56 protein-coding genes (1 of these 56 running past the window's edge) are annotated in these 57671 nt (G+C 40.5%); 26 read left to right on the top strand and 30 right to left on the bottom strand.

Going from position 1 to position 57671, the window contains the following annotated elements:
* From ACXIUD_RS16715 to ACXIUD_RS16770, 12 genes are all read right to left on the bottom strand, one after another.
* On the bottom strand, positions 1 to 972 hold a 972-nt coding region (locus ACXIUD_RS16715; protein ID WP_458053793.1), incomplete at its 3' end, for a cytochrome-c peroxidase.
* Between the two features lies 1 nt (position 973).
* A complete protein-coding gene (locus ACXIUD_RS16720) occupies positions 974 to 1816 on the bottom strand; it encodes an MbnP family protein (protein WP_458053794.1) in 843 nt (280 codons plus the stop codon).
* Positions 1817 to 1956: 140 nt separating this feature from the next.
* Positions 1957 to 2328: a hypothetical protein gene (locus tag ACXIUD_RS16725; RefSeq protein WP_458053795.1), complete on the bottom strand. Its 372-nt coding sequence runs from the start codon at positions 2326 to 2328 to the stop codon at positions 1957 to 1959.
* A 199-nt stretch (positions 2329 to 2527) separates the two neighbouring features.
* Entirely contained in the window at positions 2528 to 2890 is a 363-nt protein-coding gene (locus ACXIUD_RS16730; RefSeq protein WP_458053796.1) for a hypothetical protein, read from the bottom strand.
* Positions 2891 to 2933: 43 nt separating this feature from the next.
* Positions 2934 to 3797, bottom strand: a complete 864-nt coding sequence (locus ACXIUD_RS16735; RefSeq protein ID WP_458053902.1) for a hypothetical protein — start codon at positions 3795 to 3797, stop codon at positions 2934 to 2936.
* A 13-nt stretch (positions 3798 to 3810) separates the two neighbouring features.
* Positions 3811 to 5007, bottom strand: a complete 1197-nt coding sequence (locus ACXIUD_RS16740; RefSeq protein ID WP_458053797.1) for a GTP-binding protein — start codon at positions 5005 to 5007, stop codon at positions 3811 to 3813.
* Between the two features lie 190 nt (positions 5008 to 5197).
* The gene (locus ACXIUD_RS16745; protein WP_458053798.1) at positions 5198 to 5635 is read right to left on the bottom strand and encodes a DinB family protein; all 438 of its coding nucleotides are present in this window, start codon (positions 5633 to 5635) and stop codon (positions 5198 to 5200) included.
* Positions 5636 to 5652: 17 nt separating this feature from the next.
* Positions 5653 to 6381 carry an acetolactate decarboxylase gene (locus ACXIUD_RS16750; RefSeq protein WP_458053799.1) on the bottom strand — a complete coding sequence of 243 codons (729 nt, stop codon included), beginning with the start codon at positions 6379 to 6381 and terminating at the stop codon, positions 5653 to 5655.
* A 10-nt stretch (positions 6382 to 6391) separates the two neighbouring features.
* Positions 6392 to 7693, bottom strand: coding sequence for an FmdE family protein (locus tag ACXIUD_RS16755; protein ID WP_458053800.1), 1302 nt, complete (start codon positions 7691 to 7693; stop codon positions 6392 to 6394).
* 1 nt (position 7694) lies between these two features.
* Positions 7695 to 8681, bottom strand: coding sequence for a permease (locus ACXIUD_RS16760; protein ID WP_458053801.1), 987 nt, complete (start codon positions 8679 to 8681; stop codon positions 7695 to 7697).
* Between the two features lie 12 nt (positions 8682 to 8693).
* Positions 8694 to 8927 carry a thioredoxin family protein gene (locus tag ACXIUD_RS16765; protein ID WP_458053802.1) on the bottom strand — a complete coding sequence of 78 codons (234 nt, stop codon included), beginning with the start codon at positions 8925 to 8927 and terminating at the stop codon, positions 8694 to 8696.
* The gene (locus ACXIUD_RS16770; protein WP_458053803.1) at positions 8924 to 9241 is read right to left on the bottom strand and encodes an ArsR/SmtB family transcription factor; all 318 of its coding nucleotides are present in this window, start codon (positions 9239 to 9241) and stop codon (positions 8924 to 8926) included. Before ACXIUD_RS16770 ends, ACXIUD_RS16765 begins: the two co-directional genes overlap by 4 nt.
* Before the next feature lie 329 nt (positions 9242 to 9570).
* Here ACXIUD_RS16770 and ACXIUD_RS16775 point away from each other — a divergent pair, with 329 nt between their 5' ends.
* From ACXIUD_RS16775 to arsB, 4 genes are all read left to right on the top strand, one after another.
* On the top strand, positions 9571 to 9900 hold the full coding sequence (locus ACXIUD_RS16775; protein WP_458053804.1) for an ArsR/SmtB family transcription factor: 330 nt from the start codon (positions 9571 to 9573) through the stop codon (positions 9898 to 9900).
* 214 nt (positions 9901 to 10114) lie between these two features.
* Positions 10115 to 10657, top strand: a complete 543-nt coding sequence (locus tag ACXIUD_RS16780) for a DUF6428 family protein (RefSeq protein WP_458053805.1) — start codon at positions 10115 to 10117, stop codon at positions 10655 to 10657.
* Between the two features lie 96 nt (positions 10658 to 10753).
* Positions 10754 to 11377, top strand: coding sequence for a protein-tyrosine-phosphatase (locus ACXIUD_RS16785; protein ID WP_458053806.1), 624 nt, complete (start codon positions 10754 to 10756; stop codon positions 11375 to 11377).
* Positions 11378 to 11501: 124 nt separating this feature from the next.
* Positions 11502 to 12530, top strand: a complete 1029-nt coding sequence (arsB, locus tag ACXIUD_RS16790; protein ID WP_458053807.1) for an ACR3 family arsenite efflux transporter — start codon at positions 11502 to 11504, stop codon at positions 12528 to 12530.
* 206 nt (positions 12531 to 12736) lie between these two features.
* Here arsB and ACXIUD_RS16795 read toward each other — a convergent pair whose 3' ends face one another.
* Positions 12737 to 13327 carry a hypothetical protein gene (locus ACXIUD_RS16795; RefSeq protein WP_458053808.1) on the bottom strand — a complete coding sequence of 197 codons (591 nt, stop codon included), beginning with the start codon at positions 13325 to 13327 and terminating at the stop codon, positions 12737 to 12739.
* Positions 13328 to 13578: 251 nt separating this feature from the next.
* Here ACXIUD_RS16795 and ACXIUD_RS16800 point away from each other — a divergent pair, with 251 nt between their 5' ends.
* Positions 13579 to 14157 carry a hypothetical protein gene (locus ACXIUD_RS16800; RefSeq protein ID WP_458053809.1) on the top strand — a complete coding sequence of 193 codons (579 nt, stop codon included), beginning with the start codon at positions 13579 to 13581 and terminating at the stop codon, positions 14155 to 14157.
* A 163-nt stretch (positions 14158 to 14320) separates the two neighbouring features.
* Here the strand turns inward: ACXIUD_RS16800 and ACXIUD_RS16805 are convergent, their stop codons facing one another.
* From ACXIUD_RS16805 to ACXIUD_RS16815, 3 genes are all read right to left on the bottom strand, one after another.
* Positions 14321 to 14635, bottom strand: a complete 315-nt coding sequence (locus ACXIUD_RS16805; RefSeq protein ID WP_458053810.1) for a DUF3784 domain-containing protein — start codon at positions 14633 to 14635, stop codon at positions 14321 to 14323.
* 243 nt (positions 14636 to 14878) lie between these two features.
* Positions 14879 to 15733 carry a formyltetrahydrofolate deformylase gene (purU, locus tag ACXIUD_RS16810; protein ID WP_458053811.1) on the bottom strand — a complete coding sequence of 285 codons (855 nt, stop codon included), beginning with the start codon at positions 15731 to 15733 and terminating at the stop codon, positions 14879 to 14881.
* A gap of 171 nt (positions 15734 to 15904) precedes the next feature.
* On the bottom strand, positions 15905 to 18838 hold the full coding sequence (locus ACXIUD_RS16815) for an SNF2-related protein (RefSeq protein WP_458053812.1): 2934 nt from the start codon (positions 18836 to 18838) through the stop codon (positions 15905 to 15907).
* 240 nt (positions 18839 to 19078) lie between these two features.
* On the opposite strand from ACXIUD_RS16815, the gene ACXIUD_RS16820 reads away from it, so the two are divergent.
* The 3 genes from ACXIUD_RS16820 to ACXIUD_RS16830 all read left to right on the top strand — a co-directional run bounded on the left by ACXIUD_RS16820 (position 19079) and on the right by ACXIUD_RS16830 (position 23093).
* On the top strand, positions 19079 to 20518 hold the full coding sequence (locus ACXIUD_RS16820) for an APC family permease (RefSeq protein ID WP_458053813.1): 1440 nt from the start codon (positions 19079 to 19081) through the stop codon (positions 20516 to 20518).
* A 23-nt stretch (positions 20519 to 20541) separates the two neighbouring features.
* Positions 20542 to 21990: an aldo/keto reductase gene (locus ACXIUD_RS16825; protein ID WP_458053814.1), complete on the top strand. Its 1449-nt coding sequence runs from the start codon at positions 20542 to 20544 to the stop codon at positions 21988 to 21990.
* A gap of 326 nt (positions 21991 to 22316) precedes the next feature.
* Positions 22317 to 23093 (top strand): DUF3050 domain-containing protein, encoded by a 777-nt coding sequence (locus ACXIUD_RS16830; RefSeq protein ID WP_458053815.1) that lies wholly within the window; start codon positions 22317 to 22319, stop codon positions 23091 to 23093.
* 59 nt (positions 23094 to 23152) lie between these two features.
* On the opposite strand, the gene ACXIUD_RS16835 is transcribed toward ACXIUD_RS16830, so the two are convergent.
* Positions 23153 to 24097, bottom strand: a complete 945-nt coding sequence (locus ACXIUD_RS16835) for a pyridoxal-phosphate dependent enzyme (RefSeq protein ID WP_458053903.1) — start codon at positions 24095 to 24097, stop codon at positions 23153 to 23155.
* A 122-nt stretch (positions 24098 to 24219) separates the two neighbouring features.
* Here ACXIUD_RS16835 and ACXIUD_RS16840 point away from each other — a divergent pair, with 122 nt between their 5' ends.
* Positions 24220 to 24918, top strand: coding sequence for a peptidoglycan DD-metalloendopeptidase family protein (locus ACXIUD_RS16840; RefSeq protein WP_458053816.1), 699 nt, complete (start codon positions 24220 to 24222; stop codon positions 24916 to 24918).
* Here the strand turns inward: ACXIUD_RS16840 and ACXIUD_RS16845 are convergent.
* Positions 24894 to 25682, bottom strand: coding sequence for a type III pantothenate kinase (locus ACXIUD_RS16845; RefSeq protein WP_458053817.1), 789 nt, complete (start codon positions 25680 to 25682; stop codon positions 24894 to 24896). The genes ACXIUD_RS16840 and ACXIUD_RS16845 overlap by 25 nt on opposite strands.
* A gap of 110 nt (positions 25683 to 25792) precedes the next feature.
* Between ACXIUD_RS16845 and ACXIUD_RS16850 the strand changes: the two genes are divergently transcribed.
* The 6 genes from ACXIUD_RS16850 (at position 25793) to ACXIUD_RS16875 (ending at position 29241) form a co-directional block, all read left to right on the top strand.
* Complete coding sequence (locus tag ACXIUD_RS16850) at positions 25793 to 26269, top strand: N-acetyltransferase family protein (RefSeq protein WP_458053818.1); 477 nt, start codon at positions 25793 to 25795, stop codon at positions 26267 to 26269.
* 54 nt (positions 26270 to 26323) lie between these two features.
* Positions 26324 to 26812, top strand: coding sequence for an antitoxin Xre/MbcA/ParS toxin-binding domain-containing protein (locus ACXIUD_RS16855; RefSeq protein WP_458053819.1), 489 nt, complete (start codon positions 26324 to 26326; stop codon positions 26810 to 26812).
* A 10-nt stretch (positions 26813 to 26822) separates the two neighbouring features.
* On the top strand, positions 26823 to 27275 hold the full coding sequence (locus tag ACXIUD_RS16860; RefSeq protein WP_458053820.1) for an RES family NAD+ phosphorylase: 453 nt from the start codon (positions 26823 to 26825) through the stop codon (positions 27273 to 27275).
* A gap of 76 nt (positions 27276 to 27351) precedes the next feature.
* Entirely contained in the window at positions 27352 to 28110 is a 759-nt protein-coding gene (locus ACXIUD_RS16865; RefSeq protein WP_458053821.1) for an SDR family NAD(P)-dependent oxidoreductase, read from the top strand.
* Positions 28111 to 28160: 50 nt separating this feature from the next.
* A complete protein-coding gene (locus ACXIUD_RS16870) occupies positions 28161 to 28754 on the top strand; it encodes a hypothetical protein (RefSeq protein WP_458053822.1) in 594 nt (197 codons plus the stop codon).
* 4 nt (positions 28755 to 28758) lie between these two features.
* Complete coding sequence (locus tag ACXIUD_RS16875; protein WP_458053823.1) at positions 28759 to 29241, top strand: hypothetical protein; 483 nt, start codon at positions 28759 to 28761, stop codon at positions 29239 to 29241.
* A gap of 192 nt (positions 29242 to 29433) precedes the next feature.
* On the opposite strand, the gene ACXIUD_RS16880 is transcribed toward ACXIUD_RS16875, so the two are convergent.
* The 6 genes from ACXIUD_RS16880 to panC all read right to left on the bottom strand — a co-directional run bounded on the left by ACXIUD_RS16880 (position 29434) and on the right by panC (position 34703).
* Entirely contained in the window at positions 29434 to 30366 is a 933-nt protein-coding gene (locus ACXIUD_RS16880; RefSeq protein WP_458053824.1) for a helix-turn-helix domain-containing protein, read from the bottom strand.
* A 139-nt stretch (positions 30367 to 30505) separates the two neighbouring features.
* Positions 30506 to 31645, bottom strand: coding sequence for an acyl-CoA dehydrogenase (locus tag ACXIUD_RS16885; RefSeq protein WP_458053825.1), 1140 nt, complete (start codon positions 31643 to 31645; stop codon positions 30506 to 30508).
* A 116-nt stretch (positions 31646 to 31761) separates the two neighbouring features.
* Positions 31762 to 32448, bottom strand: coding sequence for a zinc metallopeptidase (locus ACXIUD_RS16890; RefSeq protein ID WP_189579322.1), 687 nt, complete (start codon positions 32446 to 32448; stop codon positions 31762 to 31764).
* A 34-nt stretch (positions 32449 to 32482) separates the two neighbouring features.
* Positions 32483 to 33484 carry a lysylphosphatidylglycerol synthase transmembrane domain-containing protein gene (locus ACXIUD_RS16895; RefSeq protein WP_458053826.1) on the bottom strand — a complete coding sequence of 334 codons (1002 nt, stop codon included), beginning with the start codon at positions 33482 to 33484 and terminating at the stop codon, positions 32483 to 32485.
* A 1-nt stretch (position 33485) separates the two neighbouring features.
* The gene (gene panD, locus ACXIUD_RS16900) at positions 33486 to 33833 is read right to left on the bottom strand and encodes an aspartate 1-decarboxylase (protein WP_458053827.1); all 348 of its coding nucleotides are present in this window, start codon (positions 33831 to 33833) and stop codon (positions 33486 to 33488) included.
* A 21-nt stretch (positions 33834 to 33854) separates the two neighbouring features.
* Positions 33855 to 34703 carry a pantoate--beta-alanine ligase gene (gene panC, locus ACXIUD_RS16905; protein ID WP_458053828.1) on the bottom strand — a complete coding sequence of 283 codons (849 nt, stop codon included), beginning with the start codon at positions 34701 to 34703 and terminating at the stop codon, positions 33855 to 33857.
* Between the two features lie 121 nt (positions 34704 to 34824).
* Here panC and ACXIUD_RS16910 point away from each other — a divergent pair, with 121 nt between their 5' ends.
* The 4 genes from ACXIUD_RS16910 to ACXIUD_RS16925 all read left to right on the top strand — a co-directional run bounded on the left by ACXIUD_RS16910 (position 34825) and on the right by ACXIUD_RS16925 (position 39806).
* Complete coding sequence (locus ACXIUD_RS16910) at positions 34825 to 35634, top strand: glycogen/starch synthase (RefSeq protein ID WP_189579326.1); 810 nt, start codon at positions 34825 to 34827, stop codon at positions 35632 to 35634.
* Positions 35624 to 36955, top strand: a complete 1332-nt coding sequence (locus ACXIUD_RS16915) for a DUF4270 family protein (RefSeq protein WP_458053829.1) — start codon at positions 35624 to 35626, stop codon at positions 36953 to 36955. The genes ACXIUD_RS16910 and ACXIUD_RS16915 overlap by 11 nt, the downstream gene beginning before the upstream one ends.
* A gap of 122 nt (positions 36956 to 37077) precedes the next feature.
* Complete coding sequence (gene glmS, locus ACXIUD_RS16920) at positions 37078 to 38919, top strand: glutamine--fructose-6-phosphate transaminase (isomerizing) (protein WP_458053830.1); 1842 nt, start codon at positions 37078 to 37080, stop codon at positions 38917 to 38919.
* A gap of 128 nt (positions 38920 to 39047) precedes the next feature.
* Entirely contained in the window at positions 39048 to 39806 is a 759-nt protein-coding gene (locus tag ACXIUD_RS16925; protein WP_458053831.1) for an alpha/beta fold hydrolase, read from the top strand.
* A gap of 19 nt (positions 39807 to 39825) precedes the next feature.
* On the opposite strand, the gene ACXIUD_RS16930 is transcribed toward ACXIUD_RS16925, so the two are convergent.
* On the bottom strand, positions 39826 to 41256 hold the full coding sequence (locus tag ACXIUD_RS16930) for a DASH family cryptochrome (protein ID WP_458053832.1): 1431 nt from the start codon (positions 41254 to 41256) through the stop codon (positions 39826 to 39828).
* A 116-nt stretch (positions 41257 to 41372) separates the two neighbouring features.
* On the opposite strand from ACXIUD_RS16930, the gene ACXIUD_RS16935 reads away from it, so the two are divergent.
* From ACXIUD_RS16935 to ACXIUD_RS16945, 3 genes are all read left to right on the top strand, one after another.
* Positions 41373 to 41933 (top strand): hypothetical protein, encoded by a 561-nt coding sequence (locus ACXIUD_RS16935; protein WP_458053833.1) that lies wholly within the window; start codon positions 41373 to 41375, stop codon positions 41931 to 41933.
* Between the two features lie 32 nt (positions 41934 to 41965).
* The gene (locus ACXIUD_RS16940; RefSeq protein ID WP_458053834.1) at positions 41966 to 44362 is read left to right on the top strand and encodes an alpha-L-rhamnosidase-related protein; all 2397 of its coding nucleotides are present in this window, start codon (positions 41966 to 41968) and stop codon (positions 44360 to 44362) included.
* Positions 44363 to 44461: 99 nt separating this feature from the next.
* Positions 44462 to 44968, top strand: coding sequence for a hypothetical protein (locus tag ACXIUD_RS16945; RefSeq protein ID WP_458053835.1), 507 nt, complete (start codon positions 44462 to 44464; stop codon positions 44966 to 44968).
* A gap of 6 nt (positions 44969 to 44974) precedes the next feature.
* Here the strand turns inward: ACXIUD_RS16945 and ACXIUD_RS16950 are convergent, their stop codons facing one another.
* From ACXIUD_RS16950 to polA, 4 genes are all read right to left on the bottom strand, one after another.
* Complete coding sequence (locus ACXIUD_RS16950; protein ID WP_458053836.1) at positions 44975 to 47179, bottom strand: DUF5916 domain-containing protein; 2205 nt, start codon at positions 47177 to 47179, stop codon at positions 44975 to 44977.
* Between the two features lie 161 nt (positions 47180 to 47340).
* Positions 47341 to 47784 carry a response regulator gene (locus ACXIUD_RS16955; RefSeq protein ID WP_458053837.1) on the bottom strand — a complete coding sequence of 148 codons (444 nt, stop codon included), beginning with the start codon at positions 47782 to 47784 and terminating at the stop codon, positions 47341 to 47343.
* A gap of 74 nt (positions 47785 to 47858) precedes the next feature.
* Positions 47859 to 49241, bottom strand: a complete 1383-nt coding sequence (radA, locus tag ACXIUD_RS16960) for a DNA repair protein RadA (RefSeq protein ID WP_458053838.1) — start codon at positions 49239 to 49241, stop codon at positions 47859 to 47861.
* A gap of 5 nt (positions 49242 to 49246) precedes the next feature.
* Positions 49247 to 52066: a DNA polymerase I gene (gene polA / locus ACXIUD_RS16965; protein ID WP_458053839.1), complete on the bottom strand. Its 2820-nt coding sequence runs from the start codon at positions 52064 to 52066 to the stop codon at positions 49247 to 49249.
* 175 nt (positions 52067 to 52241) lie between these two features.
* Between polA and ACXIUD_RS16970 the strand changes: the two genes are divergently transcribed.
* From ACXIUD_RS16970 to secDF, 4 genes are all read left to right on the top strand, one after another.
* On the top strand, positions 52242 to 52811 hold the full coding sequence (locus tag ACXIUD_RS16970; RefSeq protein ID WP_458053840.1) for a non-canonical purine NTP diphosphatase: 570 nt from the start codon (positions 52242 to 52244) through the stop codon (positions 52809 to 52811).
* An 18-nt stretch (positions 52812 to 52829) separates the two neighbouring features.
* Complete coding sequence (gene udk / locus ACXIUD_RS16975; protein WP_189579339.1) at positions 52830 to 53447, top strand: uridine kinase; 618 nt, start codon at positions 52830 to 52832, stop codon at positions 53445 to 53447.
* Between the two features lie 116 nt (positions 53448 to 53563).
* Complete coding sequence (locus ACXIUD_RS16980; RefSeq protein ID WP_458053841.1) at positions 53564 to 53926, top strand: hypothetical protein; 363 nt, start codon at positions 53564 to 53566, stop codon at positions 53924 to 53926.
* Between the two features lie 91 nt (positions 53927 to 54017).
* The gene (gene secDF / locus ACXIUD_RS16985; RefSeq protein WP_458053842.1) at positions 54018 to 56996 is read left to right on the top strand and encodes a protein translocase subunit SecDF; all 2979 of its coding nucleotides are present in this window, start codon (positions 54018 to 54020) and stop codon (positions 56994 to 56996) included.
* A 367-nt stretch (positions 56997 to 57363) separates the two neighbouring features.
* Here secDF and ACXIUD_RS16990 read toward each other — a convergent pair whose 3' ends face one another.
* Positions 57364 to 57671, bottom strand: partial view of a porin family protein gene (locus ACXIUD_RS16990; RefSeq protein WP_458053843.1) — the 3' portion only. The gene runs 334 nt beyond the window's last position; only the last 308 of its 642 coding nucleotides appear in the window; its start codon lies beyond the right edge, outside the window; its stop codon occupies positions 57364 to 57366.

Here is a 57671-nt window from a genome sequence, read left to right on the forward strand (position 1 = left end):
GAGAGCAATTACCGGTTTCCCATCAGCAAATACTTTCGGATCGATGGTCTCTTGGTCGGTAACTCCATCTGTATAATGATCCAAAACCTGCCTCAAGGTTTCAAATCGAGCATTATGCATATATGGACTAGTCACTTCAATGTTTCTGAGCGAAGGTACTTTGAACTTTGCCCGATCCTGCATGCGCTCGGTTACGATCTCTCTTCCCAAATCCGTGATGGATCGCTGGGCACCGTTGTTTCGATAACTTAAATCTGTAAACAAGGGCTCTTGATGACAGCTTTCACAGTGTTGCCTGAAAAGCTTTAATCCATCAAGCTCTAAGGATGTGAGTGCTTTAGAATCGCCTTTGATATAGCGATCGTACTTAGCATCAGCAGACACCATCATCAGCATAAACTGGCTCAAAGCATGCAGTACAAATGGTCCTGTAACTTCATCCACATCAAATGCCTCCTTGAATAATCTTGGGTATTCGGGATGTCTCTGGATTCGAGCTACAACTTCAGGAAACTCAATATCCATTTCTACCTCATTCTCAAATGCGAGAATGGGGGTAAAATCAAGATGAGTCACTCCTCCATCCCAAAAAAACTCCTTATGAAAAGCTAGATTGAATAAGGGAGGAGCATTGCGCTTTCCTTCTCTTCCATCAACTCCTATACTCAAAGGGTGCAGCCATGTATCTGCAAATGCATGACTCTGTAAATGACAGGAAGAACAGGATACCGAACCATCACGCGAAAGCGTAGGGTCGTTGAACAATCTTCTCCCTAGTTTGAAGCCTTTTTCATGTACCTGATTATTTCTGAAGGTGTATGTGGGATCAGGAAAATGACTTGGTTTCTCAAACTGATACCTATTTAAAACAGGTACCTCTGGTGCCTGAGAGCAAGCTATTATCAACAAAATGAAGAACAGGGAGGTGGACGATAAGATCCAACCTCCTTTTTTATTCCTAACTTCTATCATTTTATTGATGCGTATGATCCACAACAAAAGCATCTGAAAGGCGCTGAGCAAATGGACGCCCTTCCAAAGGTGTATGAATGTTGTTGTCAATCGTAAAATCCGCTTGACCTATCACCTGCAATGCATCCATGTGAATGTGCGGGGAAGGACGCATGGTCTTATTGACACGAACCGTAGCGTCAAATGGCAAACTAATGGTTGCATTGTTGTCAAAGAACCGTTGTGGTGTTCCGTCAGTTGGAGAAATATTTTTCCAACCTCCTAAATGTAGACGAACTCTATTGCGAAGATCTCCTTGAACTCTTTCGGAAGCCGGAGAATGCCCTTCAAACATATAGTGGATAAAACCTGAATTCCAATTCCAAAACCATCCACCAGCTGCCCGGTCAAGTATACCTGCTACAGCACCTTCTAGAATACCATCTTCTTTTACACCAAGATTGAAGGATATTTTATTGTACTGACCCGCTGGGATATCTTTTAATCGGATTTCAAACGTACTAGGATCTGACTGATCAACTCGGTAATACCCTTTGATTTCGGCAGCTGAGGCCAGCATGGGGTCCACAAAGACTTCACCATTTGGACCTTCCAATTTGATATGGCTGATGTAATAGCCAAACCTTGTGATATTGAATTCCTGACCATTTGGAAGCGTGTACCTGTAATTGGTGCTACCGGTGGGATCAAGAACTAATGGACGATTGCCTACATAATTATCGAATTTCACAATCATTTCACCCGTTTCGTTGAGCGAAGGATTTTCCGATTCCTGACAAGACCATAGCAAAGCTGATAGAAGAAGAGCACTAATGATGTATTGTAATGATTTAAACTTTTTCATTTTTGACAATTATTTTTATGAAAGGCAACTAATAAGTGCCTCATCAATTATTTTATTATAAAGAATAGACAGAACAAAAGACGAAGTGAAGTCTTGCTGTCATTAGGCTAATTAGAGCTAGCCTCGATTTATTAAAAAAATCACCTATTAGGAGGTCTGTCAAAAATACTAAGGTCTGCAATATAAGGGCTTACAATTTGCCAACTCAGCTCCGTAACTAATAGCTGGACGTTGAGTTTGGCTTTTTCCAAACTGGTACCTGGAAGTATATACAAATTGAAATCCGATCTAAAACTCATCCAATCGCTATCTGATTCCTGTGATGCCTGATCCAATTGTTTGTTTAGATAACAACTCCCCTGGCACTCGGACATGGGTAGGTCTTTATTTTCACAGAACATTTCCGCAATAAAGGATCTGTTTAGCTGAAAATTGACACAGATAATCGAATAGACCATACTGTTAAGTATGACCATCCAAGCCATGCAAAGAATAAATAGGGTACGCACCATGGAGTTCTACCGATTACTTTTATAAGTAGTAGATTACACTAATTTTTTGAAGAAATTCAGCCTTAGGGCTAATAGTGGAAAGGCTAAGGAATAAAACCTGCTTTACGCGGAGCCGAAATGAATGAACTATTCATAAGATTGACTAGGCGATTTCAAAAGAACTACCTGCCTATGGGGAAAGCGTAAAACAGCCTGAGGATTAAACCCGGGGAGGTATTTCAATATCACCTGAAAAAATACTTGGAGTTGACTCTAAATAAAACTTAGAATACTCAGGTTCATTGTTGATCGAAGCTAATACCAAAAGTAAAATTTGTTCAGCAATTACAAATTGCCCAAAATCCATTGCAAAGAAATGTTGGCTATTTTGATCCTGCTTTTCTTTTTCAGCTTTCAATTGCTGGGCCAAATAGCACTTACCATCACATTTGAGTTCTGGCTGTGATTGATTGACACAGAAATTTTCGATGATAGATGCTTTATTCAATACATAGGAGCCCTGTATGACAGAATAGATCATTCCGTTCAACACCAACAAGGCTGCAATGCATATGTATATCAAGCTTTTTAACATCGGCGCAAAGGTACTAACAAAGGATTAAGAATTAGTTAACAGTCCTAGGAAATTTGAAGGATTTTCCCTCTAAACAACTACATTCACTTAAATTTTCTCGGATAAACTTCAACAATTCAAGGAATGGATAGTCATTTTCTTGGGCTAATTGCTCATCTCGAACCCGTTTATAGGTTTCTAATAGTTCTCCTGCTTTTCTTTTCAACTCCATATCTTCCGCTGAGGGCTCTTGATTTTCAGGTATGGCATACACAAACCTTCCAGTCTCGGAGCTTGCCACGGGTATTTGAAAAAAACTTCGTTTCACAAACTCGCCTGTTTCCTCTTCATGCAGTGCAGCCTTTACAAAAAAATCTATCGCATATGCCGGATATCCAAATAAATACCCGTAAGCCCTAAAGCGATCCATTTTTTCTTCAAATTCATACATGAGCAGGAAAGCATTAGGATCTGCATCAGAAAGTACTCCTCTTTTGAGAAAGAAATCAGTGTAAGATAAAATGGTGTTTTGAAGGGCTACACGATTAAAAACCAACAATTGGAAAGTTCTAGAATCTCCATATACTCCTTTGAAGGGCACTATGGCAAACCCAATATTGTCATCTGTTAATAGCTCTAAGCTTTCCTTTAATAAGCCGATTTGCTTTGCTGATGCATCCGAATCCAAAAGGGCTTTAAAAACCGTGTCAATTGGAAATTGAAAATGTTCTACTGTACTAATCGGCTTAAGGCCTCCCATTACAGTGAAGAGTCCCTCTTTTTCCAAAGTTTCCTTAGCAAGTGAATCCGCCAATTGAAGGACATCTTTACTTACTTGGGCAAATAAAGAGACTTGTACCCAAAAGAAGACTAGAATTAAGCCCCAATGTTTAATTTTCTTTGGAAGCAAATGCATCACAGAATTCTCATTAAATCGGCCAATTATCCATAAACTTTTTACCCTTGAGATATTCTGCCAACTCTACATTGTTGAGTAAACACTCCTCTAATTCCTTGGTAATCTGCTCCTGATCCAAGTCCTGTCCGATCAAGACAAGCTCGTTCATTCGATCTCCAAAGATCTTATCCCACTTAGATTCAATGTATGCTTGATTTTCAATGTAGGAAGCATAGCTTGTTCGTTCTTTGAAAGGCATGCTAGCCCACCAAACTCCTATAGGCTCAGCTTTCAAGGAACCCCCAGCTTGAGACCAAGAAAGTGCCTGATCTTTTCTGGAAGCAATGTAAAAAAGCCCCTTGCTTCTGATGACTCCAGCAGGCCAGTTTTCGGAGATGTACTTCCAAAATCGCTGGGGATGAAAGGGTTTTTTGTTTCTGAACACAAAGGAAGAAATTCCGTATTCCTCCGTTTCGGGCGTGTGCTGATCTTTTTCAAGCTCTGCCTGCCAACCCGCAGAATTAGAAGCCTCTTCAAAATCAAAGTAACCAGTATTGAGGATTTCCTTAGGATCTACTTTACTATTGGAAGTGCTGATGATCTTCGCTCCTGGGTTTAACTTATGAATGATCGCAGCCAATTCTTCTACCGTTTCTTTCGAAACAAGATCTGCTTTGTTGATAATGATCACATTGGCAAACTCAATCTGATCTGTCAATAGATTTACGATAGATCGCTGATCTTCCGGGTCATCGTTGAGCATTTTGGAATACACCGTATCAGCCGAACCAAAGTCTTTATAAAAATTGAAAGCATCTACCACTGTCACCAAGGTGTCCAAACGGCTAAATTTAGAAAGGTCTATCCCCTTTTCCTCATCTACGAAACTGAATGTTTGGGCGACTGGAAGCGGTTCTGAAATACCTGTACTTTCTATCAATAAATAATCAAAGCGATTTTCCTTAGCTAAACGCTCCACTTCCAGCATCAAATCCTCTCGGAGTGTGCAACAAATACAGCCATTACTCATTTCCACTAACTTTTCCTCTGTTCTGGAAAGTGTGTTTTCACTTCTCACCAACTGCGCATCCACATTCACTTCACTCATGTCATTGACAATGACAGCCACTTTGAGACCCTCTTTGTTATGAAGGATATGGTTCAATAAGGTTGTTTTTCCAGCTCCAAGAAAGCCACTGAGCACGGTTACGGGTAGTTTCTTTTCCATGATTCGATTGGTGAGAAAAGTAGGACTTTGATTGATTCACTAAGCTGCATAATCCAAGCGTTCTGATTAACTTACTTTGAATCAAAAAACAGATTGTTTATGCAACATAATTGCAAATATCGAAAGAATTCAGACAATTAAAAAATAGAAGGGAAAATGTTTTACTTTGCCTGATATGTTGTCAGAATTTTCACTTTCCATATTTAATAATGAGAGCCAATTGTCCGGCATGGTAAGCCGTATGCGTAGTAATTCTTCCTAATGCCTCAGCTTTTGTTTTTTTACCAAACTCCTTGGTTTCTATGACCGCACCCCAATCATCTTGAGCTCCGATAGCCTTTTCAAGTTGCTTGCCTGCTTCCTCCACCAATGCCAGCAAGGCTTCCAAATCGGTCCATTCACCAGTATCCTTACCAGCTTTTAAGGTTTGCGCATCGACTTTTACATCCATATTTCCAAAAACATTCTTTGCAAAAAGCAATTCCACCTCGGCAATGTGACGGATCAGGAAGCCGGCAGAGTTGGGCGACTCCCCAAGTTTCTTAATAAGGTCAACAGGTGTGATTTTGGCCAGTTGGTTGGTAAACCGTGTGCGGCCTTCTTTCCAGAGTTCGATAAATGATTTCATAGTTATGATATTTTGGTTTAATGTTTTAAGGGCAGGCATAGTTGCCATGGTCCTTTGATTACTAGGTCTTCGATATGCCCTGCTTCTTCTTTATCACTCTTAATATAATGCATATGCAGTTGACTTGCTGCATTATTACCTATGGATGGCATGGCAAACCTACCTCCTGCTGTTTTTCCTGCAAAACCAATGATCCAAACATTTTGATTTTCTACGGTAAGTGGATAGTCGTCCTGCTTTTTACCCTGAGGAGTGAAATCAGCAATGGTTTCAGGAGTTAAATAGGCGATATGTGCCTGAATATGATTTGCCTTTGCCCGGATTCTAAATGGAAAACCTCCTTCTATATCCAATCCAGCTGCGGCGGCTTCGCGCATGATGATCTCTGTAAGTTCATGCCTATTGGATATTGGTTCCTCTCTAAAAACCGTCTTTTGCCAAGCATCGACATTGCTCCTGACAAAAAAGATAGCTTTTTTATCAAAGGTCTCTTCCCAGTAAGGATTACGATTTTCATCCAAACCCGCATAAAGAGGCTTCCCGTTGAATACTACAATTTCTCCCTGAAGGTTTTCCATAGCACCTATAGCATAAAGAAATTTACGGTTGCTGATCGTATCCAAATCAATATTGGCAGAAAGATTTCGCTCCTTCATGATTTGGGCAGTATTGCCTATCAATTGGATTTCTTGTGCGTTTACAGCAAGTGCCATAAACAAAAGAGAAAAAACTAGAAAATTTTTCATGTTTAAATGATTAATGAATACAGGTTTCTGCATGCTTATTGAGAACGTCTGTCTTGACAAAATCATTTTTGAGCAAAGGATTCCAATCAAAGTTAGCAAGCGCTTTCACCGAGAAGATTTCTTTTGCGTCCGCTTGGAACAAAAAATCCATAAAATCATCTTCAATACTTTTTAACTCATCCAATTGGCAGCCCGTCAACTCTTGATTGACAGCAAGCTCGCTCATTTCTCCGATAATAGCCGGTTTTACTCCTTTGTTAAGATTGACTTGAAAGGTAGAGCCATCAGAAATCTTCTGTACAATATAAATTCCTTCAATCGCGTCATCCACATAAAAGGTGTTGAACTGATACCTTGCTCCCGTCAGATAAATTGCCACATCCGTCAGGCAAGGCGAGGATTTGGAGACAATGCGAAGGTCCGTACGATCAATCACACCATCCGGAAAAAGGTGCTGCAATGCTTCGTTCAATCCCATAGCCCCGACTACCAAACCATCACACAAATGTCCGTGAAACTTGACCAGGTCGTCCAATTCAACTTCCTGCTGAAAGCCTAGACGACCTTTGGAAAAGTCGGTGTCATTGGTTTGAAAGCTAAGTGATTTGTTCCGTTTAGGTAAATAGAGTGTACTTCCGTTTAAGTTGGTTTTTAATTTGTCGATGTGACCGGTAAATGTTTTTGTATCATTGATGAAATGGGCGTGAATAAAGGTATCATGATGGGTGTAGATACGTTTGCCAACTTGAGAATACACCGCAATGATTTCACCCTTTTCCTTGAGATGCTCATAATTTTCCTGATTTCTTCCGGGCTTGTACCCCTCTACATCAGGAGATCTTGGCGTGACAATGTGCGTAACCATTTCGTCGAAAGTGCCTTCAATTTTAAAAAAAAGTGGTTGGCTCAAATCATAACCATTCTCACCGGCAATGTTTTCTACCAAATTGTCCAACGCCAACAAATCCTCCAAGTCACCGGATAGCGAAAATGCTTCCCAAGCCCCCACCTCACCATAGACGAAGAAAGGTGCCTGAATATTCCAATTCTCTTGTATAAAAGCATTGCCATCCAGGTCTGCAAAACCTGAATAAGGAACTCCATCTGCAAAAGTGATTTCTCCCTGCATTTTACCAAGCGGACCTAAGCCGAAAATGCGGGGATATTTTTGAAGCGTATCGGCAGAAATGGTAGGTGCAAAACCTGTTTTTCCCATTTCACTCATAGCCCCAGTGGATTTAACCACGCCATGTTGGGCAAAAGCAAAGGTTATGAACAGAAGAAAAAGGGTAGTTAGACTAATTTTTTTCATTTTATAAAGTAGTAAAGATGATGTTAAATATAAATCCGGAAAGGATGATGAAGGCCGTTACTGTACCGAAGAAAATGGCAATCAGCTTCATGCTCATCACTTTCTTCAACAAGGTGCCTTCGGGAATCGATAGACCAATTGTGGCCATCATAAAGGCAATGGCAGTACCCACAGGGATACCCTTGACTATCATGACTTGAATGACAGGAATAATGCCTGCGGCATTGGCATAGAGTGGCACTGCGAGAATGACTGCAAGTGGAACAGTCCACCATTGTCCATCGCCCAAGTACTGTTCAAAGAAATTCTCAGGCACATAGCCATGCATAAATGCTCCAATCCCAATACCGATGATTACATAAAGCACGATGCTTTTGACAATCGCCCAAGCATCTTTTGTAATAGAGGGAAGCCGTTGGAGAAATGGGGTGTTTTCTGCTGCAAAGTCTTCTTGTACTTTGTTTTTGTTTTGGATCAATTGCTGTACCCAATCGCTCAGGTAACGCTCCAGTTTCAATTTCCCCAAGACCATTCCTCCAAACATCCCCAATAAAATACCCATCAAGGCATAGATCAAGGTGAATTTTACTCCAAACATTCCCAAGAAAATCGCCAAAGCGATTTCATTGACCAAAGGGGAGGTAATCAGAAAAGCAAAGGTGACACCGAGCGGTATTCCTCCTTGAACAAAGCCAATAAATAGAGGTACAGAGGAACAGGAACAAAAGGGTGTTACCGCTCCGAAGAGTGAGGCTAGGAAATATTCTAGTCCGTAAAGCTTTCTTTTTTGGAGAAAATCACGAAGTCGCTCGACTGGAAAATAGGCATTGACGATACCCATGATCACGGTAATAACAAAGAGCAGAATCAGGATTTTCAGTACATCGTAGACAAAGAAATTCAGCGCCACTCCTAGTTGGCTTTCTGCTGCTATCCCAATGACCTGATAAATCAGCCAATCCGCAAAACTTTGTAACCAGTCAAACATAGTCCTGATTTATCAAGAAAGGGCTGCAATAATTTCTTGAGAAGAAGGAACCTTCCCCTTGATTTTGACTACTTCGTCCACTACAACAGCTGGGGTAGAAAGGATATTATAAGACATGATTTGTTGGATATCTTCTACCTTGATCACTTCTGCAGCAATACCTTCTTTCTCGATGACTTCACGAACAGCCGCTTCAGTTTGCTTGCACTTGGCACAACCTGTGCCTAGGATTTTGATGATTCTCATGATATATGGTGTTTAAATAACGATTCGAATAATTGCGAAGCTTCCGCCCATGCTTTTTTGTTGAGGCAGTACCTGATCTTTGGGGGCATAATTTCCCCTTGAATCAAGCCAGCGTCCTTCAATGATTTCAGGTGTTGGGAAATGGTGGACTGCGCTAAGGGAATGATTTCCGTGAGGTCACCGTTGAAGCAACAGGTTTGCTCACTCAGGATCTTCAAAATCTGTATCCGAACCGGATGCCCCATAGCTTTCGCATAGATAGCTAGCTTTTGCTCTCCAAGGGAGTAATCTATTTTAACTGCTGTTCTTTCCATGGGCCTGATGTATATCGTAAAAATACGATGGATAAATACGAGATAGCGTGACCTTTGTCACCTCAGCTCATGATATTTCCCCTCGAAAAATTTGGAACAGAAAAAAATATATCGTAATATTGCGATATATTTATAATTGAAATATGCTTTCAGCGAAATACAATTGAAATAAAGTAGAAACATGCTGGAAATAGATATTTGAATACTGGGGATATTGTCGGCTGTGGTGAAATAGGTTATTCCCAAAATATTCGCTGTCTTGTTTCTTTTCTCTTGATTCTTGCCTCTTTTCTCTAGTTTCTCGCTTCTAATCTCTAACCGTCTCAACAATGGGTGTTACCAAAACAGATCTCTTCACTGACCAACAAAACGAACTGGCGAAAATTGCGAAGGTATTTGCCCATCCTGCCCGTATAGCCATCCTACAATACCTCATCCAAGCCAACTCTTGTATTAATGGAGACTTGGTTCAGGAACTAGGTTTAGCTCAAGCTACCATTTCCCAACATCTTCGCGAACTCAAAGAAATTGGTCTGATCAAGGGAAGCATAGAAGGTGTATCTGTTAATTATTGCATAGATGCAGTACGCTGGGCGGAAGTGCAAAATCTATTTCAAGAGCTATTTGATGGCTTTCCGAGGATATCGGGATGCTGTTGAGGAGAAGCGAGAGACGAGAAATTAGAAACGAGACTTAGGTGCAGAGAGCTTTTGAGAGTTAGAAAATGATATGCGCTGTGCGATATATAGTAGATATTATCCTACGGCGATATATTAAGGACCGTATCAAGATGGAGATTATTCTTAACTAGAGTCTAGTGTCTACAACATACTTTAAAAAATTTGGCGCCTTTGCGTCTTTGCGTGAAATACTATGAAAACAACCGAATTTACCCAAATCCTACAAGAACACCCCGAAAAGGCGCTTTTCTTCGAATACCAATCAGGTCAGTATGTACGAGCCGACTACCACATTACTGAAATCAAAAATGTAAATTTTGACACAGTAGACTGTGGTGGTATCCGCAATCAATGGTCAGAAGTGCATATCCAACTGTGGGAAAATGAAGTTCCGGAGCCAGATCATATGGTGGACACGGACAAAGCCATGAAAATTTTTGAGGTCGTCAATCGTGTAAGAGAGACTTATCCGGATGCAGACATCAAGTTTGAATATGGTAATTCAGTGTTTCCAACATCCGTACTACCAGTCCACAACATCAAAGACACAGGGAATGCCTTAATCGTCCAACTCACACCGGATCAAACTACCTGCAAAGCCAAAGACCGCGCCTCCACTCCTGAGGAAAAAGCAGCCGCTTGTTGCGGGCCTGTTTCCGAAAAACCAAAAATCCGTGTTTCACTTGCTTCCCTTCAAGCAGCTAACAGCTGCGAACCTGGATCGGGATGCTGTTAGGAGATGCGAGAGACGAGAAGCGAGAGATTAGACAATCTTCTTGAATCTTGACTCTAGCTTCTTGATTCTTGTCTCTTGACTCTTGTTTCTAAAAAAATGAATCTATACCCAACACTTCAAGCGCACATCGAAAAAGCGCAAGCACTTCCGATCTCAGATGATCGGAAGGCAGTCCTTCAAGTACTGATTGAATATATCCAGCAGAAAATCAATCAAGACGAGGAAATTAATTTGAATTTTATTTGTACCCACAATTCACGTAGAAGTCAGTTTTCCCAGATTTGGGGAAAGGTAGCAGCCTCCTTCTATGGCATTGATATAAATTCCTTTTCTGGAGGAGTCGAAGTCACTGCGTTCAACGAACGAGCGGTGGACTCCATCAAACGATTTGGCTTTAAAACCAGCAGCGAGGGAGAGGGAAATCCTAAATACTTTGTGTTCTATTCCGATGATGAGGACCCCATAGTAGCTTTCAGCAAAGTCTATGACGATGCAGCCAATACCCCAAAGGGTTTTGCAGCAGTGATGACCTGTTCCCATGCTGATGAAAACTGTCCCTTTATCCCGGGTGCAGAAGCCCGAATTCCGGTTAGATACGAAGACCCAAAAGCCTTTGACGATACAGATCAGGAAGCTGAAAAATACGATGAACGATCCTTGCAGATAGCGTCGGAGATGTTATTTGTTTTCTCTAGAATATCTAAAGCCAAAAAGGATTGATATTAATTGATATTGGATATTTGGATATTGCTATGAAAGTCCAAACCAATATCCAAAAATATCGCAGAGCTAATATCTACCAATATCAACCGCAATACCTACTCAACTTTCAATCAAACTAAAAATGTCTGAAACCAAAAAAATCGCCTTCTTCGAAAAATACCTCACTCTATGGGTTGCTTTGTGTATAGGTGCTGGAATTCTAATTGGTCATTTAGCAGGAGATGACATCTCGGTATTGTCTGATTTGGAAATTTACAATGTCAACTTGCCTATTGCTATTCTGATCTGGCTTATGATTTATCCCATGATGTTGCAGATTGACTTTGGGAGTATCAAAGGAGTAGGCAAAGCACCGAAGGGGTTGATCTGGACACTGGTGATTAACTGGCTGATCAAGCCATTTACCATGGCATTCTTTGCATGGATTTTCTTTGATCAGCTCTACTCGGCGTACATTGAACCAGATATGGCCGGTGAGTACATCGCAGGAGCAATCCTATTGGGTGTGGCTCCATGTACGGCCATGGTATTTGTGTGGTCCTACCTGACAGATGGGGATCCCAATTATACCTTGGTGCAAGTATCGGTCAATGACCTGATCATCTTGGTGGCATTCGTTCCATTAGTGGGTTTCTTGTTGGGTATTACCAATGTGACTGTTCCTTACGAAACTTTGGTTGCATCGGTAGTCATCTTTGTGGTGATTCCTTTGGTAGCAGGAGTACTTACTTCAAAAATCATGATCGCCAGAAAAGGAGAAGACTGGTTCAAAAAGGAATTTCTACCCAAGTTTAAACCAGTCAGCATCATTGCTTTGTTATTGACCTTGATATTACTCTTTGCTTTCCAAGGACCTAATATCCTGAATAATCCTTTGATCATTCTGTTGATCGCTGTACCCTTGATCATCCAAACCTACTTTATCTTTTTCTTGGCATGGTTTGGAGGAAGGAAATTGAAACTCCGTCATGCTGTCTGCGCTCCAGCTTCCATGATCGGGGCAAGTAATTTCTTTGAATTGGCGGTAGCTGTTGCGATTGCCTTATTCGGCTTAGACAGCCCAGCAGCACTAGTGACTGTGGTCGGTGTACTGGTGGAAGTACCCGTAATGCTGCACCTAGTGAGCTTGGCTAATAAATGGAAGTACTAAACGGACTAAACCCAATAAAATCAAAATACTAGTATTGAAATAAAGTAGAAATATGCCTTCGGCGAAATAAGGTGGAAATAAATATGGGTGAAACTATCTTATACGCTTAAATGATCTGTTTCATTGAAAAACAAGAGATGCTTGGATTTATAAACTGTACAAATATTTCAAATTTATTTCCACTCTATTTCTACCTTATTTCAACTTTATTTCCATCCCTGGAATCGTACTTTGTATGTAGCATCAATAAACCAAGGGAAAAGCCCATCCGCACCGTAAGCCGAGATTCCAATTGCATTTCGGATATTGGGGTTTTTAGATTTCCATTCGGCTTCCAGTTCTAACAAAAGACCCACTCGTTGGTATTTGTTGATGATGGTAAATGGTGCTGGATCTTGCGGATTAAAAGAGTTTTGGACCCTCACGGACTCACCACCCAATTGCAATGAAGGGCCTGCACCAAAAGCCAACTTAAAGCCATTGTCTTTTTGAATGATATCATATCTCAACGTTGGGCTGATAAAAATACCTGAGGACTGATCTATATCAGACAATTCATTGCTCTCCAAATTACCCAAAGACTGATAAAACGAAACTCCCGTATTCAAGGACAAACGCTTGGCAAATCGGTAATTCAATTCACCCCCCATATTCAGCCCCCAAAGTAAGTTATTGTTATCAATGGTGGTTCCCCCACCAAAGGAATAGTCGATTTTAGATGCTTTCTCTTGGGAAAAACCTATCAGTGGAAAAAGGCATAGGATACAAATGAGCGAGAGGTGTAGATGTTTGTTCATAATCTATGAAAATTTACGTGTGAGCACTAAAGGTATCTACGGTTTCTTGAATTAAAAAGTTGGTTAAGAACTCTTAACTAATTTCTTGTGATTCCTGAAAATTTTAACGAATCCCTATTGAAAATAATTAAAATTCTCCATAGCTTTCGATAGAATCATCCTGAATTTATAAAGAGAATTCTTTATCTATTTTGCCTGATTTTTATACCCTGATTTCAACCTCTATTTACTTTCAAAACCATTAAAACTGTATGAAGAAAGCATGTATTGCTTTGTGCTTGTTCCTATCATTGAGTGCAACACAAGTATTCTCACAAAATGCTGAGAAACCCGTTAGTGTCAAACTGCTAATCGAAGGGGGCTTCGAATTTGGCGGGGATGAGATTTTACAAGTATTCTTCACCAATGGTGGTGATCAAACCCTGCGAGCGGGACAAGGTATCAACTTGGGTATTGGTGGCGAAATGCAATTCGCTAACTTCAGGCACTTGATGATTAGATCGGCTATAGGCTTGAAATGGACCCCTACCGCAGCAGATGATGCAAATATCATGTTTTTAAGATTCCCTGTTCACTTCACACCATTTTGGAAAATAAATGAAGATTTCCGGTTTGGGGTGGGTATTACTACCCATTTGAACCCTAAATTAAGAGGTGATGGCTTTTTCCCTGATGTTACCTATACAAGCACGACCAACCCTCGATTCGAATTTGGATATAAATGGTTTGCTTTGACCTACACCCCTATGACTTATCAAAATAGGCAAGATATATTCTCTGGGAATTCAATTGGTATTTATTTATCAGGTACACTTCCTAATAGAAGGTAATTCCAGGTAAAACACTCTCAAGAAAAAACCATTCATTCATACTTTATCCAACTACTTTTGAGTTAGTGATCGCGAGCTACCCGATAAGTCAGCGTAGTTATGAGAGAGTATGGGTGAACTTTTGGCTACTAGATTTCTAAGCCGATTCCATTTCAAAAAAAGACTAGCCTTTTCGAAAGCGCTCTTTGGCAAAGATGGGCATAGCAATGATTACAATAATTGCTCCGAGTAAACATGTAGCTAAAGTCAAGCCAGAGGCCAGATTTGGTTTATGAAGCCACTCTCCTATAAAGTAACCCAACAATGGAATTAGTCCCATTGCTATAAAAACATAGCTTAGAAAAATATGTAACCCATTTTCAATAGCAAACTCCTTTTCTTTCTGAGAAAAATGCCTAGTCCCAATGAATACACGAGGGAATAATTTCATCAAAATCCCAAATGCTATAAAACCCAAACTTGTGAAAATAATTACCATTTTTTTAAAGCTAGTTGACCAAAAATAAATTCTATACGAACATTTAACGTCACTAATATAACAATAGTTGACAAAACTTTATAGGGTTTGAGGTGAAATCATTCCTGGTCTGGGAAGCTAATTATCTGCTCTTGAAATGAAATATGAAATTTCTATTCGAAAATTTCTACCTAAAATTTCGATCATAATCGAAAGCTTAGGCCTAATTTTTAGAAAATAGCTCCACTGTGCCTCAAACAAGGATTAATAAAAAATCACTGTCTTATTCCGATAAGCCAATACTTTTCGCTCCAAATGGTACTTGATGGCCTTGGAAAGCACTACTTTTTCCACATCCTGACCAATTTGCACCAAGTCACTCACAGAGTTATGGTGCCTAACCCTAGCCACCTCTTGCTCAATGATTGGCCCAGCATCAAGCTCTTCGGTCACATAATGTGCCGTAGCGCCAATGATTTTGACTCCACGCTCATAGGCTGCATGATAAGGCTTTGCACCTACGAAAGCTGGCAGAAATGAATGATGGATATTAATAATCTGATTGGGGAAAGCCTTGATAAAATCACCACTCAATATCTGCATATACCGGGCTAAGACGATAAAGTCAACTTGATGCTGCTTCAACAACTCAATTTGCTGACGTTCGACTTCAACCTTATTGGTCTTATCCATCGGGAGATGGTAAAAAGGAATTCGAAAGGCAGTCACCACTTTCTTCAATTCCAAGTGATTGGAAATCACTAGAGGAATCTCCACATCAAATTGCCCAGAGTAATAACGGCTGAGAATATCAAACAAACAGTGAGAGAGTTTGGAAACAAAAATCGCCATTCTCGGCTTTTGGGTATTGAAATGCAGCTCAAATGACATCCCAAACCGTTCGGCTACTTCTGTTTGAAAAGACGAAGCGATGGATTCTTTGGGAAGTGCAAAACTTTCCAATTCCCAAGCTGCCCTCATAAAAAACATGCCGATCTCCTCATCCACATGCTGATCGACTTCTAAAATATTGCCCTGATATTTATACAAAAAATCAGAAACCGTTGCCACAATCCCCTTTTGATCAGGGCATTGAATGGTGATAATTGCTTTGTTCATAGTTTCAAATTAAAAATCCTTATCCTAATTTTCCTAATATATCCATTCCTTGATGGAGAATTCTGATTATTTGGAAGTTACAATCGTTTTTTTTCTATAAATAGATTTCGTGATTCCTTACAAGATATTTTCGATAGCCAAATTTTATATCATCACAATTGATACCAATACCTACTCCAACAAGGCCTCAATATCCTCCTTACTCAGACTCTTCATAAAGCTTTCCTCTGTACTGATCAATCCATCAGCCAAGGCCATTTTACGCTCTTGCAAAGCCATAATTTTTTCTTCCACAGTATTACGTGTGATGAATTTATAAATTATCACTTTATTTTCCTGACCTATACGGTGCGCTCTATCTATAGCTTGGGCTTCTACAGCTGGATTCCACCATGGATCGAGCAAGAATACATATTCTGCTTTGGTTAAGTTAAGCCCTACTCCTCCTGCTTTCAGGGAAATCAAAAATATTTTTACCGAATCGTCTTCCTGAAATGCGCGTACCTGGACTTGTCGGTCTTTGGTCATTCCATCCAAATAGGCATATTTGATGTTTTCCTGATCCAAAAATTCCCGCACAATAGCCAAGTGCCGAACAAATTGACTAAATATCAGTACTTTATGACCCTCAGATGCTGTTTCCCTCACCATGTGGATAATGTTTTCCAGTTTCCCGGAATCACCTTGGTATTCTTTATTAGTTAATTTTGGGTGATTGGCTATTTGTCTCAATTGGGTTAAGCCTCGAAGAAGCGTAAACTGTTGGTTTTTGAGACCCGGTAATCCCAATTCAGAAACAATTTTTTCCCGGTAATAGCTTTTGACTTCCTCATATGCCTCCTCTTGCTCAGGAGTCATCGTGGCATATTTGATGTTGATAACTTTTTCAGGGAGATCGGTAGCCACTTGAGACTTCAATCTTCTCAAAATAAATGGCTTGATGATGGCATGCAGCTTACCGGCTTTTTCCACATCATAATGCTTTTCAATAGGCAGCAAAAACTGCTTTTTAAACGTACTTTGATTTCCCAAAAGGCCCTGATTGATAAAATTCATCTGCGACCATAGATCCATGGTACCATTTTCCACAGGAGTACCTGTTAAGATTAACTTCTGACGACAATGCAACTCATTGACAGTACGGGATATGATACTTCCAGGGTTTTTGATGGCCTGAGATTCATCCAAGATGATGTAATTAAAGTAAAATTCCTTCAAGATATCCACATCCATACGAGTGATCCCATACGAAGTAAGTACCAAATCATACCGGGAAAAGCGCTTGCTGTCCTTGATTCGCTGAGTTCCGGTATAGGTCAGAATTTTGAGTTTGGGAGCAAATTTCTTGGCTTCCAATTCCCAGTTGTAAATCAAAGAAGTTGGCATCACCAATAAGGAGGTGCTGCCCTCGTTTTGCTCTTTTTCATGGGCTAAGAGGGCCAAGGTCTGCACCGTCTTACCCAAGCCCATATCATCTGCCAAGCATCCTCCAAATTTATATTCATTCAAAAAACGCAGCCAATTGTATCCTGCCTTTTGGTATGGTCTCAATTCTCCCTTGAAAAAAGGAGAAAGGGGATAATCTTGGATTTGACTGAAATCTCTCAATTTTTCCAGTTTCCTGCTAAGCGTCAACTGAACTAAATTATTTTCCTGCAACTGTTGCGCAAGGGAAATGTGATGCTTTTTCAAAATGAGTTTATTTTCCTCATTTTCAGATGGCACATCTTCCATAAAAGCAAACATTTCGGAATAATTGACAAACCAGCTGTGGGGAATGACTGCGATTTCTCCATTAGGCAATTCAAATTCTGTTTTTCCTTGGAGAAGTATCTTTCGGATTTTTTGAAAAGGAATGGAGAAAGGCCCAAATTTAATCAGTGCATGTACGTCGAACCAATCTATGTTTTCTTTGACTTCTACAGAAATGTGTGCATAACCAATAAAATAGCGCTTTCCTTGGGCATTGACTGCTTGTCTGATAGAAATTCCCAAATCTTCGATTACGGACTTATTAGCATTAATCCATCCAAATCCAATAGACTTGGGTTGGGAGATACGCCCGTTTTTTAGATTCAGACCTAGCTTATCCAGAAAATCTGTGTAATATTTTTCTTTGGATAAATCTCGAATTACTTTGTGGAAAATATAATTGTCCCCTATTTTTTCAACCTCTACATTGGTACTGACCTTATTTTCTGCTCGGAACGTATACTCCCCATAGCTGAATTGCAAATCAAATACAATCCTGTCTTCTTCGGAATCATCTACATCATTTCCAAATAAGTCCTTCTTAGGAGTCGAGGCTAATTCAGATAGACACAAAAAGGGCACTGGTTGAGAACGTTCTACTTTGATATCAAACCCAACGGCATATACATCAAAAGAAGCAACAAGCTGATGCACAAACTTCTTGTAATACTGCTCTTCCACTGACTTTGGAATGACAATAAATTTTTTGTTTAAAAATGGTTTCAGCTTGTGTCCATCCACATTCTTTTCGAAATGAAAAAGCTGTCCATTTAGCACCAACCAAGCAGGCTCATGACAGATCAAATACGCATTTTTATATTGCCACTCTAGTTTTTGCCCTCCATACTTAATGGTAGGAAAATAATGCGTGTTGTCTTCATTTCTACGGAAGTGAAATAAAACAGAAGCTTTATCAGGCAATATTTCTATTTCCTTCCAAGTAGGATTCCCATCATTCCCCATTTCAAACAATCGCTTACCTGATAAATTTTCCAGGATTTTCGATCGAATATGTTCTAATTTGATTTCAATTTGCTCTTGTATGACCTTATTTCCTGTTTTTGGATCATAAATCTTCCTCAAAAACTCCTTTGCCTTCAACTTCTTCGGGTTGAATTTCTTCACAACAGCATCTTGCTGCATGTCGTCCATCCATTGAATAAGCTTGTAATCCATTTCATCCAGACCAGCTGCAAACTCCTTGGCATTGACATGGGATATATTTTGGTAGGCATAGGATAAGCGGCCTTTTTCATCCAATTGAACTGCAAAAGACTCAAATAATAGCCCCAAAAACTCATGACTAAATATAGAGTAAACAATTTCAAACGGTTGCTCGGCAGAAACTTTCATAGGCTGAATCCCTCAAAAGAGGCTGAAAATGAATTTATTTGGGTTTTTTCAATTGAAACTAGTTCGAAAAATACGGAATAATTCAAGAAAATAAAAAAACAAATCAACAAAGGAATTGGCTTTTCTTTCGGGCAAGCAATTGGTATAGGATTTAATGTTGTCTTTTAATCAAATTAGTCCTCGCAACTTTTTTGATTTGATTCAAACTTTTAGGATTTTGCTTGCCTAGAACAACCATACATGGCAGACAACAAACTCCAAAGACAACTTGGACTTACTGGTTTGGTGGCTACAGGAGTATGCTCCATGCTTGGGGCCTCCATCAATGTGGTCCCTTTTATGATTCAAAAACATGTGCCAGGGATAGGCGCTTGGGTCTTGCCTGCATTTCTCTTTGCGGCCATTCCTGCATTGTTTGCAGCCTATGCTTACGCAGCGCTCGCCACAGCCATGCCCAAAGCAGGAGGAAGCTACATCTATGCCAGCCGAGGTCTTCATCCCTATTTGGGTTTCGTAGCCTCCTTTTCTCAATGGTTTGGACTCTCCATCGTAATCGGAGTGGTGGCCTATGTTACGATTCCTTTTCTGCGAGATATTGCTGAGGCACTCCAATGGATGGGACTCGCACAAGCATTGGAAACCGGATTGGTTCGGGTAGGATTGGCTTTACTCTTGATTTGGCTCTATGTTTGGATAAATATCAAAGGTCTCAAATCGTATGAAAAATCAATTATCCCCTTAATGATCCTCATGTTTGGAATGGGTGCAGTGGTGATTTTTACTGGGTTTTATTTTAATCAAGAGGATTTCACACAAGCCATTATGGATAACACAGGGAGTTTTCCTGTAATGGAGAGCACCTCAAAATTCACGTTATCCACATTTCTTTCTGCCGGAGCACTGTTATTTGCAAGCTTTATTGGGTTTGATTCCATTGCTCAGGCAGGAGGTGAGGCTAAAAACCCGGGAAAAAACTTACCAGTCGCCATAGGTCTGACGATTGGAATTGTTGGTTTGTACTATGTATTGTTTACCATGGCTGTTTACAATACCGTCCCATGGGAATATGTGGCACAGGAGGCCAATCAGCGGGACATTACTGCCCCTGGCTTACTTGCACCACTTTTACCTGATTACCTAATCATTTTGATCGTGGCGGGTGCAGCGATAGCGCTGATCAATGATCTCCCTGCTATGCTGCTCTCGGTGTCACGATTGGTATTTGCTTGGGCTGAGGATGGGATTTTCCCCAAAATGCTGTCTCATGTGCACCAAACAAATCAAACGCCTTACAATGCTCTTATCATCAGTGGAGCTGTTGCCAGTGTGGGTGTGTTGGGAAGTCATTTTGCAGGCAATTTCTTTTTAGGCATCGACATTATGGTAACGTCCATGATGGTCAACTTTCTCTTGATTTGCCTCACCTTAGCCAAAATTGACAGCTTCAGTCCTGCTATTTCAGCCAAACTACTACTCGCAAAACAGTTATCCACACGCAAAATCATGGCTTGGACAGGTGTTGTCGTTATCGGATTTTTCTTAGTTATCCACACCTACAAAGATGTGAGTTCAGAGGTGGATGCTTGGTATTTTCATTCAACCTATGTGTGGATATTGGTCATGACACTTGCCTCGACGATTTTCTTTCTTAAATTTAACAAGCTCAAACAGATTCACTAACTATTTTTAAAAAGCCCAAGACTATGCAACATTTATACACCGAACTAGCACCAGGACTGACCATTTCCAGAGCCTTAACTGGCCTTTGGCAGATTGCCGACTTAGAACGAGATGGCAAAATGTTGGACCCTCTGATTACAAGTTTGCACATGGCCCCTTATTTGGAGTCGGGCCTCACTACTTTTGATATGGCAGATCACTATGGCTCATCTGAAATTATTGCTGGAAAATTTCGACAAAAACATCCCTTAGGTAAAAATGCGGTGTTTTTAACCAAGTGGGTTCCCAAGCCAGGAAAGTCAAGTTTTGAGGAAACAAAAGCAGCAGTTTTGTTGGCCCTAGATCGCATGCAGGTGGAGCAAATTTCCTTACTTCAATACCATGCTTGGAATTACTTAGATCCAGTTTGGCTGGATCAACTATTTTGGCTGAAAGAGTTGAAGGATGAAGGTTTGATCGGACAATTGGGCGTGACCAATTTTGATGCAGCCCACCTACGCATCGCTTGCGCCTCGGGTATTCCATTGGTTAGTAATCAGGTTTCTCATTCGATCTTGGATGAGCGAGCATCATTGGAAATGTCCACCGTCTGCAATTCCTATGGTGTCAAATTATTCGCCTATGGAACGTTGGCTGGTGGATTTTTGAGTAACAAATGGCTCAACAGTCTCGAACCAGACTTATCCACATCTGCTACTTGGTCACAGATGAAGTATAAGCGATTTATAGATGCTGCAGGAGGTTGGCAGGCATATCAGCAAGTATTAGATATTTTGCACGAAGTGGGTAAAAAGCACCAAGCATCAATCGCAAATGTCGCTACCAAATATATCATGGATAGACCTTATGTAGCGGGGGTAATCATCGGTGCTCGCTTAGGCGAAAGCGCTCACATAGACGACACCTTGAGGCTTTTTGAATTTGAGTTGGATGCAAGTGACAAAAGAGACTTATCCACAGCGCGGGAATTGTTGAAACCTATACCTGGAGATTGTGGAGATGAGTACAGAAAGCCCCCATTTTTGACGGCATCAGGCGATTTAAGTCATCATTTGGAATACATTCCCAAAACTTTTGAGGCAGTAGAAGGACCTAATGAATCCATTAAAGTCTTCAGCGGTACACCTTGGGAGCCCATGGCAGGCTATTGCAGAGCTGTACGCAAGGGAAATACCATCGCAGTATCAGGCACCACTGCAACCCATAAAAGTAAATTGATCGGAGGAGGGGATGCCGGGGCACAAGCAGCATTTGTCTTGGACAAAATCGAAGCGGCCATTGAATCCTTGGGAGGGAAGTTGGAGGATGTCATCCGAACACGGATTTTTGTAAACAACATAGCCGATTGGGAACCTATTGCCCGGGCTCATGGGAAAAAATTTGGCCATATCCAGCCTGCCAATACCTTGGTGGAAGCCAAATTGGTGGGTGAAGGTTACTTGGTGGAGATTGAGGCGGATGCTGTTTTGTGAGAGGTTAGATATTGGGATTTTGGATAGTAGGATACTGTGGAGCAAGAGGGATTGAAATAAGGTAAAAATATGATGGAAATAAATTGAAATAAGGCTTTGTGTACGTTGCGTTATCCGTTGCGGTCGTGGCGAGAAACATTTTCTATGCAGTTGGTACGAGGACTCCACACATCATAAAAATTGACTGAACTATTTGATTTCCATCACATTTTATTACATAAGTGATACATTTTATTTCTATTTTTTGAAAAATGTGCGCTAAGTCTCATCCTATGGAAATCATTTTTCCGTATTTCAAGTTTACAACAAGAATTACCCCTTGAAATATGAATCCAAATATTGAGAACTTGATGCAGGCTATAGCGCCTTACCGAGAGGAATTGTTGACCCACCCTATTTATCAGGATATGAAAACCTTGGAAGATTTCCAGCTTTTCATGGAGCAGCATGTGTATGCAGTTTGGGATTTTATGAGCTTATTGAAAGCGCTACAATTGAAATTAACTGGCAGTAGTTTACCTTGGAGACCATCCGGTAATCCACTAGTAACTCGTTTGATTAATGACATCGTCTTGGCTGAGGAATCTGATGAAGATGGCAAAGGTGGCTATTGCAGTCACTTCGAACTGTACCTTACAGCTATGAAAGAAGCAGGTGCTGATACTCAAAAAATCGAGCGCCTGATCGCTGATTTGGATTTTGGAAAGGATTTCAGAGCCTTATTGATGTGGATGGAGATCCCAGAAAGCACCAAAGAGTTTTTATTGACCAACTATGCATTGGTAGAAAATGGAAAAGCGCACGAAATTGCGGCTTCATTTACTTTGGGAAGAGAAGATCTGATTCCTGATATGTTCAGAAAATTGGTCAATGACCTGATTAGCACCAAGCCTGAAAAATTACAAACCTTGGAATACTATTTTGACAGACATATTCACTTGGACGAAGACCATCATGGGCCATTAGCCATGCGTATGTTGGAAGACCTGTGTGGAGATGATCCGATCAAATGGGAAGAAACAACAAATGCAGCCATTGAAGCATTGAAAGTGCGAAAAGTGCTTTGGGATGGCATCCATGAACAAATCCTCCAAACAGTTTAATTGTATTCAATTTGGTTGTACACAAAATAACAATAGCGCATAAAACTGCGCTATTGTTGTTAAAAAGGCAATTTAGCTAAATCTACATTACCCCCAGATAGGATAATACCTACTTTTTGACCTGCAAACCGCTCTTTATTTTTGAGTAAGGCAGCCAGAGGGACAGCACAACTGGGTTCGATGACTATCTTCATACGCTCGTAGATCAAGCGCATTGCTTCTATGATTTCGGTATCATTTACCGTTAATATATCGTCTACATATTCCATGATGATGGCAAAATTTATGTTGCCCAAGGAAGTCAATAAGCCGTCTGATATGGTCTTTGGACCTTCCATAGGAATCAATTTTCTTGCGTGAAACGATCTATAGGCATCATCTGCACCTTCGGGCTCTCCCGCTATCACCTGTGTTGTTGGGGAAATATATTTGGTGGCAAGCGCTGTTCCTCCCAATAAGCCTCCCCCACCCACTGGTGCCATAATCGTATCAAATGGAATATCTTCCTCCCACATTTCCAAAGCACAGGTAGCCTGCCCTTCCACCACATCCATAAAATCATATGGAGGAATGAAGGTGGCCCCTGTTTTTTCCACAACAGCCCGCAAGGTAGTTTCTCTAGCTAATAAATTTGGTTCACACTCAATAATTTCACCTCCATAACCTTTTACCGCCTTCTTCTTAATTTCAGGCGCATTGGAAGGCATTACAATATAGGAAGGAATACCGGCTACCGTGGCCGCACGAGCCAAGGCGGCGGCATGATTTCCTGAGGAATGGGTGGCTACTCCGTTTGATTTCTGTTCAGGTGTCAACTTCATTACCGCATTGGCCGCACCTCTTGCCTTGAAAGCCCCTACTTTCTGAAAGTTTTCACATTTGAAATAAATCTTACAGCTAGCAATCTCATTGATGGCCGAAGACTTCAATAAAGGCGTACGGTGGATAAATGGCTGTATTCGCTCGTGCGCAGCCTGTATTTCTGCTAGACTTGGAAATTTCATAGACGTCAAATCAATGCTTGAAAATACAAAATACTTCAACAGATGCTTCAAATAAAAAGTCAAGCAATGAATTTTTACAGCAGTGGCTATGGGCGATTGTGAACTTGCCATAATTTTGAGCCATGATGGCATCCACAAACTATCCGAATATCCAAGACTATCTGGCAGAAGCAACCACTTTTCCTGTCCTAGGTCAGGTATTGAACCGTAAGAATACAGAAGTTATGGACTTCTCTCCCAAAAACACAGAACTCCAAAGAGTAAACCTATCCGATACCAAAGCATTCAATGATTTTGTGTTTGAGCAACTCCGCCAAGCAGGTAAAGAATTTGGGATTGGAGGTTACTTTGAGCATAGAGCCATCTACAAGAGAAGTCAGGTATTCGCCACAGGTGCGGCGGATTTTAGAGATATCCACATGGGTATTGATATTTGGACAGCAGCCTTTACTCCCATTTTTGCCCCTTTGGATGGAGTTATCCACAGCTTTCAGGACAATGCCGGCTTTGGAAATTATGGGCCTACCATCATTTTGGAGCATAGTATACACAACCATACACTCTATTCATTGTATGGACACCTCTGTTTGGAAGATTTGAAAGATATCCATGTAGGGCAAATGATCAAGGCCGGAGAGAAAATAGCCCATGTAGGACCTCTCCCCGAAAATGGTGATTGGCCACCGCATCTACATTTGCAATTGATGTGGGATATGTTGGGAAATTGGGGCGACTTTCCAGGGGTTTGTTCACATAGAGATCAGGAAAAATTCAAAGCAATTTGTCCTGACCCTACTTATTTGATTCCTTTTTTGACTTGATTGGCTATGGTAATCAGTCGCACCCCTTCCAAAGTAAGGTAGCGGTCCACTAGGTCAAACTCTTGCTGAAGGGGGGTCAGGATAGAAGAAAGCCCACCAGTAGCGATGATGTGACAACGATAACCTAGCTCCAACTGGATTCCTTTGAGCATTTCTTTGACTAAGCCTACATATCCGTATAATACTCCTGCTTGAATTGCATGCACGGTATCTTTGCCCAACAAAGAATCTGGCAACTGAAGCTCAACTTCAGGAAGTTTGGAGGTATTGGAAAATAAAGATTTGATAGCAGTCTTCAAGCCAGGAGCAATAGTTACTCCCAAAATCTGACCATCTTCACCGATAACGGTAAATGTCAGAGCAGTACCAAAGTCTACCACAATACAAGGACCTGCCATACGCTCAAATGCAGCAAAGGCATTGCACATCAGGTCCGAACCGATTTCATTGGGACGGGCAGTTTTCACAGATAATGCAGGATAGGAGTCCGAGGAAATCAGGTAACAGGGTTTACCAAGATATTCGGAACAGAATTGCTGCAATACCTGATTGACTTCCGGTACTACAGAAGATATGCCCACTCCCGATAATTCATCTATTTTGATAGCATTTTCCAAAAAAAATAAATGCACTGCTTTTTCTAACGCTAGCACCGTAAGTCTTTTGGAAGTCTTTACTCGAAATTCATGAATCCAAGTCTGTTTGACTTCATCATAAAAGCCAAATACAATATTGGAGTTCCCTGCATCAATTGAACAAAACATGGCCCTAAGTTAGAAATAAAAGACGTCTGTGATGTATGAAAATCTCCGATTATACATTCCTGCTTTTATTTTTTTCAAGAATTCCCCACCTTCCGCTAAAATTAACTGCTATGTACCAAATACGAGAAGGAAAAAAAGAAGACCTGCCAAGGGTTTTGGAATTGGTGAAGGAGCTAGCCTTGTATGAAAAGGCACCCGAACAAGTTATCAACACGGTGGAAAAAATGGAAATAGACGGCTTTGGCCCAAATCCAGTATTCGGATTCTATGTTGCGGTCAACGAACGTACAGAAACTATCATCGGAATCTCCATTTATTACTACCGATACAGCACGTGGAAAGGAAAGCGTTTGTATCTAGAGGATATTGTAGTAACCGAGTCCGAACGTGGCAATGGAGCTGGCAAACTCCTTTTTGATCAAACTATGCAAAAATGCTTAGATGATGGATGCTCTGGAATGACTTGGCAAGTTTTGGATTGGAACGAACCTGCCATCAATTTCTATAAAAAATATGGTGCTGACCTAGATGGAGAATGGATCAACTGTAATTTACAAGATTATCAAATCCGTGAGATTCTAAAATAATTGCAAAAGCAATAATTTTTTTTTGCAATTACGAATTTATTGATAAATTTGTGTATGAGTTATTCTTCTTACAAATATCCCTTTCCCTCAAGACTTACACAGCGTGAGGATGTTTCTTCTTTTGAAGAAGGTCAGCAGGTGCAGTATTTCTTTAAGCAAGACAAAGGATATTCTGTAGTAGCTGAGCCGTCTTTGGTAGAGGAGCGCTTTCGTCTTTCAGAGACCATGGTTTTGTTTGATTATTTCCAATACACCCAGGCAGAGATTGCGGTTTTGATGGAGGTAGACCCGAGCACCTTAGTTCGCTGGAAAAAAGAGGATCGAGTATTGACTAAGTTATTGACCAAAAGCATCAAGGATATGGATAAGATAGTTGCTAAAGGCATACGTATTTTTGGATCAGAGGAGTTGTTCTCTACATGGCTCCACACCATCAATGAGGCTTTAGGCTCTCAAAAGCCTGTGGATATCTTGTTGCATCCTCGAGGGATTGATTTGGTGGATCAGGCATTGGATGCCATGTCATGGGGCTCTGTTTTTTGAGTTATCCACAGTGAGATACTACAGACTTATTGAGAATCTACCAGGGAGAACTCCCCTAGGTTACGGTCCTGGTTCGGGAAGATGGAATCAGTACGGAACACCTTTGATTTATGCTTGTAGCCATACATCACTTAACTTTCTGGAATTGCTGAGTATCCGAGGACCCATAGTCACCAAAAGCCAATGGTCCTTGGTGATTTTTGAAATTCATACGGAAATCCCCTATGTGGATAGTGCAGATCTTCCAGAAGATTGGACACAAAGACCTCATCCTAAAAGCACTCAATACATGGGGACCTATTGGGCTCAGCAAAAAGATACTGTTGCATTAAAGGTTCCCTCCTGTAGGATCCCCTTGGTGAATTATCCACAGGAGCATAATTTACTAGTGAATCCATTGCATGCTGATTTTTTGAATCAGGTGTCTTTGATCGGAAAAGAGCCAGTAAGCTTTTTGGTTTAGCTATACATCTTATGGAAAAGTATTTCAGATGAATCAAGGCTTTTCATAACTTACCAAAAAATCAACTCACATTCATATGCAAGTATCATTGAAAGGCCAGCGAATATTGGTCACAGGAGCTTCGAGGGGCATCGGAAAAGGAATAGCCGAACAGTTATCCACATCAGGAGCAACATTGCTCTTGCATTACAACCGAAATGAAGCGGAAGCAAAAAAACTCCAAGAATCAATTCCAGGAGAAAGTCATCTCGTACCCTGCAATCTTTCAGATTTAAACCAGGTTAAGGGTTGGTTCAAAGGCTTGACTGAAAAATTTGGAAAGATCGATGCAGTTATCAACAACGCAGGGATAGCCATTTCTATACCTGACAATGCCCCAACAGAGGAGTGGACAGAAACTTGGCTACAGACAATGAATGTAAACATCAATGCTTTGGCAATTATCACCAAGGAATTTATCGAGCATGCTGTGGAAAATCAGAATGGCAGAGTTATCAACATTTCTTCCAGAGCGGCTTTCCGAGGGGATACACCTGAATATTTAGCCTATGCGGCATCCAAGGCAGCAATCGTGAGTTATACACGTTCCATTGCCCGCTACTACGGCAAATCCGGCATCAAAGCATTTATCATTGCACCGGGTTTTACCCGCACAGATATGGCGCAGGACTTTATGGACCAATACGGAGAGGCCTATGCCTTGAATGACATTGCTTTACAAGAATTGACTGAACCAAAAGATATTGCACCAATGGTGACCCTACTATGTTCGGGATTAGCGGACCATGCAACCGGCTGCACCATTGATATCAATGCAGGTTCCTACGTGCATTGATACCATGCAAACTTCCAAAACCTTTAGAAAGTAAGAACGGTTTAGAAGGTATGGCTTCTAAAAATTCCGATACCTTTTCACCTGAGATGATCCGAATCCTGAAGATTTTTGGGATTAGTACGGTCGTTTTTGTGTTTATCATGTCTTTTTTCAATGAAAAGCGCGCCAATAATTCAGGAACAGAGCCTTCTGAGATGCGGATTACGGATGCCGATCGACTATATTTCCGAAATGTACGTGCAAGTTCTTATGATTTGGAAAGTAGAGGCGATGCCAAGATGAATATTTACCGACATGGCAAGAGGGAAAAGTCGGAAAAAAAGCCACTCCTTAACTTTGCTATTATGTTGAATCGTGTGGTGGATGAAGCATACATTTTTGTAGAACCATTTCCAGAAGACCTGCCACTAGAACTGAGTTGGACTCATCCAGATGGAAGGTCCGGGGACATGACTTTTACCGGAGGTAATAAATTTGACCACTTCAATTTTGCCTTGGATTTTTTCCAAATTTTTGAGGAAGGGGTGACACTGCAAATGAAGGTTGAGGAAGAGTGGCTCCCAATTTTGGAAGAAGAAAAGCAGCGAGATATTCTAAAAACCGTTTTTTCAGACTATTTTAGGCTTATCAATAAACCCAATTAACTTGATGGACCTGTTAAAACAGGAGAATCTCTGGAAATTCCTGTGCCAGAAAAACAATCTCCGCCTAGACATCTACAATGTGGATGGCTCTATCCACTATGTGGTCATTCGGCCACGATTAATATTGGACTATACATTTCCCATGAAAAATCCCTCCGTTGGGTATTTAGCTGTTTACGATAAGGGCTTTGATAAAGAGCAAATTCGAAAAAATTACATCTCAGAAAAAAAGACCTTTGGTTTCAAAAGCAGTGGCTTAAATCTACAAAACGGCCCGCAAAAACTGCCTTCCAACTTATCCACGCTTAGCAAAAAATATTCTCTCAAACTCATGGAAGACCTCGATGGCAAAAACAGAATTGAGCTCTACCCCTTTCAATCCACCAATATTTTCGAACTCATCGACACCATCAACCAGCTATCCCAGCACATCAAACAAGTCAACTTCTTCACTCCCCTTCCTCAAAAAACATCAAAAGGGGCTTGATTTTATCTTCTGAAATCATCGTATTTATTTGAGCCTACTTTCCTACAAGAATATCTAACCCTATAAAAACCAAAAATATTTAGCAAATTAATCTTATTTACGATAGTAGTAGTGCTTTACAAGATCTTGGATAAGCCATAAAAAAAGCTCAGGTTCATCTGAGCTTTTTTTAATTGATATCTTTCAGAATTTTTAGTTTTGCACATTAATAAGAGATTCTCTTCTTCTCATCTTGCCAGCTGGCAATCCGTACATCATTTTGAATCTTCTACAGAAGTACGCGGTGTCTTTGTATCCTACTTCCTTCCCGATATCCCGGATACTTTTTTTGGAAGTACGAAGCAATTCTACAGCCGCTTCCATACGCTGATATTCGATGTAATCCTGAGGATTGATGCCAGTCAACATTTTGAAATACTGGCCAACATAATCTTCGGAAACATTGGCAACTTTTGCCAATACCTTATTGGATAGATCACCACCAATGTTTTTCTTGATATAATTAAAGAGATCAATCAGGCGTGGATCTTTGAAATACGTACTATTGGTGGACAATTCCTCCATGAACAATCTGTTCTTAAGAATGTGTCGGACGATTTCAATCACCAATAATTCTGAGTGGATTTTCAATACCCGCTCTTTTCCTGGGGTACTTTGTTCGGACTCTTTGACGATGTCCTCTACAATAGTTGCCAAGCGATCATTGAAACGGATCACAAATGGAGGAATACCTAAGGAATTGAAGAAATTGACTACATCAAATACCTTAGCTTCAAAGTTTACTACAGAAATACAATCCTCATCCAAAGATTTGATTTCACGGAAACTTACTGTTTGAAGAAACTTTCTTTTTTGGTCTAGGAACCCCTCGTTATCTACTTCTGATTTTTTGTGACCAGAACCAAAAGTCACTTGGGTTGCCCTTCCTGCGGGAATGAACAAAATCTCCCCTTCATTGACAAGCTCTTGTTCCTCCGAAAACTTGATAGACCCTTGATGAAGTAATATGATAGAGTTCTCTGTTTCTATATAGTCGGAAACGGAGACAGCTTTTTCAATCTTGTAATTGGTCCCCTTCAAAAAACGGACTCCTACCGATTCGATGACTTTATTGTAATATTCCATGATGTATAGCGTAGCGGTTTCGAATGTAAAACTAAAATATTTTTCTAAATTTAAATCGAAAAAGTAAATAATAATTCAAAATAGCACAAAAAAAGGCATAAAAGTTAAATTTTATGCCTTCCATACTGCAATTAAAGTACTATTTCAAAATACCTCGGGATATTACTATTTTCTGAATCTCACTCGTACCCTCGTAAATTTGGGTGATCTTAGCATCTCTCATCAAGCGCTCCACATGGTATTCTTTTACGTATCCATAACCACCATGCACCTGCACGGCTTCTACGGTCACATTCATGGCAACTTCAGATGCGTATAATTTTGCCATAGCACTGGCATGCGCATAGTCTTGACCATTGTCCTTTAACCAAGCTGACTTCAACACAAGCAGCCTTGCAGCTTCAATTTGAGTAGCCATATCAGCTAGTTTGAATTGTATGGCTTGGTGTTGACTAATCGTCTTGCCAAATGCTTTCCGCTCTTTAGAATAAGCCAATGCCAACTCATAAGCACCGGAAGCAATCCCTAAAGCCTGAGCGGCAATACCGATTCTACCACCATTCAAGGTTTCCATGGCAAAGGTAAATCCAAAGCCTTCCGCACCAATTCTATTTTCTACAGGTACTTTGACATCTGTAAACATCAAGGAATGGGTGTCTGATCCTCTGATACCTAGTTTGTCCTCTTTTTTCCCAACTACAAAACCATCCCAGCCTTTTTCTACAATGAATGCGGAGATGCCTTTATGGCCTTTTTCAACATCGGTTTGGGCAATCACCAAATAAACTGATGCAGTGTTCCCATTGGTAATCCAATTTTTGGTACCATTCAGGATGTAATGATCTCCTTTGAGTTCGGCAATCGTCTTTTGGGAAGTAGCATCCGAACCAGCTTCTGGCTCCGACAAACAAAAAGCACCGATAATTTCTCCGGCGGCCAAGGGCTTCAAATACTTTTCTTTCTGCGCCTCTGTACCGTATTTTTCAAGTCCCCAACAAACCAAGGAATTGTTTACTGACATGGAAACAGAAGCAGAAGCATCGATTTTGGAAATTTCTTCCATAGCCAACACATACGAAATGGTATCCATACCACCTCCATTATATTTGGGATCCACCATCATGCCCATAAAGCCCAATTCTCCCATTTTCTTGATCTGCTCATAGGGAAATCTAGCTTCTGTATCTCTTTCAATAACCTCTGGCAACAACTCTGTTTGGGCAAAATCTCTCGCCGCGTCCCGCACCGCTAGGTGCTCCTCTGTGTATTCGAAATGCATATAAACGATTGAGTATTTGGGTTTAACTTATTCGGACTCGAATTTAACACCAAAAAAAATAAGGGACAATGAAATGCCCCTTATTTGTAAACTCAAATTGAGATTTTCAGTTTCTATTAGTCTCTATTTCCGAAGAATACCATGATGTAGTAGGCCAAGGTAACCAAAGATGCCAAAGCCGCTACAACGTACGTCATGGCCGCCCACTTCAATGCATCTTTTGACATAGCATATTCATCCGCAGTGACCACATTCCTTTGCTTCACCCAAGCCAGCGCTCTGGCACTTGCATCAAATTCTACAGGCAGTGTCACCAAGGTAAATAAGGTCATCACACTGTAGGAACCTACCACAATATATCCAATAAACTCATAAGGTAATCCCAATGCAAAACCACCAAATAAAGAAGCAATCAATACTATATTCAATATTTTGGCACTGGCATTTTGCACAGGCACCATAGCGGAACGGAAGTTTAACCACGTGTAGGAACGAGCGTGCTGAATGGCGTGACCACATTCGTGTGCGGAAACGGCAGCTGCTGCAGCATTTCTTCCGTAATACACGTCTGGACTTAAATTCACGGTCTTGTTCATAGGGTTGTAATGGTCAGTTAATTGACCTTCTACACTCACCACTTGTACATCATAAATGCCACTGTCTGCCAACATCAATTCAGCAATTTCTTTTCCTGAAAGATTGGCTTTCAAAGATGTCTGCGAGTACTTTTTGAATTTACTCTTCAATCTGTTGCTGACGATAAACCCTAAAGCAGCAAAGAAGATGAAAATTAAAATAATCATAGTTTTAAATTTGTTAGCTAGTTTTTTTACGAAGTTAAGAAGTTTTAGATGCTTTCTGAGCAGTAATTTTTATGAAATATCCCAAACTGAATAATCCCAAGACAATTACCAATAACATCTGCACACCATGGATAATGGCTGCAAATATTTTACCGTCAGCTTCTTCCAGCCCAAATGCAAACAAAATGTAGGCCACAAGGGCATGAAAGGTCCCAATTCCACCTTGCACAGGCGCAACCATGCCAATACTTCCCATCACCATTACCAATAAAACTGAACTTAATGACAGACTGGCAGTAGCAGGGATGGCCCATGCCACTGTAAGCATGGTTAAATAGTAACTGACCCAGATGAGTGTAGAACTTCCCCAAAATCCCCATTGATTTTTCACAACCCTTAGACTAATGATTCCACGAACCATATCCCGCAAGAAATGTCGAATTTTTTTAAATATAGAGTGATGTTGGTACTTTTTGAAGACCAAAAACAGAAACAATACTGCAATACCCAATCCTCCAATCACCAATGGGAGTGCTCCAGAAATTTTTCCCAACAAAGCATCCAAAGAAACCAATTCACTTAAAAGACTCAAAAAAAGTTGACGCTCGATAATAAATGCTAGCAGAATAGTGCCGAGCATAAATAACAAATCGATCGTTCGCTCCAAAACAACTGTTCCAATCAGTCCGCCCAGTTGTTTATCCTCTGTTTTGACCAAGACACCACAGCGCGCAATTTCTCCAGCTCGGGGAACAGCTAGATTCGCTAAATAGCCTATCATCAAAGCAACGAAAGCTCTCATGGTTTTAGTCCGCACCTGAGCATCTGCATCAATGAGCAAAGTCCATCTCCAAGCGCGTAACCAAAATCCAAGTACTGAAATAATCAGTGAAATAGCCAACCAAAAGAAGGATGACTCTAAAAACATAGCAATCAGGCTAGACCAAGAGATATCTTTGTATAAAAACCAAAATATCCATCCTGCCAAAGCAAGCGATAATGCTACCTGAAAAAACTGCTTTCCTGTTAGCTTCAAATTAAATCAATTTATTGTGGTCATCGGGGAAGATGACTTTTGGCTGATATTTTTTTGCATCCTCAAAATCCATATAGCAATAAGAAATGATAATCACAACATCTCCAACTTGGGCTTTTCTTGCGGCAGGACCATTTAAGCAAACCATTCCAGAACCTCTCTCTCCTTTGATAAGGTAGGTCTCCAGTCGCTCACCATTATTAATATTGACAATCTGAACTTTCTCATTTTCGATCATATTGGCAGCGTCCATCAAGTCTTCATCGACGGTAATGCTTCCTACATAATGCAATTCTGCTTGGGTAATTTTAACTCGGTGAATTTTCGATTTTAAAATCTGGATTTGCATAACTTTAATTTTGCCGCAATATTACAAATTAACTGGTAGGTTATCTATCAATCGCACCTCACCTATGAAACAAGCAATAACCAAGGATAATGTTTTGGTGGCATCATAGGAGGATTGGGATTCGAGTGTGTAAGTATCTACCAATTCCAAATATTCCATTCTTGCCGACGGTTCTTGTTGGATATGGGTAAGGGCTTCTTGACGGGTGTGTAACCAATCACTTCCTGCAATTAGTTCATTCCTGCAAAAATTTAATACACGGTATAGCAATCTTGCAGCAATTCTTTCATTAGGAGTTAACCGGAGATTGCGGGAGGACATAGCCAACCCATCAGCTTCACGCATGGTCGGCACCACCTCAATCCTGACATCAATCGAAAGATCCTGAACGAGCGTTTTGATGATCGCCACTTGCTGTAGATCCTTCTGCCCAAAGAAAGCAACCTGAGGCTTAACAAAATTTAACAACTTGGAAACCACGATTCCTACTCCACTAAAATGTCCCGGTCTGAAAGCGCCTTCCAAGACTTGTTCTATCGGACCAAAATTTATAGTTAAAACAGGCTCTTGAGGATATAATTCCTCTTTTGAAGGAATAAAAACAATATCCACTCCCTCCTTTTGAAGTAAGTCCAAATCCTTTTCTATGGTTTTTGGGTAAGTAGAAAAATCTACCAAACTGTTGAATTGAAGGGGATTTATAAAGATGGAAACTACTGTTATATCAGAAACTGATTTGGATGCTTTCACGAGTGATAGGTGCCCTTCATGCAATGCCCCCATAGTGGGTACAAATCCTATAGTCTGATTATCAATTCGGTAGGAATTAAGCGAGGTTTCTAATTCCTGAATAGTTTTTGCAATTTTCAACGATTGTGTTTTTCAAATGTAAAATAGAGGCAAAACTAGTTTATTCCTCAGAATAACAATGGTTTTGCCAGTTTTTTTTTGTACCTTTGTACATTATTATTTACTACACAAATAAAAAGGTATGTCAAAACTTCGTATCCTCTACGTAGCAAGTGAAATCAACCCATTCTTACAAACATCAGAAGTAGCAAATTTCGTCAGAGCTTTACCGCAGGCAATGCAGGAAAAAGGTATGGAAATTCGTATTCTTGTGCCTAGGTTTGGGTTAATTAATGAAAGAAAAAATAGATTGCATGAGGTTGTTAGACTTTCTGGAATTAACATTGCAGTGGGAGAAGAGGAGAAGCCTTTGATTATCAAGGTTGCATCAATCCCAAATGCGAAACTTCAGGTTTATTTCATAGACAACGAAGACTATTTTCAACGAAAGAGCGTTTTCCATGATAAACAGGAAAAATTCTACGAAGATAACGATGAACGAGCGATCTTCTTTTGTAAAGGAGTGATTGAGACAGTAAAAAAATTGGGATGGGCTCCTGACATTGTTCATTGCAATGACTGGATGACAAGCTTGGTACCCATGTACTTGAAGACAACCTACAAAAACGAGCCATTATTTAAAGAAACAAAATCAGTATTCGCTATTTATAATAACGGATTTACCCATAAATTTGGAGATGATTTATTCGATAAGGTGAAGATGGTCGATATTGACGACAACATTTTGGCCCCGTTAAAATCCAAAGATTTCGAAGGTTTCCTCAAAATCGGTATGGAATATGCCGATGTTGTTATCAAAGCAGAGGATATTTCCGAAAATTTAAACCAACTTATTGAAGAGCACTCAAAAAATAAACAGTGTGAAATTAACAGCGAAGAAGAAGAACTTTTTGAAAGTTACTACAATATTTACACGGAACTTGCCAACTAAGCTAGTTTCAGTATTACTATTATTTTCAATCATTGCTATCTCATGTTCAGACCCATCCAGTATTGGTTTGGACTTAGATCCTAACAATAATCAGATAGGGGTAAGTTATATAGAGATACCCCTATCTGCTAAAGTTGTAAAATTCGACTCAACTTCAACAACCAATAACAACCATCTTGTTTTTGGACATGATTCAGGGGATTTCTTTGGAGAAAGTGAAGCTATTGCCTATTCTAGACTCTTCTTTAATCGAGATATCAATTTTCCGAGTGCCAATGCTACTTTGGATTCTGTCCGATTTAATTTTAATGTAAGATTTGTATTAGCTGATAATCTATCGACTCCTAGGACCATTCGCGTTCACCAATTGAAAGAGCAGATTAGAGATCGAATTTACTACACTACAGATGGATTGGACTTTGAGGAAGAACCTATTTTTTCCGCAGCTTTCAATTTCGGAAATAGACAAGATACACTAGTCAGTGCAAAAGTGGATAATGAGTTTGTTAGAAACCTATTTGAAGAGATCAAATCAGGTCAAAACTTCACGGATATCTTTACATTTAGAGAGTTTCTTCCAGGATTTGCCTTTACTGGAGATAAAAATGAGCAAACAGCTTTCACAATACGACCAGGAAGCAACACGGGTATGGTATTCTTTTATAGAAATGAGGGAGATACTGTCTCAAGAACATATCCAATAGCCACAGGACTCAACTTTAATGTAGCGAGACACTTTTCTCAATACAAGGCCAACACTACAGGAGCAGCAGTTGAAAATGTAACACAGGCACACGTGGCATACGATGTTGGTGACAAAGTGGGCATGAAAGGCCTATCCAATATGCTTGTGAAACTGGAAACTGAGGCACTTTCACGCTTTTTGGATACTTTACAAAACGTAACCTTCAATCGTGTAATCCTTGAAATGGGGCCTTTACAAAAGAACAGAGCAACACATCGCCCTTTCGATGCAAGCATCATGTACTTCACCAATGAAACCAATAGGATCCTTAGAAGAACTGACGGCAGACAGTTGTTTGTACAACCTGATAACAGACCTCAATTTGATCCTGAAACTGGCGAACCTGCTTCTGATACTCCTGCTTTATTATTTCATGATAGGGAAAATAATATCATGTTACAATCCTTGACAGCACACGTGAATGCTATTTATAGAGGGAGGTTACAGAGAAGAGATTTACTCATATACCCAGGCCAAGCTGGATCAGATGATTTCACGTTTTCAATGAAGGAAAATGTTTGGGATAAAAATACCATTAAGTTAAAAATCTTCTATTCAAGAACGCGGGTACTTTAACCCGCGTTTTTTTATTTAAGCCTATTCAACTGGCACGGTTTTTTCGAGAAAGTGAAAAAACCGATTGAAAAATTAAACATTAATTTGAAAAAGCGTACTTTTGGAATTATAAATTTTTAACTATGTGCGGAATTGTAGCTTATGTTGGTCAGCAAGAAGCGCTGCCAATAATTATCAAAGGATTAAAAAGACTAGAATACAGAGGGTATGACAGTGCCGGTGTTGCATTGTTGACCAAAGATGGATTAGGAGTCTATAAGAAAAAGGGGAAAGTTTCTGAATTGGAAAACCATTTATCAGAATTTTCTGATTTACATTCTAAGATTGGTATCGGTCACACACGTTGGGCTACCCATGGAGAACCAAATGATGTAAATGCCCACCCTCACTACTCTGCTAGTGAAAAGTTTGCCATGATTCATAATGGCATTATCGAAAACTACGACGTATTGAAAAAAGACCTCCTAAACAAAGGGTATGTTTTCCATTCGGAAACTGACTCTGAGGTGTTTATTAAATTCATCGAAGATATCTATGTCAATAACTATTGCAGTCTAGAAGAGGCTGTTCGCTTAGCTTTGCACAAAGTGGTAGGTGCTTATGCGATTGTAATTGTTAACAAAGAAGAACCAGACACCTTAATTGCTGCTAGAAAAGGTTCTCCGCTAGTAATCGGCGTAGGACAGGATGAGTATTTCCTAGCTTCCGATGCTACGCCTATCATTGAATACACCAATCAGGTGGTTTACTTAGATGACTATGAGATTGCAGTGATTCGTGACAATCAGTTACAAATCAAAACGATCGAAAATGTAGAGACCAATCCGTATATCAATCAGCTGGAGCTTGAATTGGAAGCCATTGAGAAAGGTGGTTACGATCACTTTATGTTGAAAGAAATCAACGAGCAGCCAAGATCTATCGCAGATTGTATGCGTGGTCGATTAGATGCCAAAAATGGTCGTTTGGTTTTGGGTGGTTTGAGAGACTACATGAACAAATTCCAAAATGCCAAGCGTATCATCATCACTGCATGTGGTACTTCCTGGCATGCCGGTCTTGTAGCAGAATACTTATTTGAGGAATTTGCAAGAATTCCTGTAGAAGTAGAATACGCTTCTGAGTTTCGCTATAGAAACCCAGTAGTTGGTCCTGAAGATTTCATTATCGCCATTTCTCAATCCGGGGAAACCGCAGATACTTTGGCAGCTATCGAATTGGCCAAATCCAAAGGTGCAACTATTTTCGGTGTTTGCAACGTGGTGGGTTCATCTATTGCAAGAGCAACCCATGCAGGTTCTTATACTCACGCAGGTCCAGAAATCGGAGTGGCATCAACCAAAGCCTTTACGGCACAGATTTCTGTATTGACCATGATGGCTCTGAAATTGGGTTATCAGCGGGGCACACTTTCTGAAAGTCGCTACATGCAATTATTAAGCGAGTTGGAAACTATCCCTTCAAAAGTAGAACGTGCGCTTAAACTCAACGATAAGATTCAAGTAATTGCTGAAAAGTATAAGGATGCCAGAAACTTTCTATATCTAGGTCGGGGATATAATTTCCCTGTTGCGTTAGAAGGAGCATTAAAGTTGAAAGAAATTTCCTATATCCATGCAGAAGGCTATCCTGCTGCAGAAATGAAGCACGGGCCAATTGCTTTGATCGATGAAGAAATGCCGGTTGTATTTATTGCTACCAAAGACTCTTCGTACGAAAAAGTAGTCAGCAATATTCAAGAAGTAAAAGCAAGAAAAGGAAAAATCATTGCAGTAGTTACCGAAGGAGATGATACAGTAAAGCACATGGCGGACTATATCATTGAAATCCCAGATACAGAAGAGGCATTTGTGCCGTTGATTTCCGTGATTCCTTTGCAGCAGCTCTCTTATCATATTGCCGTTATGAGAGGCTGTAACGTAGATCAACCAAGAAACTTGGCAAAATCGGTAACGGTGGAATAAGTATTAAATTCAGTCAGTAAAATTGGTGCATCTTTTCAACGATTGCCGACTCTACTGTCTGATTTTATGATAACTGAAGAAAGTTTACAAGTCCTGGATCCGTTCAGGACTTTTTTATTACCCGACTTATGATCAACTACACAAAAAGAGGAAATGGCCCAGCGCTTATATTGATTCATGGATTTTGTGAATCCTTGGAAATGTGGGCTCATTGGATGCCAACTTTAGCTCAAACACACTGTGTTTACGCTATTGACCTCCCCGGTTTTGGGAAAAGTCCTCTGATCGAATCAACCATCAGTATGGAATCTACAGCAGTAATCCTTCAGGAATGGCTTGATCAAGAAGGCATTTCCGATCCAACCATCATTGGTCATTCCCTAGGGGGTTACGTGACGCTTGCCATGGCAGAACTTATGGGTATTGGCATCAAAGGGATAGGATTATTCCATTCCACTGCATTTGCGGATACTGAGGAGAAGAAGCATACGCGCAACAAAACCCACCAATTCATTAGGAAGTTTGGGGTAGAGAAATTCATTGACTCTTTTGTACCTTCCCTTTTTTCAGAGGAAAACAGACTCAAGAACTTTCAAGAAATCGAACTCTTGATACAAGCAGGCAGGAAAAGCAGCAAGGAAGGTGTCCTAGCATACATTTTGGCAATGCGAGATCGAAAAGACCGGATGGATATTTGGCAGAACTTCCCAAATCCAAAACTCGTGATAGCAGGATATTACGACTTAGCCGTCAATATCGAACAAAGCCGCCTGCATAAGCCATATACCCAATTTTACCACGAATTACCCCATGCAGGCCACATGGGAATGTTTGAAGCAAGCGAAACTACTTTAAAACTTCTACAAAACTTCCTAAAACAATTATGACATCAAAAAAGCCTTACAGTCAATAGCTGAAAGCTTTCATTTTTACCACAGGATGGGGATAGTTACCCCCTAAACTTACCTGATATTTGCGCAGGTCCGAAGCATGCAAGGTGTACGGCTGATGTATATCAAAACCAGGAATTTGAGCTAATTCCGGAATCCAATGCCTGATATAATCTCCTTTTTTGTCGTAGTTCTGAGCTTGCTTAAGGATATTAAAATATCTGTTTTCCCGAGGATCATTACCTACTCCAGCAACATACATCCAGTTACCCCAATTGCTGCAGACATCATAATCGATCAACATAGACTCAAAATAAGAAGCTCCCCAACGCCAATCAATCCCCAAATCATTTACCAAAAATGAGGCGACATTTTGCCTACCCCTGTTGGACATAAAACCCGTCTGATTCAGCTCTCGCATATTTGCATCAACAAAAGGGATTCCGGTTTGCCCCTCAGCCCAGCGCCAAAACATGGATTCATTTCTACTCCATTGCTCCTCCACAATACGAATGCCTTTCAGTTGAAAGACCTTGTTTCCATGTTTTTTACATATAAACCGGAAATAATCCCTCCATATCAATTCAAAAACCAACCAATAGGTGGATTGATTTTTTTTACGTTCTTTTTCATAGCGTAAAACCTCCCAATAAATGTATTTGGGAGAAATACAGCCTAAAGCTAACCAAGGAGAAAATTTACTGCTGTAATCTGCTCCCAACAATCCATTTCGGGTCTCTTTATAAACTTTCAACAGATCTTGTTCCCAAAAGTAGGTTTGAAGTCGCCCAAGAGCCGCCGATTCACCACCTTCAAATCTCAACACACCGCTCGACGGTATCTCAGGCTCATTCAAACCTAGAACTTTTAAGGAAACTTCGTTGGACTCTGCATCCGAAAATGCAGGAGTATTTATTGAATCAGGTGTTGGAAACACCTTTTGAATTCGAACAAATTTTTCGCATTCCTTTCGGAACTGTGTGAATACCTCAGGAGTTTGGGTGACAGGAAACGGAAGATCCTGTAAGTGGAAGAGTGTACTTTGCCAAAATACCTCGGTTTTAATCCCTTTGGCCCATGCGTTTTGTTCCAATGCTTCTTCTACTTTTTTCTCTTCATCTGTCACTTCCTCCGAAAAGAAGATGGCACTAGCTTGGTATTTTTCCGCAATTGATACCAGTAACTCTTCTGGCTTTCCCTTTAGTACTAACAAATTCGCGCCTTTTTCTTGCAAGGTTCGTTTTAAATTCTCTACTGACTCTATCAGAAATTTGGCTCTAAGAGCTCCGGTTTTTGGTAGGCCCAGTATCATTTCATCAAATTGCCTTTCATCATAGCAGTACACAGGTATGACCTCCTCATACTTTTTTACTGCGGAAAATAAGGATGCATTATCATGCACCCTTAAATCATTTCTAAACCAAACTACAACTCTATTTTTGTTCATTTAGTGTTCTAACAGCTTATTTAATCAAAGTGTTTAAGGGTTTTTCGAAATATTATGTACCTTCATAGATTCATGAAATAAGTACACCAAATTCATAAATCAACTACAATCACTCTATGAGAATCCTTACGCTAATTTTCTTCATTTTTGCTTCAACAGTTTGGGCTCAGGATAAACCTGCCAATGAAAAATTTCTTGATCAACTACGTAAACATTGTGGTAAATCATTTGAAGGAGAACTAGTTACACCGGTAGGTCCTAATGATCAGTTTGCTGGCAAACGATTGGTTATGCATGTAGTGGACTGTGGAGAGGACTTTGTGCATATTCCCTTTTTTGTAGGAGATGATAAATCAAGAACATGGGTAATCACCAAAGAAGGGGATCGATTGAAATTAAAGCATGATCATCGCCATGAAGATGGTAGCGAAGATGAGGTAACACAATATGGAGGACTTACTTCTAATACTGGCATGGAGAACATTCAATTTTTCCCAGCAGATCAAGAAACTACAGATTTGATTCCTTACGCAGCGAATAATGTGTGGTGGATTACGGTTGATGACAACTCTTTTACATACAATCTTCGTAGAATAGGATCAGAAAGATATTTTTCTGTAAAATTTGATCTGACAAAAGAGGTAGAAAGCCCTGGGCCGGCTTGGGGTTGGGAATAATTCTCCCAAAACTGATTTAGCCCGAAGAACATATGAAAAAAATCAAGCATCCATCGTTTTTTCTAGTGGTATTGGCGTTAATTACTGCTTGCCAAACCCAAGATTCACCACCACTCAGTACACTTGTACAAGATTGGCTTAGTAAAGAGGGAAAAGAAGAATTTCTAGGTAGCCCTTTTTTTGCAGCTGGTGACAGAGTGTATCTTGTAGGTCATCAAGACGGTAGCTTTCCTGATTTGGGCTGGCATGTGGAAGGAGAAATGGGAGGTATTTGGAATCATCCCATCAAATTAATGGATGGATTCAGTGCTGCCATCAATTTGGACAATACCCTTTTTTGCTTAAACCAAGCAGATAGATTTGTCAATTACCCGATAGGTAACAAGCACCTATTTGAATCTACCGTACCGGGATTGAAAATCGAGCGTTTTCAATTTGTGCCAGAGGGAAAAGAAGGGGTAGTTATCGAATTTACATTTCAAAATACCGGAACGAGCACTCAAAATTTTGAATTTACCTGGGTAGGGCATACGGATTTACAGCCTGTTTGGCTAGGTGAGCGTACAGGTATGATTGACCATCCCGACGAAATTAGCTATGATGCTGATCGCGAAGCCTGGCTGGGAAAAGACCAAGGAAACGAGTGGTATGTACTTTTTGGGGCTAATAAATCTCCTAATTCCTATCAAGGAGGAACAGAAGACCCATGCGATTATCAACCTCGAGGGATGGGTACAAAGGGAAGACTCAATTATTCACTGAAGCTAAAAAGAGGGGCACGTGAAACCATTCGTTTTGTTGTGGCAGGATCTTACACTTCCCAAACTGCAACCGAGAATTCTTTTGATGATTTGATGCAGCATGCTGAAAATTACCTCAAAGAAAAGCGTCAACATTATCAGGATATCGCAGAGCTTGCAAAAATCAGCATTCCGAATAGGGATATCCAAGAAGCATTCACTTGGGTAAAATTCAATACTGAGTGGTTGGTAAGGGATGTACCAGAGATTGGAAGAGGCTTGGGAGCAGGCATGCCTGACTATCCTTGGTGGTTTGGTGTGGATAATGAGTACACGTTAAAAGGAGCTATCGCAACTGGTAGAAAGGATTTGGTGTATGCTACCATCGATCTGATCCACAATCTATCGGAAGCCAATGGTAATGGACGGATTATTCATGAAGTGAGTACCAATGGAGCTGTATTCAACCCAGGAAATATTAACGAAACACCTCAATTTGCATCGCTCATCTGGTGGGTGTATCGTTGGACGGGTGATGGGGAGTTTTTGGAGAAATACTATCCTACCATTCAGAAAGGCCTGACTTGGCTTATGGAAGCAAATGACTTGGATGGAAACCTTTTCCCTGATGGCTATGGTATGATGGAAATCCATGGCCTTGAATCAGAAATGATCGATGTGGCAGTATACACACAGCAAGCATTTGCAGATGCCTACGAAATGGCCAAAGAACTTGGAAAAGAAGAAGACGCTTACTATTACCAAACAATTGCCGAAAAGCTCCAAGTCAAAATCAACGAAGAATTTTGGGTTCCAGAGTTTAATAGTTTTGCTGATTTTATCGGCACAACTAGTGAAGCGCTTCATTTGATAGATGCAGCCATCATACGGGCAGACACCTTAAACAAACCTTGGGCAGTGGAAGAACTAGAGGAAACTAAGCGCAGAATTTCCAAGTATCCAAAAGACAAAAAGCAGGGCTTTGTTGTGTTTCACAATTGGGTGGTCAATACACCCATGGAAATGGGGATAGCAGATCCAGATAAAGCGATTATTGCACTAGACAAAGGTGCAAGATTTGTTAATCCATTTGGCGTATTTGTGACAGGGATTGATCGGGATGATGCTGCTGATTATGAGGATGGTTCATTTATAGGTAGTAAAGTGTTCTCATACACAGGTGCTGTCATGACGCTCCCTACGGGTGTATCCATTATTGCAGAAAATAATTACAATCGCCCCGACCGGGCTTTGGAATACATGCAGCGGATGACACGCTCTTTCAGCTTTGCTTTGCCAGGCTCGATTTATGAAGTATCACCTGATTACGGGATGATGAGTCAGGCTTGGAATCTTTACAGTTATGGAGTACCGATTGTTACTCAATTTTTTGGTATAGAGCCAGAGGCACACCGTAAGAAAGTAAATTTGAGCCCAAAACTTCCGAGGGATTGGAATGATATCAGCATAGAACATATTCTCGTGGGCACCAACGAATTGTCTGTGGCCTATCAACAAACTGCTAATACATTTGAAGCCCTGATACAACAAAAAGAAAAAGATTGGGACTTGGTATTTCATATTCCTCCAGGAGAGTGGCAATCAGTAGAAGTAAATGGAACCAACTTGACCCTTGAAAAAAGTATCCAAGCTAAGGGAAATGAAATCCTTATTCGGTTACGAAAATGATAAAATTTTGCAAATTCCTGTGTTTTATAAAAAAAGTACAGGAATTTTCTAAATATCAGCATAGATTTGCTTTCGAAAAAGAACTTTCGAGTCCCAACAATGAAAGCACCGGAGCAATCAGCACCTATACCTTTGTCCTTTGCAGACAAACTTATTGAAGTTTTAGGAATTGTAGCCTTGGTATGGTTATGGTTAGAGACCGCCTATTTTCAACAGCTTGGTCAAGAACAAGTACCTGCTAATTATAATTTTTTTGAAACACCTAGTGACTATTGGGCGAGTAAAATGACTTTTGCCGTACCTTTAGTTGCAACTTTTTTTTATATTGGGATAAGTTGGTTTAATTTTTATAATCGGGATATCGATCACTTAGTAGATGCATCTACAGATAAAAAAAGAGCCCTTATTGCCATTAATCGCAGACTGTGGCGTTGGGTAAAATTAAACTTAATCATCATATTTTTGATGATTGAGTATTTCTCTTTTCATACCGGGTCCAATTATGGAACAGGTGTACCTACATGGATGATTTTGTTTTTCCCACTGATTTTATTCAGTCCCCTCGTATACTTCTTCATCGAGTATTCCAAAAGTCAACTTAAATAAGGCTACTTAAATATTAAACCAGTAATTGAGTTTCATCACTAGGGCTCGCTGCTTCACTGCGAAATTGCTTGGGAAGTAATTATCTGTGTACACCAAGAAGAAATCAGATACAGGCGCATATCGCCATTGCAATCGGGTATTGATGTTGAGATTATCAATTTGATTGTTGTACTGCACAAAGGTGGTCCAAAATAAGTCTTTAGTAAACGTCAAATCAATCCTAGGGCCAATAAGAAATAGGTCGGCACTGTTTTGAGGCTCAGGTAAACGGATATTATTGTAGCTAAAGTTCATGGAAATATTAGCCAAATAACCCATCCTCCAGTTCATCGTGCCTGCCAATGTTTTGATATTACCCGTAAAATACTCCCCAATTTCTGCCCTCCCCACTACAGAAAAGACATTTCTTGGATTACTGAAATACCTCAAACCTATAAAATTATTTCGATATGCTGTTCCTGAAGCTAAGGGCTCGCCTCCCGTACGGGTAGGGTCAAAGGGAGCGAACAAATACGTAAATCGATTATTGGCGGATAGTGTCAACACAGATAAAGACTGAAATTGAACTCTATATTGCAAAGAATGAAACTCATCCGTTATACCTAAGGTCTCATTCCATAATACTTCGGATTCAAAACCAGGTCCATGACGGTTAATCCAATTGGATTTAGGAAAAAATTGATACCCCGCAGTAGCATAGCCGCGCTTGTAATCCCTTCTAGGGGTAAAGCCAACCTCAGGATTGAAATTCTCCGCAATATCCGAGTACCCAAGCCCCAAAGTCCAATTCAAATCATTGTAGGTAACCTGACCGTGGGCCGCATAACTTTTTTCAATTTTTTCAGCACCAAAGGTCTTATGATAGAAAAATTTACCGTTCCAACGATTATCCTTCGATGCCAAATTGTAATCTAGTCCAGCAAGCCTATTTTTTTGACTGGGATCGAACAGGGTATTTTCCTGACCAAGGTCGATTGTTTCCCTATTGATAAAAATTGCACCGATATTTGAGCGAGAGAAGACTTTTTTCTGAACTGCTGCTACGGTAAAGTTTTTCCCTGCAATTCCACGCTCCTCATCAGAGGCAGTTTGCATATTCATGGCACCTATTCTCCAATTATCATTTAACTTTCCACTCAGGCGAGCGCCAAAGAGGATCTGATTCTGTACATTTTGCCCCGTACGCTCATCTCTATCCACACCAATTCTCCGAGAGAAAAAAGGACGCACATTTTGGGTACCGAAGTCTGCGAATAAATCCGCATTTTCCAAAAAGAACTGCCTTCTCTCGGGAAAGAAGATTTCAAAGCGATCCAAATTAGTCACCTGTTCATCAACTTCGACTTGAGAAAAATCAGGATTGACGGTCAAATCTAGGTTCAATGCCGGTCCTACAGCTACTTTGGCATCCGCACCCACCGCGGGCTTAAGCGGATTGCCGGTGCCTTCCAGAAAATTACGGTCAGTACCAGCTGCCACATAAGGGATGAATGAGAGATTTGCTCCCTCTTTTTTCAATGGTTCTATGAAAATCAGCTTCCTAGAAAATGCCAAGGAGATGATGGAAAAATTACGAGGAATTGGGGTCCAAGTACTTCTTTCGGCATTTTCACTGTCAATCCTATAGAAATTTACATTCCAATTGATCGCTCCGTCATTATACCGCAAAGTAGAAAAAGGTATCGCGGCTTCAACTACCCAATAATCTTCATGAATTTTGGCGGCAGAATACCATTTATTATCCCAAGCTAGATTTAAATCTGAACCTTGAGCACCGCCATTGGCTATCAAAGATTCCCGCTGCACTCCATAAGGATTCACTCCAAATTGGAAAGCGTTTGTATTGTCATTGAAAGTATCAAAAACAAAACTTATTCCATCATTCTGCTCCCCTCTAAAATCCCTTCGAAGCGATGTACTGACATACTTATTTCGTGGACCTTTGTTGTACATGATAGCAGCTATGTACAAAAATTTATCATCATAAACTATTTTGACCTTCGACTGGGCAGAAGCAAGGGAAGTATCAGAGGGAAAAAATTGATAAAAATTGCTGGCCCAGTCTTGACTTGACCATACCTCTTCATCCAATTCTCCATCGATTTGAATAGGAACTGCAATCTTCTCTGCTATCAGAGGTGGTAGTGTCTGGGTGTATGCAATGGTAGCACCGAACCAAACACCTACTATTAGGAAAATAAGCAATCTCATACACTGGGTCTAACACTGCAAATTACTGGGAAATTTAACTAGCAGGAAAAAATTTATACCGAAGGCAAGAATATGTTTTAAATTTGAAACAATTGCAAATAAAAGCTTGAACAAACACTTGAGTTACTAGAAAAAATTTTATTTAGTTACCAGTTTACCAATTAAAGCAAATCATTAATCTTTGGTTCTAAACGATTGATAAGCTTATATATGGTTTCAAGCTTTAATGGCTTCACCTCAAAGTATTCTACTGAAGGATAACCCGCTGCCTTATCCATATCCAAAGGATCAATAGAACTCGTCAATACTACAACCTTGAAGGCTTTCTTGACTTCATCATCGAAATTTTGAAAAATATCTAAGAAACCCCAACCATCCAACCGAGGCATATTGAGGTCCAATAGTACCAATGAGGGACGTTTTGTTTCCTTAAACTCCTTCATTTGGGAAGGCTGCTGAATGAATTTCAATGCCTCATTGGCATCGGTAAATGGGATAATTTGACCCGGGAAACCAATCAGTTTCAAAAACTTTTCATTCATCAAATTGTAAACAAAATCATCATCTATAAGTATGATTTTTTGCCAAGCTTGATCCAATTTCATAGGTAAAAGTGTTTTCGATATCTAATGTAAGCATTATTTTGGTGAATTCAAGTAATGCCATCTATACAAATATATTACGATGCTAAGAAGATATTTTTATACATATCATCCAATTTGACAATCGGTATAATATTTATTCCAAACTTGGATAATTCTATTCCTTTCAATCCGTACTTGGAAACCATGATGCTTTTGAAACCTAGTTTTTCAGCCTCCGAAATCCTACTTTCAACTTTATGAACGGCCCTGATTTCCCCTCCCAAACCAACTTCACCCGCAAAACATAGGCTACTTGGAATAGCAGTATCTTCATAGGAAGAAATCAAAGAAGCACAGACAGCTAAATCCAAGGCTGGGTCATCCACCTTTAATCCTCCCGCGACATTCAAAAACACATCCTGTTGCCCTAGACGCATCCCCCCTCTTTTTTCCAACACCGCCAAAAGCATATTCAATCGCTTAGAATCAAAACCTGTACTACTTCGCTGAGGAGTTCCGTATGTCGCAGGACTTACCAAGGATTGTATCTCTATCAAGAGTGGCCTGTTGCCCTCCATCATAGCTCCAATAGAAACACCGTTGAGAATTTCCTCCCGTTGGGTAAGTAATATCTCAGAAGGATTAGCTACTTGTCTCAGTCCTTCTGCACGCATCTCATAGATTCCTAATTCATGGGTTGACCCGAAGCGGTTTTTGGAAGTGCGAAGAATCCTGTATGTTAAATGCCGATCTCCCTCAAATTGCAAAACTGTATCGACCATATGCTCCAGCACTTTAGGACCTGCAATTGTACCCTCCTTGGTAATATGACCAATTAAAAACACGGGAGTACCTGTCTCTTTGGCAAACTTCATCAATTCTGCTGTGCATTCTCGTACCTGTGAAACGGATCCTGCTGCAGACTCAACCAACTGACTATGCAAGGTCTGAATTGAGTCAATAATCAATAAATCTGGTTTCAAAAGATCTACCTGTGTAAATATTTGCTGAGTATTTGTTTCGGCTAACACATAGCAATTAGCTGATTTGAATGCCATACGATCAGCACGCATCTTTATTTGTTGCTCACTTTCCTCTCCTGACACATACAGCACCTTTAACTTCGAAAGCTCCAAGGCTATCTGCAAGAGCAAGGTGGACTTTCCGATCCCTGGCTCTCCTCCGATCAGAATGAGCGAACCTGGAACTATACCCCCTCCCAGAACACGGTTAAGTTCTGCATCTCTGGTAACTATCCGAGGCTGCTCTTCAAAATTTACCTCATGTAGCAACTTGGGGGCTTGGACTTTTCGCTCTTTGGAGGCTGTTGGTTTCCAACTTCCCAAGCCCGTTTCCTCCTTTTGAATCAATTCCTCCACATAAGTATTCCATTCCCCACAGGCAGGACATTTACCCAACCATTTGGCGGAATTGGCACCACAGTTTTGACAGAAATAACTGGTTTTTACTTTTGCCATATTGATTAGTGGGCTTCTAGCCAATCTTTACCAACGCCTGTTTCCACTACAACGGGTACAGCCAACTTCACTGCGTCTGCCATCAAGCGGGGGATCTCACGTTGAAGAATCTCCAACTCGTCTTTATGCGCGTCAAAAACCAATTCATCATGTACCTGCAAGATCATTTTCGATTTTAGTTTTTCCTTTTTCATCCACTGATGTACATGAATCATGGCCACCTTGATCATGTCGGCAGCGGAACCTTGAATAGGTGCATTGATCGCATTGCGCTCTGCAAAGCCACGCATGGTCATATTGCGGCTATTGATATCCCGCAGGTAGCGTCGGCGACCCAATAGGGTCTCCACAAACTCATCTTTTCTGGCCTTTTCTATGCAATCATCCATATATGATTTGACTGCCGGAAACTCCTTGAAATAAGCATCAATTATCTCTTTGGCTTCTCCTCGAGGGATACCCAAGCGCTGGGACAAACCAAACGCAGAAATACCGTAAATGATCCCAAAGTTAGCCGTCTTGGCTTTTCTTCGCATGTCAGAAGTCACCTCTTCTAAAGGCACCTGAAAAATCTTCGCTGCAGTAGCTGCGTGGATGTCCCTTCCATTTTTGAATGCCTCCAACATGGATTCATCTTTGGAAAACTCCGCCATGATGCGCAACTCTATCTGGGAATAATCCGCCGCCATCAAGACGTGATTTTCATCTCTGGGAACAAATGCTTTTCGGATTTCCCTACCCCGGTCGGTACGGATTGGGATATTCTGTAAGTTGGGGTTTGTCGAAGATAATCTTCCTGTCGCAGCAACAAACTGATTGTATGTGGTATGTACCCGACCTGTTTTTGGATTGATCAAGGCTGGCAAAGCATCTACATAGGTAGACTTCAACTTAACCATCTGACGGTACTCCAAAATCGCACGGGCAATTTCATGATCTGCCGCCAACTTACTCAACACCTCTTCACCAGTGGCGTATTGCCCTGTTTTAGTCTTTTTTGCCTTGGGGTCTAGATTTAATTTTTCAAACAAAACATCTCCCAACTGCTTGGGAGAAGCAAGATTGAAAGTTACTCCCGCCAATTCAAATACCCGCTTTTCGATTGCCTTGCTCTCTTCCTCTAAGGTCTCCGACAATTCTGCCAAACTTTCGGTATCAATTTTTACTCCCTCAAATTCCATTTCAGTCAATACCTGAATCAAAGGGCTTTCGACTTCAAGCAAAAGCTTTTCCAATCCGTTGGCACGGATAATGGGGTCCAATTTAGACTTGAGCTGCAAGGTAATATCAGCATCCTCGGAAGCATAAGCCACAACTTCATCCACCTCCACATCCCGCATATTTCCTTGATTTTTCCCCTTCTTGCCAATCAATGATTCGATAGATACAGGTCTGTAATTCAAGTATTGCTGAGCCAACCAATCCATGGAGTGTTTACCTTCAGGCTCGATTAGATAATGAGCCAACATGGTATCATACAACTTGCCTTTGACATCCAATCCATAATTTTTTAATACCAAAAGGTCATATTTTACATTTTGACCGATCTTGGTAATGCTTTCGTTTTCAAATACTCCCCGAAACTTTTCCAAAATAGCCTTGGCTTTAGCCTGATTCTCAGGAATAGGCACATAAAATGCTTCTCCCGCTACATAAGCAAAAGACAAACCAACCAACTCCGCTTCATTGGGATTGAGGGATGTTGTCTCTGTATCAAAACAAATTTCCTCTTGCAATTCTAAGTAGGCAATCAGCTCTGCAATAGCTTCATCGCCATCAATTCTATGATAATCGTGTGCTTTGGTAAGGATATTATCAAAGAAATCAGGAACAGTTATAGGGCTTTCATCTACTGCTGCTACCTCTTCCTCTTTTTCTTCCTCTGCGCCTCCAGTAAATAATCCCAGTTGCTCACTGACTTTCGCCTGTGGTTTTTTGATCTTCTCACCAAAAACACGCTGCGTAAGTGTCCTGAACTCTAACTCCGCAAACAAAGCCTTCAATTTTTCTTCATCCGGACCTTCGTAGCGCAGATCCACCTCATTGAACTCTACCGGCACCTCAATATTGATGGTGGCCAACTCTTTGGATAAAAGTCCTTGCTGCGCAAAGTTTTCTACATTTTCCTTTTGCTTACCTTTGAGTTTGTCAGTATTCTCCAACAGCTTTTCAATAGTTCCATACTCTTTTAAAAGCTTAACGGCTGTTTTTTCACCTATGCCAGGAATACCAGGAATATTGTCTACCGCATCACCCATCAAGCCCAAAATATCACGGACCTGATCCACATGCTCAATATCCCATTTGGCACATACTTCTTTTGGGCCCATTACATCCACCGCATTGCCCATAAATGCAGGCTTGTAAAGAAAAATATGCTCCTCCACCAACTGCCCATAGTCCTTATCCGGAGTCATCATGTACACTTCAAAACTCGTGCGCTCAGCCTTCTTAGCGATGGTACCTATAATATCATCGGCCTCATATCCATCCAATTCCAAAACCGGAATATTGAAGGCTTTGACCAATTCTTTTACCCATGGAATACCAATGGAAATATCCTCAGGCTGCTCTTGACGATTTGCTTTGTATGCCTCAAACTGTACATGTCTAAAAGTCGGTGCAGAAGTATCAAAAGCTACTGCTAAGTGAGTAGGCTTTTCTTTTTCAATGACCTCCAACAAGGTATTGGTAAAACCCAACATGATACCTGTATTTAGGCCTTTGGAGTTGATTCGTGGATTTTTGCTGAATGCAAAATGTGCTCGGTAGATGAGCGCCATAGCATCCAATAGAAATAATTTCTTGTCGCCTTTTTGAGACATGTATGTAAAATTCCTGAGTGAACAATCGATTATGGATGTTTCATTACCATGAAACAGAAAGCTAAATTACAAATAATAATCCGACGGGAAGGGCTACTTCAAAGACAAAAACTTAAATTTGCCTTCAAGTGTCAGAAATCGTCACAAATTTATCATCCACTCCAATCGCATGTCCATGAAAATCTGTTTTGCTACCAACAATGTCAAGAAAATTCAAGAAGTGAAGGCTGCCTTGGGCGATAGTTTTGAAATCGTATCCTTGGAAGCGATTGGATGTACCGAAGAACTTCCCGAAACGGGCGATACCTTGGAACACAATGCCTTTCAAAAAGCGCGGTATGTGCAAGAAAAATTTGGGGTCGATTGCTTTGCCGATGATACGGGCCTAGAAGTAGATGCACTGAATGGAGCTCCAGGTGTTTATTCAGGAAGATTTGCTGGTGAACCACGCAGCGATGAGCGGAATATCAACCTTTTATTGGAAAAAATGGAAGGTAAGGAAAATAGAACTGCCAGATTCCGAACAGTCATTGCACTGCTCTTGGATGGAAAAGAATATCGCTTCGAAGGAGTGGCCGAAGGAGAAATCATACAGCAACGAAGTGGTGTAGGAGGCTTTGGCTATGACCCTGTATTCAAACCAGTTGGTTATGAACGTACCTTTGCAGAATTGAGCATGGAGGAAAAAAATGCTATCAGCCATCGGGGAAAGGCAGTACAGGCATTGATTGACTTTTTAAAATAATGCTTACTTTTGTACCCCATGAAGAAACCATTCATTGTAGGCATCACGGGCGGTAGCGCATCCGGTAAAACACTCTTTTTAGATAAACTCTTACATTCCTTCGAACCTGGAGAAGTTTGTCTGATTTCCCAAGACAACTATTACAAGCCAAGACATTTGCAGCCTATAGACGATAAAGGTGTTCATAATTTTGATACGCCTCAGTCGATCGATTTTGAACAATACGCCATTGATATCCAAAAATTGGGCAATGGTGAAACGGTCTTTAGGCAGGAATACACCTTTAACAATCCCAACAAGAAGCCGAAAATGCTCGAATTTGCTCCTGCTCCGGTGGTAGTAGTGGAAGGGATTTTTGTGCTCTACTATCCTGAGTTGGCAAAATTACTGGATCTGAAGATTTTTATTGATGCCAAAGAATATATCAAGTTGAAGCGGAGAATTGTACGTGATAAAGTGGAGAGAGGATACGATTTGGATGATGTATTGTACCGATACGAAAACCACGTGATGCCGACTTATGAAAAATTCATAGAGCCATTTAAGAACGATGCGGATCTTATTGTGCCCAATAACAAGAATTTTGAACGTGCACTTGATGTCATTCGCGCCTACATGCGCTCAAAAGTAAAATGATAAAAGGCTATGTTTATCAAGGATTTACCTTAAAAAGGTAAGAAAAACCTGCCATCTCTGACATTTTTTGAGATCAGGGGTATGGGTTTTTCCAAATATTCCTATATTTGCCGACCATGAAGCAGAGTAGAAAAAATATGTACACCCCGAAGCAGAGAATTTCATTTCTTCTGGTGCTACTATTCTGTATGCTTATTTCTGGCCTAGAGTACCTTCCACAGCTGCAGCAAAGCAGTACTGCAAGTACTGAGCTTTCGCAAAATGAGTCAGAAAAAGATGGAGAGCAAACATTTCTGTCTGTTTCAGTAAATGCAGTTGTACCTTTTGCTGTTGCAATATCCCAACATGTGCTGCATGTAATTTTCGAATTTGTCTTTACAGAAAAGTCCAAGGTATCTACCATCGTCAGTACGATTGCCCAAAATTTTCATTTCCGGGAAATACTTTTAGAGCAGATAATTTCTACTAATGCGCCCTGAGCGCCATTTTCCTTTCGTTGCTATCTTCGATTGATAGCCTAGTAATTTTACATTCAATCCATTAGAAACAATTTAAAATCAAACTATAGTTATGCGTAACCAAGGTGTTATTGTGTTTTTGACGGTAGTCATTACAGCACTCTGTCTGTATTACCTGTCATTCACATTTGTATCCAACAACATACAGCAAAGAGCTGTAGAATACGCCACAGATGCCCAAGGCAATGTGGACTTTGCTAGACAGCAAGCGTACCTGGACTCTATTTATCGTGAGCCGGTGTACAATTTCTTAGGTGCTAAATTCACCTATAAAGAGATCAAAGAAACTGAGCTTGGGCTAGGCTTGGACCTTCAAGGTGGTATGCATGTAACATTGGAGGTTTCTCCGGTGGAAATCGTGAGAGGTCTTTCAGGAAACAGTAAAGATGCAAATTTCAATGCTGCATTGGACCAAGCTACCGAAGCTGCCAAAACTAGCAATGAGAAGTTTGTCAATCTATTTTACAGCGCTTGGAATCAGCGTGCAGGTAACCAAAAGTTAAGCAGCATCTTCGCAACCGCTGCAAACAGAGGAAGAGTTTCTTTGGACAGCAGTGATTCTGATATCCTTTCCTTAATTGACAGCGAAATTGAAAATGCCATCGAGCGTTCCTTCAATATCTTAAGAACACGTGTGGATAGATTTGGTACATCTCAGCCAAACATTCAGCGTATCCAAGGTACTGGTAGAATTCAGATTGAATTACCAGGTGTCAGCAATGCTGAACGTGTAAGAAACTTATTGCAGGGGGTTGCTAAACTACAGTTCTGGCAAGTTGCTGAATTGAATGAGTTTTTACCAGAATTAGAAGCAGTAAATAGCTTCTTAGTAGCAGAAGCTCAGCAGCAAAAAGCAGGTGAAACTGCATCAACTGATGAAGTAGATGGAGAAGAAGGCGAAGACGGACTTACGGACTTGGAAAGACAGTTGGCAGGGGATGATGTAGATGATTTGTCTACGCAGGTTTCTCCACTTTTCAGCTTGACCAGATCTTCTCAAGGCTTGGTTTACGAAATGAGAGACACGGTAACCATTAACAGACTTTTGGCAAGAGAAGATGTAAAAACATTGCTTCCAAGAAATGTGAAATTCCTTTGGTCTGTGAAGCCACAAGTGGCTGATGGTATGGAATTATTGGAATTGTTTGCAATCAGCTACAACAGAAGTAGCGACCAAGCCTTGATGGATGGAGATGTAATTACCGATGCTAGACAGACGCTAGACCAATCATCCAGACCAGCGGTAAGCATGCAGATGAATGCTGATGGTGCTAGAAGATGGAGAAAAGTGACTTCTGAAAGCATTGGAAAAAGAATTGCCGTGGTATTGGATGATTATGTATACACAGCTCCAACAGTACAAAGTGAAATTCCTTCCGGACAGTCTGAAATCACTGGTAACTTTACATTAGAGGAAGCAAAGGATTTAGCAAATATCTTGAAGTCAGGTTCCCTTCCTGCTCCAACCAAAATCGTAGAAGAAGCCATCATTGGTCCTACCTTGGGTAAAGAAGCCCAGAAACAAGGTGTAGTTTCCATGGTAGCTGGCTTGGTATTGGTAGTTTTATTCATGGTTGCTTACTATGCTAAAGGTGGTTTAGTTGCTATCGCTGCATTAGTGTTCAACATCTTCTTTATCTTGGGTATCCTTGCCCAGTTGGGAGCAGCTTTGACTTTACCGGGTATTGCAGGTATTGTATTGACCATCGGTATGTCTATTGATGCCAACGTCTTGATCTTTGAGCGTATCAAAGAAGAACTTCGAAATGGTTCAGGCTTACTGGCTGCAATCAATGAAGGTTATAACAAAGCATTCTCTGCCATCTTAGATTCCAACGTAACTACGTTCTTGACAGGTGCTATTTTATATGCCTTAGGTCAGGGTCCTGTAAAAGGTTTTGCCATTGTATTGATGATCGGTATTGCTTCTTCCTTCTTCTCTGCTGTATTCATCACACGTGTGATTGTACACTGGATGACTAAGAAAGGTGATAAGAGTAAGGTTTCTTTTGTAACGCCATTGGCGGGTGATCGCTTGAGCAAACTCAACATCGACTTCTTGAGCAAGAGAAGAGTCGCTTACTTGATTTCTACCGGCATCATCATCGTAGGTTTGGCTTTAGCAGCTATCAATGGATTGAAGTTTGGTGTTGACTTTACTGGTGGACGCTCTTATATCGTAGAGTTTACAGGCCCAGTAGTATCATCTGACTTGAAAGTAGGTTTGGATGAGCAGTTTGATGGATCAGTGGAAGTAAAATCCTATGGTGCCAACAACATCATGAAAGTGACTACCTCCTACTTGGTCAATGAAGATGACGATGCTTCCAATGCTGAAGTGGAAAAACGTGTAATTGAAGGCTTGGCAACAGTGACAGGTTACTCATTTGCAACGGACGCTACCCGTATGGGAGATAATCAGTTTGCAATTACCGGATCTTCAAAGGTAGGTGCTACCGTGGCGGATGACATTAAGAAATCATCTGCTGAAGCTATGTTCTTTGCGTTGGTTGCTATTTTCTTATATATCTTGTTGAGATTCCGTAAGTGGCAGTTCTCTCTAGGTTCTATTGTGGCCTTGGTGCATGATGTATTGTTTGTAATTGCAGCATTCTCCATTGCCTCTACCTTAGGTGCTACTTTTGAAATCGACCAAGTATTTATCGCGGCGGTATTGACAGTAGTAGGTTACTCTATCAACGATACCGTGATTGTATTTGATAGGATTCGTGAAAATATCGAGAACAGAGGTACTTCCAAATTGGTAAAAATGTTCAATGATGCCATCAACCAAACCATGGCAAGAACCTTGATTACATCTTTCACAACTTTGATCGTAGTAATGGTACTATTGATCTTTGGGGGTGAGGTATTGAGAGGGTTCTCCTTCGCCTTGTTGATTGGTGTATTGGTGGGTACATACTCCTCTATCTACATTGCGACTCCTGTAGTGGTAGATTTGATGAAGCGTGAGCTGGCAGCGGAAGCTACTGCATCTACTGAACCTACTCCTGCGAAGAAAACAGTTTAAATAGCAGCACTTATCACGTTGCTAATGCAATATAAAGTTTGCCTAACTACTTTAATGTTAGCATAACATAAGAGGCTACCTGCAAAAACGGGTAGCCTCTTTAATTTTAATCCTTTTTTTTCTATGCCCTAAGTCGTACAAACCAAGCCTCTGCCATGTTCTATAAAAATGAGGAATATGCAGGTTATTAGTGGGATTTTTTTGAGAATCAATCAGATATCAATGAGGATTACACATACTGATATACTCTTTTACGATGGCGAATTACTTAAAGTAGTAAGTAAACTGTAAAAAAATGACCCGCAGATTCTAACTGCTAGGCCACCTTAAAAAATTGGAAAAAAACAAAGCTAAAGAACAATCATCTTTAAATCTTTAGTCCAAAAGTGATTTGAAGCCACTGGTTTTTATACCTTGGCACGGTAGATGAACCGTCTGTATGGTTGTTTAGGAAATCATACCCAAATCTCCCAGAGACCACAAAACGATTAATATTTAAATCTACTCCACCTACAAATCCTAAAATATTTTTTCTCACGTCAATTTTTCCAAACTCTTCCTCTTGCTCGGTACTATTTGAACCAAACGTGTATGTATTCTTCTCTTTGAATAAGTGTGAAAATTGTGGTCCAATTAAAAGCGTCACATACCTAACAGGCTTGATCTGTAATTGAA

Source organism: Mongoliitalea sp., assembly GCF_054166905.1.

What these genes read in the sequence shown, in the direction of transcription:
- ACXIUD_RS16720 (WP_458053794.1), bottom strand. Translation starts at nt 1,816, where the DNA reads ATGAAAAAGTTTAAATCATTACAATACATCATTAGTGCTCTTCTTCTA.
- ACXIUD_RS16725 (WP_458053795.1), bottom strand. Translation starts at nt 2,328, where the DNA reads ATGGTGCGTACCCTATTTATTCTTTGCATGGCTTGGATGGTCATACTT.
- ACXIUD_RS16735 (WP_458053902.1), bottom strand. Translation starts at nt 3,797, where the DNA reads ATGCATTTGCTTCCAAAGAAAATTAAACATTGGGGCTTAATTCTAGTC.
- ACXIUD_RS16740 (WP_458053797.1), bottom strand. Translation starts at nt 5,007, where the DNA reads ATGGAAAAGAAACTACCCGTAACCGTGCTCAGTGGCTTTCTTGGAGCT.
- ACXIUD_RS16745 (WP_458053798.1), bottom strand. Translation starts at nt 5,635, where the DNA reads ATGAAATCATTTATCGAACTCTGGAAAGAAGGCCGCACACGGTTTACC.
- ACXIUD_RS16750 (WP_458053799.1), bottom strand. Translation starts at nt 6,381, where the DNA reads ATGAAAAATTTTCTAGTTTTTTCTCTTTTGTTTATGGCACTTGCTGTA.
- ACXIUD_RS16755 (WP_458053800.1), bottom strand. Translation starts at nt 7,693, where the DNA reads ATGAAAAAAATTAGTCTAACTACCCTTTTTCTTCTGTTCATAACCTTT.
- ACXIUD_RS16760 (WP_458053801.1), bottom strand. Translation starts at nt 8,681, where the DNA reads ATGTTTGACTGGTTACAAAGTTTTGCGGATTGGCTGATTTATCAGGTC.
- ACXIUD_RS16765 (WP_458053802.1), bottom strand. Translation starts at nt 8,927, where the DNA reads ATGAGAATCATCAAAATCCTAGGCACAGGTTGTGCCAAGTGCAAGCAA.
- ACXIUD_RS16770 (WP_458053803.1), bottom strand. Translation starts at nt 9,241, where the DNA reads ATGGAAAGAACAGCAGTTAAAATAGATTACTCCCTTGGAGAGCAAAAG.
- ACXIUD_RS16775 (WP_458053804.1), top strand. Translation starts at nt 9,571, where the DNA reads ATGGGTGTTACCAAAACAGATCTCTTCACTGACCAACAAAACGAACTG.
- ACXIUD_RS16780 (WP_458053805.1), top strand. Translation starts at nt 10,115, where the DNA reads ATGAAAACAACCGAATTTACCCAAATCCTACAAGAACACCCCGAAAAG.
- ACXIUD_RS16785 (WP_458053806.1), top strand. Translation starts at nt 10,754, where the DNA reads ATGAATCTATACCCAACACTTCAAGCGCACATCGAAAAAGCGCAAGCA.
- arsB (WP_458053807.1), top strand. Translation starts at nt 11,502, where the DNA reads ATGTCTGAAACCAAAAAAATCGCCTTCTTCGAAAAATACCTCACTCTA.
- ACXIUD_RS16795 (WP_458053808.1), bottom strand. Translation starts at nt 13,327, where the DNA reads ATGAACAAACATCTACACCTCTCGCTCATTTGTATCCTATGCCTTTTT.
- ACXIUD_RS16800 (WP_458053809.1), top strand. Translation starts at nt 13,579, where the DNA reads ATGAAGAAAGCATGTATTGCTTTGTGCTTGTTCCTATCATTGAGTGCA.
- ACXIUD_RS16805 (WP_458053810.1), bottom strand. Translation starts at nt 14,635, where the DNA reads ATGGTAATTATTTTCACAAGTTTGGGTTTTATAGCATTTGGGATTTTG.
- purU (WP_458053811.1), bottom strand. Translation starts at nt 15,733, where the DNA reads ATGAACAAAGCAATTATCACCATTCAATGCCCTGATCAAAAGGGGATT.
- ACXIUD_RS16815 (WP_458053812.1), bottom strand. Translation starts at nt 18,838, where the DNA reads ATGAAAGTTTCTGCCGAGCAACCGTTTGAAATTGTTTACTCTATATTT.
- ACXIUD_RS16820 (WP_458053813.1), top strand. Translation starts at nt 19,079, where the DNA reads ATGGCAGACAACAAACTCCAAAGACAACTTGGACTTACTGGTTTGGTG.
- ACXIUD_RS16825 (WP_458053814.1), top strand. Translation starts at nt 20,542, where the DNA reads ATGCAACATTTATACACCGAACTAGCACCAGGACTGACCATTTCCAGA.
- ACXIUD_RS16830 (WP_458053815.1), top strand. Translation starts at nt 22,317, where the DNA reads ATGAATCCAAATATTGAGAACTTGATGCAGGCTATAGCGCCTTACCGA.
- ACXIUD_RS16835 (WP_458053903.1), bottom strand. Translation starts at nt 24,097, where the DNA reads ATGAAATTTCCAAGTCTAGCAGAAATACAGGCTGCGCACGAGCGAATA.
- ACXIUD_RS16840 (WP_458053816.1), top strand. Translation starts at nt 24,220, where the DNA reads ATGATGGCATCCACAAACTATCCGAATATCCAAGACTATCTGGCAGAA.
- ACXIUD_RS16845 (WP_458053817.1), bottom strand. Translation starts at nt 25,682, where the DNA reads ATGTTTTGTTCAATTGATGCAGGGAACTCCAATATTGTATTTGGCTTT.
- ACXIUD_RS16850 (WP_458053818.1), top strand. Translation starts at nt 25,793, where the DNA reads ATGTACCAAATACGAGAAGGAAAAAAAGAAGACCTGCCAAGGGTTTTG.
- ACXIUD_RS16855 (WP_458053819.1), top strand. Translation starts at nt 26,324, where the DNA reads ATGAGTTATTCTTCTTACAAATATCCCTTTCCCTCAAGACTTACACAG.
- ACXIUD_RS16865 (WP_458053821.1), top strand. Translation starts at nt 27,352, where the DNA reads ATGCAAGTATCATTGAAAGGCCAGCGAATATTGGTCACAGGAGCTTCG.
- ACXIUD_RS16870 (WP_458053822.1), top strand. Translation starts at nt 28,161, where the DNA reads ATGGCTTCTAAAAATTCCGATACCTTTTCACCTGAGATGATCCGAATC.
- ACXIUD_RS16875 (WP_458053823.1), top strand. Translation starts at nt 28,759, where the DNA reads ATGGACCTGTTAAAACAGGAGAATCTCTGGAAATTCCTGTGCCAGAAA.
- ACXIUD_RS16880 (WP_458053824.1), bottom strand. Translation starts at nt 30,366, where the DNA reads ATGGAATATTACAATAAAGTCATCGAATCGGTAGGAGTCCGTTTTTTG.
- ACXIUD_RS16885 (WP_458053825.1), bottom strand. Translation starts at nt 31,645, where the DNA reads ATGCATTTCGAATACACAGAGGAGCACCTAGCGGTGCGGGACGCGGCG.
- ACXIUD_RS16890 (WP_189579322.1), bottom strand. Translation starts at nt 32,448, where the DNA reads ATGATTATTTTAATTTTCATCTTCTTTGCTGCTTTAGGGTTTATCGTC.
- panD (WP_458053827.1), bottom strand. Translation starts at nt 33,833, where the DNA reads ATGCAAATCCAGATTTTAAAATCGAAAATTCACCGAGTTAAAATTACC.
- ACXIUD_RS16910 (WP_189579326.1), top strand. Translation starts at nt 34,825, where the DNA reads ATGTCAAAACTTCGTATCCTCTACGTAGCAAGTGAAATCAACCCATTC.
- glmS (WP_458053830.1), top strand. Translation starts at nt 37,078, where the DNA reads ATGTGCGGAATTGTAGCTTATGTTGGTCAGCAAGAAGCGCTGCCAATA.
- ACXIUD_RS16925 (WP_458053831.1), top strand. Translation starts at nt 39,048, where the DNA reads ATGATCAACTACACAAAAAGAGGAAATGGCCCAGCGCTTATATTGATT.
- ACXIUD_RS16930 (WP_458053832.1), bottom strand. Translation starts at nt 41,256, where the DNA reads ATGAACAAAAATAGAGTTGTAGTTTGGTTTAGAAATGATTTAAGGGTG.
- ACXIUD_RS16935 (WP_458053833.1), top strand. Translation starts at nt 41,373, where the DNA reads ATGAGAATCCTTACGCTAATTTTCTTCATTTTTGCTTCAACAGTTTGG.
- ACXIUD_RS16940 (WP_458053834.1), top strand. Translation starts at nt 41,966, where the DNA reads ATGAAAAAAATCAAGCATCCATCGTTTTTTCTAGTGGTATTGGCGTTA.
- ACXIUD_RS16945 (WP_458053835.1), top strand. Translation starts at nt 44,462, where the DNA reads ATGAAAGCACCGGAGCAATCAGCACCTATACCTTTGTCCTTTGCAGAC.
- ACXIUD_RS16950 (WP_458053836.1), bottom strand. Translation starts at nt 47,179, where the DNA reads ATGAGATTGCTTATTTTCCTAATAGTAGGTGTTTGGTTCGGTGCTACC.
- ACXIUD_RS16955 (WP_458053837.1), bottom strand. Translation starts at nt 47,784, where the DNA reads ATGAAATTGGATCAAGCTTGGCAAAAAATCATACTTATAGATGATGAT.
- radA (WP_458053838.1), bottom strand. Translation starts at nt 49,241, where the DNA reads ATGGCAAAAGTAAAAACCAGTTATTTCTGTCAAAACTGTGGTGCCAAT.
- polA (WP_458053839.1), bottom strand. Translation starts at nt 52,066, where the DNA reads ATGTCTCAAAAAGGCGACAAGAAATTATTTCTATTGGATGCTATGGCG.
- ACXIUD_RS16970 (WP_458053840.1), top strand. Translation starts at nt 52,242, where the DNA reads ATGAAAATCTGTTTTGCTACCAACAATGTCAAGAAAATTCAAGAAGTG.
- udk (WP_189579339.1), top strand. Translation starts at nt 52,830, where the DNA reads ATGAAGAAACCATTCATTGTAGGCATCACGGGCGGTAGCGCATCCGGT.
- ACXIUD_RS16980 (WP_458053841.1), top strand. Translation starts at nt 53,564, where the DNA reads ATGAAGCAGAGTAGAAAAAATATGTACACCCCGAAGCAGAGAATTTCA.
- secDF (WP_458053842.1), top strand. Translation starts at nt 54,018, where the DNA reads ATGCGTAACCAAGGTGTTATTGTGTTTTTGACGGTAGTCATTACAGCA.